This is a genomic window from Pseudomonas syringae group sp. 243L2, assembly GCF_032587875.1.
Lineage (GTDB): Bacteria > Pseudomonadota > Gammaproteobacteria > Pseudomonadales > Pseudomonadaceae > Aquipseudomonas > Aquipseudomonas amygdali.
In genome coordinates this window covers 1-57,671 of sequence record NZ_JAWHPL010000002.1, presented here as the reverse complement: position 1 = coordinate 57,671, position 57,671 = coordinate 1, and the positions used below count along the sequence as shown (strand labels likewise).

The 57,671-nt window shown below is 58.5% G+C and carries 50 protein-coding genes and 2 pseudogenes (1 of these 52 running past the window's edge); 21 read left to right on the top strand and 31 right to left on the bottom strand.

Translation table 11 applies throughout. The features are described 5' to 3' along the window. Positions 1-2,285: the 3' portion of a TonB-dependent receptor gene (locus RYB66_RS00325; protein WP_316893528.1), read on the top strand. The gene continues 118 nt to the left of window position 1, outside the view; only the last 2,285 of its 2,403 coding nucleotides appear in the window; its start codon lies off the left edge, out of view; it ends in the stop codon at positions 2,283-2,285. 180 nt (positions 2,286-2,465) lie between these two features. Here the strand turns inward: RYB66_RS00325 and RYB66_RS00320 are convergent, their stop codons facing one another. Then, positions 2,466-3,503 (bottom strand): ABC transporter substrate-binding protein, encoded by a 1,038-nt coding sequence (locus RYB66_RS00320; RefSeq protein ID WP_005757457.1) that lies wholly within the window; start codon positions 3,501-3,503, stop codon positions 2,466-2,468. A 233-nt stretch (positions 3,504-3,736) separates the two neighbouring features. Between RYB66_RS00320 and RYB66_RS00315 the strand changes: the two genes are divergently transcribed. The 7 genes from RYB66_RS00315 (at position 3,737) to RYB66_RS00285 (ending at position 12,612) form a co-directional block, all read left to right on the top strand. Next, a complete protein-coding gene (locus RYB66_RS00315) occupies positions 3,737-4,552 on the top strand; it encodes a class II aldolase/adducin family protein (RefSeq protein ID WP_316893527.1) in 816 nt (271 codons plus the stop codon). 70 nt (positions 4,553-4,622) lie between these two features. Beyond that, positions 4,623-5,531, top strand: coding sequence for a glutaminase B (gene glsB, locus RYB66_RS00310; RefSeq protein ID WP_002553827.1), 909 nt, complete (start codon positions 4,623-4,625; stop codon positions 5,529-5,531). Positions 5,532-5,611: 80 nt separating this feature from the next. Continuing rightward, positions 5,612-6,688: a DUF1615 domain-containing protein gene (locus RYB66_RS00305; RefSeq protein ID WP_316893547.1), complete on the top strand. Its 1,077-nt coding sequence runs from the start codon at positions 5,612-5,614 to the stop codon at positions 6,686-6,688. Between the two features lie 300 nt (positions 6,689-6,988). After that, complete coding sequence (locus tag RYB66_RS00300) at positions 6,989-8,800, top strand: ABC transporter ATP-binding protein (RefSeq protein ID WP_004665547.1); 1,812 nt, start codon at positions 6,989-6,991, stop codon at positions 8,798-8,800. A gap of 87 nt (positions 8,801-8,887) precedes the next feature. Beyond that, complete coding sequence (locus RYB66_RS00295; protein ID WP_057402263.1) at positions 8,888-9,925, top strand: NADP(H)-dependent aldo-keto reductase; 1,038 nt, start codon at positions 8,888-8,890, stop codon at positions 9,923-9,925. 67 nt (positions 9,926-9,992) lie between these two features. Then, entirely contained in the window at positions 9,993-10,793 is an 801-nt protein-coding gene (locus RYB66_RS00290; RefSeq protein ID WP_005733527.1) for an SDR family oxidoreductase, read from the top strand. After that, the gene (locus RYB66_RS00285) at positions 10,786-12,612 is read left to right on the top strand and encodes a glycoside hydrolase family 15 protein (RefSeq protein WP_316893526.1); all 1,827 of its coding nucleotides are present in this window, start codon (positions 10,786-10,788) and stop codon (positions 12,610-12,612) included. The genes RYB66_RS00290 and RYB66_RS00285 overlap by 8 nt, the downstream gene beginning before the upstream one ends. Before the next feature lie 48 nt (positions 12,613-12,660). Here the strand turns inward: RYB66_RS00285 and RYB66_RS00280 are convergent, their stop codons facing one another. Genes RYB66_RS00280 through RYB66_RS00260 form a run of 5 tightly spaced genes read right to left on the bottom strand, consistent with a single transcriptional unit; the run spans position 12,661 to position 18,605 of the window. Next, entirely contained in the window at positions 12,661-14,088 is a 1,428-nt protein-coding gene (locus RYB66_RS00280; RefSeq protein ID WP_010192038.1) for a DUF2723 domain-containing protein, read from the bottom strand. A gap of 53 nt (positions 14,089-14,141) precedes the next feature. Then, positions 14,142-15,107 carry a lysylphosphatidylglycerol synthase transmembrane domain-containing protein gene (locus tag RYB66_RS00275; protein WP_316893525.1) on the bottom strand — a complete coding sequence of 322 codons (966 nt, stop codon included), beginning with the start codon at positions 15,105-15,107 and terminating at the stop codon, positions 14,142-14,144. Continuing rightward, positions 15,104-15,844: an SDR family oxidoreductase gene (locus RYB66_RS00270; protein ID WP_005783095.1), complete on the bottom strand. Its 741-nt coding sequence runs from the start codon at positions 15,842-15,844 to the stop codon at positions 15,104-15,106. Before RYB66_RS00270 ends, RYB66_RS00275 begins: the two co-directional genes overlap by 4 nt. Continuing rightward, positions 15,841-17,157: an FAD-binding protein gene (locus RYB66_RS00265; protein WP_005783094.1), complete on the bottom strand. Its 1,317-nt coding sequence runs from the start codon at positions 17,155-17,157 to the stop codon at positions 15,841-15,843. The genes RYB66_RS00270 and RYB66_RS00265 overlap by 4 nt, the downstream gene beginning before the upstream one ends. Further along, positions 17,154-18,605 carry a UbiA family prenyltransferase gene (locus RYB66_RS00260; RefSeq protein WP_005783092.1) on the bottom strand — a complete coding sequence of 484 codons (1,452 nt, stop codon included), beginning with the start codon at positions 18,603-18,605 and terminating at the stop codon, positions 17,154-17,156. The genes RYB66_RS00265 and RYB66_RS00260 overlap by 4 nt, the downstream gene beginning before the upstream one ends. A gap of 371 nt (positions 18,606-18,976) precedes the next feature. On the opposite strand from RYB66_RS00260, the gene norR reads away from it, so the two are divergent. Both norR and RYB66_RS00250 read left to right on the top strand, forming a co-directional pair. Further along, positions 18,977-20,527, top strand: coding sequence for a nitric oxide reductase transcriptional regulator NorR (norR, locus tag RYB66_RS00255; RefSeq protein WP_016980409.1), 1,551 nt, complete (start codon positions 18,977-18,979; stop codon positions 20,525-20,527). Positions 20,528-20,643: 116 nt separating this feature from the next. Further along, the gene (locus RYB66_RS00250) at positions 20,644-20,868 is read left to right on the top strand and encodes a DUF6555 family protein (RefSeq protein WP_004658504.1); all 225 of its coding nucleotides are present in this window, start codon (positions 20,644-20,646) and stop codon (positions 20,866-20,868) included. 22 nt (positions 20,869-20,890) lie between these two features. Here the strand turns inward: RYB66_RS00250 and RYB66_RS00245 are convergent, their stop codons facing one another. Further along, positions 20,891-22,309, bottom strand: a complete 1,419-nt coding sequence (locus RYB66_RS00245; RefSeq protein WP_005744198.1) for an MFS transporter — start codon at positions 22,307-22,309, stop codon at positions 20,891-20,893. A gap of 316 nt (positions 22,310-22,625) precedes the next feature. Between RYB66_RS00245 and RYB66_RS00240 the strand changes: the two genes are divergently transcribed. After that, entirely contained in the window at positions 22,626-23,933 is a 1,308-nt protein-coding gene (locus RYB66_RS00240) for an Nramp family divalent metal transporter (RefSeq protein ID WP_161938286.1), read from the top strand. Between the two features lie 61 nt (positions 23,934-23,994). Continuing rightward, positions 23,995-25,446 (top strand): MFS transporter, encoded by a 1,452-nt coding sequence (locus tag RYB66_RS00235; RefSeq protein WP_016980410.1) that lies wholly within the window; start codon positions 23,995-23,997, stop codon positions 25,444-25,446. Positions 25,447-25,454: 8 nt separating this feature from the next. On the opposite strand, the gene RYB66_RS00230 is transcribed toward RYB66_RS00235, so the two are convergent. The 5 genes from RYB66_RS00230 to RYB66_RS00210 form a co-directional block, all read right to left on the bottom strand. Continuing rightward, positions 25,455-25,652, bottom strand: a complete 198-nt coding sequence (locus RYB66_RS00230; protein WP_002553811.1) for a hypothetical protein — start codon at positions 25,650-25,652, stop codon at positions 25,455-25,457. Positions 25,653-25,812: 160 nt separating this feature from the next. Continuing rightward, complete coding sequence (locus tag RYB66_RS00225) at positions 25,813-26,016, bottom strand: hypothetical protein (RefSeq protein WP_002553810.1); 204 nt, start codon at positions 26,014-26,016, stop codon at positions 25,813-25,815. Positions 26,017-26,079: 63 nt separating this feature from the next. Further along, complete coding sequence (locus RYB66_RS00220; protein ID WP_005733540.1) at positions 26,080-26,568, bottom strand: DUF3828 domain-containing protein; 489 nt, start codon at positions 26,566-26,568, stop codon at positions 26,080-26,082. Positions 26,569-26,806: 238 nt separating this feature from the next. Next, the gene (locus RYB66_RS00215) at positions 26,807-27,112 is read right to left on the bottom strand and encodes an RcnB family protein (RefSeq protein WP_005744196.1); all 306 of its coding nucleotides are present in this window, start codon (positions 27,110-27,112) and stop codon (positions 26,807-26,809) included. 97 nt (positions 27,113-27,209) lie between these two features. Continuing rightward, positions 27,210-28,067: an SDR family oxidoreductase gene (locus tag RYB66_RS00210; protein ID WP_005783088.1), complete on the bottom strand. Its 858-nt coding sequence runs from the start codon at positions 28,065-28,067 to the stop codon at positions 27,210-27,212. A gap of 88 nt (positions 28,068-28,155) precedes the next feature. Here RYB66_RS00210 and RYB66_RS00205 point away from each other — a divergent pair, with 88 nt between their 5' ends. The 7 genes from RYB66_RS00205 (at position 28,156) to RYB66_RS00175 (ending at position 37,033) form a co-directional block, all read left to right on the top strand. Then, a complete protein-coding gene (locus tag RYB66_RS00205) occupies positions 28,156-28,584 on the top strand; it encodes a winged helix-turn-helix transcriptional regulator (protein WP_005744192.1) in 429 nt (142 codons plus the stop codon). Between the two features lie 138 nt (positions 28,585-28,722). Further along, the gene (gene mrdA / locus RYB66_RS00200; protein WP_002553803.1) at positions 28,723-30,612 is read left to right on the top strand and encodes a penicillin-binding protein 2; all 1,890 of its coding nucleotides are present in this window, start codon (positions 28,723-28,725) and stop codon (positions 30,610-30,612) included. A gap of 151 nt (positions 30,613-30,763) precedes the next feature. After that, a complete protein-coding gene (gene poxB / locus RYB66_RS00195) occupies positions 30,764-32,482 on the top strand; it encodes a ubiquinone-dependent pyruvate dehydrogenase (protein WP_016980412.1) in 1,719 nt (572 codons plus the stop codon). Positions 32,483-32,854: 372 nt separating this feature from the next. Beyond that, the gene (locus RYB66_RS00190; protein ID WP_044293247.1) at positions 32,855-34,816 is read left to right on the top strand and encodes a methyl-accepting chemotaxis protein; all 1,962 of its coding nucleotides are present in this window, start codon (positions 32,855-32,857) and stop codon (positions 34,814-34,816) included. A 605-nt stretch (positions 34,817-35,421) separates the two neighbouring features. After that, the gene (locus tag RYB66_RS00185; RefSeq protein ID WP_005755789.1) at positions 35,422-35,739 is read left to right on the top strand and encodes a hypothetical protein; all 318 of its coding nucleotides are present in this window, start codon (positions 35,422-35,424) and stop codon (positions 35,737-35,739) included. 224 nt (positions 35,740-35,963) lie between these two features. Beyond that, a complete protein-coding gene (locus tag RYB66_RS00180; protein WP_002553794.1) occupies positions 35,964-36,482 on the top strand; it encodes a chalcone isomerase family protein in 519 nt (172 codons plus the stop codon). A gap of 17 nt (positions 36,483-36,499) precedes the next feature. Beyond that, the gene (locus RYB66_RS00175) at positions 36,500-37,033 is read left to right on the top strand and encodes a DUF3833 domain-containing protein (RefSeq protein WP_005783065.1); all 534 of its coding nucleotides are present in this window, start codon (positions 36,500-36,502) and stop codon (positions 37,031-37,033) included. A gap of 42 nt (positions 37,034-37,075) precedes the next feature. Here the strand turns inward: RYB66_RS00175 and moaA are convergent, their stop codons facing one another. The 9 genes from moaA to RYB66_RS00130 all read right to left on the bottom strand — a co-directional run bounded on the left by moaA (position 37,076) and on the right by RYB66_RS00130 (position 46,470). Further along, complete coding sequence (gene moaA, locus RYB66_RS00170) at positions 37,076-38,074, bottom strand: GTP 3',8-cyclase MoaA (RefSeq protein WP_002553792.1); 999 nt, start codon at positions 38,072-38,074, stop codon at positions 37,076-37,078. 278 nt (positions 38,075-38,352) lie between these two features. After that, positions 38,353-39,699: a cation:proton antiporter gene (locus tag RYB66_RS00165; protein ID WP_016980415.1), complete on the bottom strand. Its 1,347-nt coding sequence runs from the start codon at positions 39,697-39,699 to the stop codon at positions 38,353-38,355. A 149-nt stretch (positions 39,700-39,848) separates the two neighbouring features. Continuing rightward, positions 39,849-40,901, bottom strand: coding sequence for an ABC transporter substrate-binding protein (locus tag RYB66_RS00160; protein ID WP_005783060.1), 1,053 nt, complete (start codon positions 40,899-40,901; stop codon positions 39,849-39,851). Next, complete coding sequence (locus tag RYB66_RS00155; protein WP_005783058.1) at positions 40,898-42,082, bottom strand: NAD(P)/FAD-dependent oxidoreductase; 1,185 nt, start codon at positions 42,080-42,082, stop codon at positions 40,898-40,900. The genes RYB66_RS00160 and RYB66_RS00155 overlap by 4 nt, the downstream gene beginning before the upstream one ends. Then, entirely contained in the window at positions 42,079-43,470 is a 1,392-nt protein-coding gene (locus RYB66_RS00150) for an FAD/NAD(P)-binding oxidoreductase (protein ID WP_044293251.1), read from the bottom strand. Before RYB66_RS00150 ends, RYB66_RS00155 begins: the two co-directional genes overlap by 4 nt. Next, positions 43,467-43,757, bottom strand: a complete 291-nt coding sequence (locus tag RYB66_RS00145) for a (2Fe-2S)-binding protein (protein WP_002553787.1) — start codon at positions 43,755-43,757, stop codon at positions 43,467-43,469. The genes RYB66_RS00150 and RYB66_RS00145 overlap by 4 nt, the downstream gene beginning before the upstream one ends. A 17-nt stretch (positions 43,758-43,774) precedes the next feature. Continuing rightward, complete coding sequence (locus RYB66_RS00140) at positions 43,775-44,569, bottom strand: ABC transporter permease (protein ID WP_005783051.1); 795 nt, start codon at positions 44,567-44,569, stop codon at positions 43,775-43,777. A 3-nt stretch (positions 44,570-44,572) separates the two neighbouring features. After that, positions 44,573-45,445, bottom strand: a complete 873-nt coding sequence (locus RYB66_RS00135; RefSeq protein WP_016980417.1) for an ABC transporter permease — start codon at positions 45,443-45,445, stop codon at positions 44,573-44,575. Further along, the gene (locus RYB66_RS00130) at positions 45,442-46,470 is read right to left on the bottom strand and encodes an ABC transporter ATP-binding protein (protein ID WP_005783047.1); all 1,029 of its coding nucleotides are present in this window, start codon (positions 46,468-46,470) and stop codon (positions 45,442-45,444) included. The genes RYB66_RS00135 and RYB66_RS00130 overlap by 4 nt, the downstream gene beginning before the upstream one ends. 241 nt (positions 46,471-46,711) lie before the next feature. On the opposite strand from RYB66_RS00130, the gene RYB66_RS00125 reads away from it, so the two are divergent. Continuing rightward, complete coding sequence (locus RYB66_RS00125; RefSeq protein ID WP_016980418.1) at positions 46,712-47,551, top strand: IclR family transcriptional regulator; 840 nt, start codon at positions 46,712-46,714, stop codon at positions 47,549-47,551. A gap of 14 nt (positions 47,552-47,565) precedes the next feature. Here RYB66_RS00125 and RYB66_RS26450 read toward each other — a convergent pair whose 3' ends face one another. From RYB66_RS26450 to RYB66_RS00095, 7 genes and pseudogenes are all read right to left on the bottom strand, one after another. Next, positions 47,566-48,321 carry a methyl-accepting chemotaxis protein gene (locus tag RYB66_RS26450; RefSeq protein ID WP_394342752.1) on the bottom strand — a complete coding sequence of 252 codons (756 nt, stop codon included), beginning with the start codon at positions 48,319-48,321 and terminating at the stop codon, positions 47,566-47,568. 129 nt (positions 48,322-48,450) lie between these two features. After that, positions 48,451-49,188 (bottom strand): annotated as a pseudogene (locus RYB66_RS26445) (MCP four helix bundle domain-containing protein); the annotation flags it as partial. Positions 49,189-49,478: 290 nt separating this feature from the next. Then, the gene (locus RYB66_RS00115; RefSeq protein WP_005783041.1) at positions 49,479-50,441 is read right to left on the bottom strand and encodes a class I SAM-dependent methyltransferase; all 963 of its coding nucleotides are present in this window, start codon (positions 50,439-50,441) and stop codon (positions 49,479-49,481) included. Positions 50,442-50,506: 65 nt separating this feature from the next. After that, entirely contained in the window at positions 50,507-51,211 is a 705-nt protein-coding gene (locus RYB66_RS00110; protein ID WP_002553779.1) for a YoaK family protein, read from the bottom strand. A 50-nt stretch (positions 51,212-51,261) separates the two neighbouring features. Further along, on the bottom strand, positions 51,262-51,489 hold the full coding sequence (locus RYB66_RS00105; RefSeq protein ID WP_002553778.1) for a hypothetical protein: 228 nt from the start codon (positions 51,487-51,489) through the stop codon (positions 51,262-51,264). Between the two features lie 130 nt (positions 51,490-51,619). Next, positions 51,620-51,961, bottom strand: coding sequence for an FKBP-type peptidyl-prolyl cis-trans isomerase (locus RYB66_RS00100; protein ID WP_002553777.1), 342 nt, complete (start codon positions 51,959-51,961; stop codon positions 51,620-51,622). Positions 51,962-52,111: 150 nt separating this feature from the next. Continuing rightward, entirely contained in the window at positions 52,112-52,393 is a 282-nt protein-coding gene (locus tag RYB66_RS00095; RefSeq protein ID WP_002553776.1) for a hypothetical protein, read from the bottom strand. A 652-nt stretch (positions 52,394-53,045) separates the two neighbouring features. On the opposite strand from RYB66_RS00095, the gene RYB66_RS00090 reads away from it, so the two are divergent. Continuing rightward, positions 53,046-54,614, top strand: a complete 1,569-nt coding sequence (locus RYB66_RS00090; RefSeq protein ID WP_005783033.1) for a TerC family protein — start codon at positions 53,046-53,048, stop codon at positions 54,612-54,614. A gap of 71 nt (positions 54,615-54,685) precedes the next feature. Here the strand turns inward: RYB66_RS00090 and RYB66_RS00085 are convergent, their stop codons facing one another. The 3 genes and pseudogenes from RYB66_RS00085 to RYB66_RS00075 all read right to left on the bottom strand — a co-directional run. Then, positions 54,686-55,261, bottom strand: a complete 576-nt coding sequence (locus tag RYB66_RS00085; RefSeq protein WP_005783031.1) for a GNAT family N-acetyltransferase — start codon at positions 55,259-55,261, stop codon at positions 54,686-54,688. 56 nt (positions 55,262-55,317) lie between these two features. Next, positions 55,318-56,001 (bottom strand): hypothetical protein, encoded by a 684-nt coding sequence (locus RYB66_RS00080; protein ID WP_046832714.1) that lies wholly within the window; start codon positions 55,999-56,001, stop codon positions 55,318-55,320. Continuing rightward, positions 55,998-57,671 (bottom strand): annotated as a pseudogene (locus RYB66_RS00075) (hypothetical protein); the annotation flags it as partial. The gene RYB66_RS00080 and the pseudogene RYB66_RS00075, both read right to left, overlap by 4 nt.

Sequence of the window (57,671 nt, the reverse complement as noted above, 5' to 3'; positions counted from 1 at the left end):
AGGGCGCATCCACCCTGGGCACGGTAATCGTTACCGGCACTCGGGCGCAGGAGCGCACCGCCAGTGCTTCGCTGTCGCCCATCGATGTGATTTCCGGCGACAGCCTGCGCAGTTCCGGCTCCAGCGAATTGGGCACGGTGCTGGCGCGCTTGATCCCTTCGATCAACTTTCCGCGGCCCAGCCTGGTGGACGGTGCCGAGCTGACCCGACCGGCGCAATTGCGCGGGCTGTCGCCGGATCAGGTGCTGGTGCTGGTCAATGGCAAACGCCGCCACACATCGGCCTTCGTCAACCTGGGTGGGGCGGTGGGACGCGGTTCGGCACCTGCCGACCTGAACGCCATTCCGCTGTCTGCCATTGACCACATCGAAGTGCTGCGCGACGGTGCTTCAGCGCGTTACGGTTCCGATGCGATTGCCGGGGTGATCAACATCATCCTCAAAAGCGCCGATCATGGCGGCTCGATTTCCAGCAAATACGGCCAATACAAGAAGGGCGACGGGATTCAGCGTCAGGTGTCCGGCAACACCGGTTTCGCGCTGGGCGACAACGGCACGTTGAACCTGTCGGGTGAAGGCTCCAACAACGACTACACCAACCGTGCCGGTGATGATTTTCGTACTTCCAGCATAGGTTCCACTACTTACGGTCAGCAGGTGTTCCGTCAGGGTGAGCCGCAAACCCACGAGGGCAAGCTGCAATACAACGCCGAGTACAGTTTCAATGATGCGGCGGAGTTCTACAGCTTCGGTGGCTACAGCAAGCGCCGTGGTGAAACAGCCGCGTTTTATCGGCCGAGCAACGCCTCCAACAACATCGCTGCGATTTACCCCAACGGTTATCTGCCACTGATTAACGGCACGCTGGAAGACACCTCGCTGGTAGCGGGATTACGCGGCGAGCTGGCGGATGACTGGCACTACGACGTGTCTGCCAACTACGGGAAAAACACCTATGAACTGCGCACCAAAACCATCAATACGTCACTTGGCCTGAACACGCCGCGCTCGTTCGATAACGGCACGCTGACCAACGATCAGAAGCAACTTGGCTTCGATCTGTCGCGGGAGTTCAGCGCGGCATGGCTGCCTTACCCGGTGTCGGTCGCGTTCGGCGCCGAATACCTGCACCAGGGTTATCAGATCGAGGCGGGGCAGGCCGAGTCGTATTTTCAGACCGGCAGTTCCGGGCTGGGCGGCTTCCGCGCCGCCGATGCAGGCAGCTACTCGCGACACAACTTCGCCCAGTATCTGGATGTGGAAACCAACCTGACCGAGAAGCTCGGTGTGTCGGCTGCCGTTCGCCACGAGGACTACAGCGATTTTGGCTCCAACGTCAGCGGCTCGCTCTCGGCGCGTTATGACTTCACCCCGCAGGTGGCTTTGCGAGGCAGCGTATCGACAGGCTTCCGCGCCCCTTCACTGGCGCAGCAGAATTTCACCTTTACCTCGTCACAACTGATTGGCAACACTATCCAGGAAGCGGGCACGTTTCCGGCCGGCAGTAACGTTGCGCAACTGTTAGGCGCCGAAGACCTCAAGCCCGAAAAGTCGCGCAACTACAGCCTGGGCCTGGTGCTCCAGCCACTGGACAGCCTGACTGTGACCGCCGACGTCTATCGCATCGATATTCAGGATCGTATCTCGCTGTCCTCTAACCTGGTGCTCAACAACACGGCCATCAACTACCTGCGCAGCAATGGCGTGGGTGATATCAACTACACCAGCGCGCGCTATTTCACCAACGCCACAGACACCAGCACCGATGGTGTCGATCTGGTCGCCAATTACCGCTACCAGTTCGATAACGGCGTCCGTTGGAACAGCACAGTGGGCTACAACTACAACCACACTAAAGTCACCGACGTGAAAGCCAACCCGGCGATTCTCGATCAGTTAGGGGTGAATCTGGTTCGGGTGGATCGCAGGGAGCGCATCGGTCTGCTGGGTGACACCACCCCGCAGCACAAACTGACGCTGGGCAATGATCTGACGTTCGGTAACTGGGCACTGCATTCCAACCTGGTTCGCTACGGCGAGTTCACCAGCTACCAGGCCGACAAGGTCAACGATCAGACCTTCAGCGCTGCGTGGCTGCTGGACCTCGCAGTAGACTACACACTCAAGAACTGGGTCTTCACCCTGGGCGGCGACAACATCACCGACAAGTACCCCGAAAAGCTCAACGACTTCTCGTCCAGCGGCGGCAACCTGGCTTACAGCACGTTCTCGCCTTACGGGTATAGCGGGGCGTTTTACTACGGCAAGGTGACGTACAACTGGTAATTTGACTTGCCGCTGATTGTCGTCCCAATGCTTCGCGTGATACACAAGTCCGCTCTTGATTCTGGCCGAAGGCCGTGGGAGCGGACCGGGCGACGCTCCCACGCCCTCCGGGCAGAAGCCCGTCATCCGGACTTGTCTATACGCCGAGCGACTGTTGCGTATAAGGATCAGTGCGAGAACTCAACTGCCCTGCAACGGGGTGGCATCCTGAAAGAAGTAATCCTTCCACGACGCCGGCTTGTTCTTGATCGCGCCGACACGGTACAAAAACTCGGCCAGCGGGTAGGTGTTCTTCGGCGTGATGGTGAACTGAAACTCCGGCTGATCAATGATCTTCAACAGTTCGGCACGGTCGATCTTCGCCTTGGTGACGCGCAGGTAGATGTCGGCGGCAGCACCAATGTCTTTGCTGACAAAAGCTTCTGCCTCGGCCAGCGCTTCAATGAAGGCCTTGTAGGTTTTCGGGTTTTCGTTGCGAAATTTCTCGGTGGCGAACAGTACGGTGGGAGAGTTAGGCCCCAGCAGGTCATAAGTGTTGAGCACGACATGCACGTTGGGGTTTTTCAGTTCCTGATCCTGATAGGGCGGGTTGGAAAAGTGCCCGGTCAATTCGGTGCCGCCCGCGATCAGGCTGGCGGCGGCGTCCGGGTGCGGCAGGCTCAGGGTGTACTTGTCCAGGCGTGCGTATTCCTTATCACCCCAAAGTTTTGCGGCGGCGAATTGCAGGTAGCGTGACTGCACTGAAACACTGACTGCCGGCACCGCGATGCGGTCCTTTTCGGTGAAGTCGGCGATGGTTTTGACGTTGGGGTTATTGCTCACCAGGTAATAGGGGAAGTTGCCCAGCGATGCGACCGCCTTGACGTTCTGCCTGTCCTTGGTGCGGTCCCAGATGGTCAGCAACGGGCCAACCCCTGCACCGGCAACATCGATGGAGCCCGACAGCAGCGCATCGTTGACCGCCGAACCTCCGGACAGTTGGGTCCAGTCCACCTTGATCTCCAGGCCGTCTTGCTTGCCGTGTTTCTCGATCAATTGTTGATCGCGCACCACGTTGAGCAGCAGGTAGACGATGCCGAACTGCTCGGCGATGCGAATTTCGCCTTCAGCCTGTGCGCTGGCGGGCGCAATCAGCGTTCCGGTCAGTAGCGCGGCACTAAGCCCGATGGCCGCTGCCAGACGGCTGAAACGAGGTAGAAAGGGGGCAGGTTTTGACATGCATGGCTCCAAAACGGAAACGAAATTTTCTGGAGCATATAGCTATATAAAAATTTATTTAAATAACCTTAACGAATATGAATAGACCGCCTGATGCGCTTGGGAAGCCTATACACCAGTCGTTCTTAATATTCTTGTTTTTTATAATTAGCTTAGAAGTAAATGTGATTTTTAATTGATTTGTAATGCGCCTAGTCTGGCTGGCCAGTCAGCAGTCACCAAGGAGCAACATTATGAGCAACGTCAGCGCTTTGCCACTCCAGCCAGGTACTACGCCGTCGGGTGGCGGCAGTGTGCGTGACAGGGTTTCGCCGCAGGAATGGGAAGTCCGGGTCAAGTTGGCGGCGGCCTATCGGCTGGCCGCGCTCAAGAGCTGGACCGACCATATCTATACGCACTTCTCGGCGCGGGTACCGGGGCCGGACGAGCACTTTCTGATCAACGCATTTGGCCTGTTGTTCGATGAAATCACCGCATCCAATCTGGTCAAGGTCGACATCGACGGCACGATTGTCGATGACCCGACAGGGCTGGGTATCAACTACGCCGGTTACGTGATTCACAGTGCCATTCACGCTGCGCGCCATGACCTGCAAGCGGTGCTGCACACCCACACCCGTGACGGTATCGCAGTGTCGGCGCAAAAGGACGGACTGCTGCCGATCTCCCAGCACTCCATTGCCTTCTCCGGGCGCGTGGCCTATCACGGTTACGAAGGCATTGCGCTGGACCTGAGCGAGCGTGAACGACTGGTCGCGGACCTGGGTGACAAGAGCGTGATGATCCTGCGCAATCACGGCTTGCTCACCGGCGGGGTGAGTGTAGAGCACGCATTCCAGCAGCTGCATGCCCTCGAGTACGCCTGCAACATCCAGATTGCGGCGCAGTCTGCCGGCAACGCAGAGCTGGTGTTTCCGCCCCGGGAGGTCATCGCCAAAGTGGAAGAGCAGGCCAAGGCCATTAAGGACGGTAATGGTCCAGGTGTCGCCCGACACTGGAATGCGCTGATCCGCGAGCTGGAGCGTAGCGGCACCGATTACCGGGACTGAGCCTGCAACACAGTGATGCGAGGCGCCTGGGGTTGGTGTAGTGTGCGCAGCCAAAACAAGGGGCGCACACATGCAAGACCTGCTGAACGAAATCCTCGATGAAGTAAGACCCTTGCTTGGTCAGGGCAAGGTGGCCGATTACATTCCGGCGCTGGGCGGGGTGCGGCCTGATCAACTGGGCATTGCGGTGTACGGCAACGACGGCCAGGTGTTCAGCGCCGGTGATGCCGAAACGCAGTTTTCGATACAGAGTATTTCCAAGGTGTTCAGCCTGGTGCAGGCCATCGGGCACTCCGGTGAGGACATCTGGCAGCGCCTGGGGCACGAGCCCTCCGGCCAGCCGTTCAACTCGCTGGTGCAGCTGGAATTCGAACGGGGCAGGCCGCGCAACCCCTTCATCAACGCCGGCGCGCTGGTGATCTGCGACATCAATCAGGCACGGTTTGCGGCGCCGTCGCTGTCAATGCGTGACTTCGTTCGACGCCTGTGCGGCAACCGGGCGATCACCTCCGATTCCAAAGTTGCGGAATCCGAATACCAGCACCGTTCGCGCAACGCCGCAGCGGCCTATCTGATGAAGTCCTTCGACAATTTTCATGGCGATGTGGAAGACGTGCTACGCAGCTATTTCCACCATTGCGCGCTGAGCATGAATTGCATTGATCTGGCCAAGGCCTTCGGTTTTCTGGCCAATCAGGGCTTCTGCACTCACAGTGGCGAGCAGATACTCACCGCACGCCAGGCCACTCAGGTCAATTCGATCATGGCCACCAGCGGTCTTTACGACGAAGCCGGTAACTTTGCCTATCGCGTCGGCCTGCCAGGCAAGAGCGGAGTAGGGGGTGGTATCGTTGCGATTGTGCCGGAGCGCGCTTCGGTCTGTGTGTGGTCTCCGGAGTTGAACGCGGCGGGCAATTCCCTTGTCGGTATGGCTGCGCTGGAAAAACTCAGCGCGAGGATCGACTGGTCGGTGTTTTAAAGCCTTCTGAAGTGAACGGTGCGGTAAAGCGCGAACCTGGCAGGAGTCATGGATTGAATCGAAGGCTAAGCAAATCGCTCATGCTGAGCGTCGGGCTGCTGGTGCTGGCAGGTTGTGGCACCCAGAGTGTGCAGGAACCGGAACTGAGCCCGGAACAGGCGCGTGCGCAGATCGTGCGCCTGATGCCTGCCACTGTTACGGATCGGCAGGCTTGGGCAACGGATATCCATGCCGCATTTGCCGCGCAGAAAATTCCGATGACCACTGAAAACCTGTGCTCGGTACTGGCTGTGACCGAACAGGAGTCAACCTTTCAGGTCGACCCTGCGGTGCCGGACATGGGCCGCATTGCCCGTGCCGAAATAAACCGCCGCGCGGCGCGCTTGCATATCCCCAATGCGTTGATAGCCACGGCATTGCGCGTACGTTCACCAGACGGCAAGACCTATGGCAAGCGGCTCGATTCAGCCCGCACAGAGAAAGACCTCAGCGCGATCTTTGATGATTTCATCGGCATGGTACCGCTGGGCCAGACACTGTTCGGCAATTTCAACCCGGTCAAGACCGGCGGCCCGATGCAGGTCAGCATCGCCTTTGCCGAGAAGCATGCGGAAGATTATCCCTACACGGTGGATGGCTCGATCCGACGCGAAGTCTTTACTCGCCGTGGCGGCATGTATTTCGGCATCGCTCATCTACTGGGTTACCCGGTGAACTACACCCAGTCCCTGTACCGCTTTGCCGATTTCAATGCCGGTTGGTACGCCAGTCGCAATGCCGCGTTTCAGAACGCGGTGAGTCATGCGACCGGCATCGAGCTGGCGCTTGATGGCGATCTGATTCGTTTCGACTCCACCTCGCCAGGCTCCACCGAGCTGGCAGTGCGAACCCTGGCTGACCGGCTGGGCATGAACAAGTCACAGATATGGAACCAGCTCAAGCAGGGCGATACCCTGGAGTTCGAAGAGACCGATCTGTACAGCAAGGTGTTTGCGCTGGCGGACAAGGCAGCAGGCAAGCCCTTGCCAAGAGCCATCTTGCCCGGCATCACCCTGAAAAGCCCGAAAATCACCCGCAACCTGACCACCGCCTGGTTCGCCGAGCGCGTCGACGACCGCCGCGAACGCTGTGTGCTGCGTGCGCCGAAGGGAGGGTGAGTCCGGAATAAGCGATCACACATCGATTATCGTTACCGCGCTCCGCGTGGTAATGCAGTTCGTGACGCTCCGCGTCACACATTAGAGCCTTGACACCTGATTCAGGCCGTACCAGATGCAGGCCTGAGCTCCGGTTACGCCTGCTGTTTCACCAGACTGAAGATATGTGACGCAGAGCGTCACGAACTGCATGCCAACGCGGAGCATTGGCACGATAGTCATCTCAAGGCTTTGTGTATAACGATGAGCGCTCCAGTGAACTGCCCCCTATATGTAAGGCTCTTCAGGATTTTTTAACGTATGCCGGTTTTCAAACGCTTCACGTCGTTCATGCAGCAGGCCTTACGGGCCATGCATCTGGTCTGGACCACGTCCCGAGCGCTCTCCGTTGGCTTGATCGTTGCCACGCTGGTGGCAGGCTTGCTGCCCGCGCTGGCCGCCTGGCTGGGGCAGCGGATTGTCGATGCGGTGGTCAGTGCCATGCAACTGCATGCCAGCACTGGCGAGGCTCCTTTATGGCCGGTGTTGCGTTATGTGTTGCTTGAGGCCGGTGTACTGGCCCTGCTGGCCGGTGCGCAACGCGGGCTGTCGGTGCAGCAGGCGCTGTTGCGGGTGTTGCTGGGGCAGAAGGTCAATACGTTGATTCTGGAGAAGGCCCAGACCCTGTCACTGTCGCAGTTCGAAGACTCGGAGTTTTACGACAAGCTCGTGCGCGTCCGGCGTGAAGCCTCGACACGGCCGCTGGCACTGGTGACCAAATCCCTGGGATTGCTGCAAAACCTCATTTCGCTGATCAGCTTTGCCGTACTGCTGGTGCATTTCTCGCCCTGGGCGTTGCTGATTCTGGTGCTCGGCGCATTGCCGGTGTTCTTTGCCGAGGCGCATTTTTCCGGCGACGCGTTCCGCCTGTTTACCCGGCGTGCTCCGGAAACCCGTCGGCAGAACTACATCGAAACACTGCTCTCCCACGAGGGCTACATCAAAGAGGTCAAGCTGTTCGGCTTCGCGCCGCTGCTGCTCAAACGATATCGCGACACCTTTGAACGGTTGTATGCCGAAGACCGCCGCTTGACCGTGCGCCGTGATGGCTGGGGCTTTCTGCTCGGCTTGCTGGGCACTGCTTCGTTCTATCTGGCGTACGCCTGGGTGGTGGTCGATGCGGTGCATGGGCGTATTACCCTGGGGCAGATGACCATGTACCTGGTGCTGTTCAAGCAAGGGCAGGCCGCTGTGAGCAGCAGCCTGAGTGCGATCAGTGGTTTGTACGAGGACGGGCTGTACCTCGCCGACCTGTACATTTACCTCGGTCAGCCGGTCACGCCGTCTGCTGGCAGCCTGACCCAGGGTGCGCTGCCCGGCGATGGCATGCGTTTCGAGAACGTCAGCTTCACTTACCCTGGCACCAGCCGCGCAGCACTGGAAAACATCGATCTGCATCTTGCACCGGGTCGTAGCGTGGCGCTGGTGGGCGAGAACGGCTCGGGGAAGACCACCCTGATCAAGTTGCTGACGCGCCTTTATCAGCCCGACCAAGGCCGCATTCTGCTGGATGGCAGCGATCTGCAGGACTGGGACGAAGACGCCCTGCGGTCGCGCATCGGCGTGATTTTTCAGGACTTCATCCGCTATCAGTTTCTGGTCGGTGAAAACCTCGGGGTCGGCGATACCCATGCCTTTCACGACGAAACCCGCTGGCGCGAAGCCGCTGCGCAAGGCATGGCAGCGCAGTTTATCGAACAGCTCGACAAGGGTTACGCCACACAATTGGGGCGTTGGTTCGCAGGCGGTCAGGAGCTGTCCGGCGGGCAGTGGCAGAAAATCGCGCTGTCACGCGCCTATATGCGCCGCGATGCCGATATTCTGATTCTCGATGAGCCCACTGCCGCGTTGGATGCCGGGGCAGAAGCTGCGGTATTCGAGCACTTTCGCGAGTACGCCAAGGGACGCATGACGCTGCTGATTTCCCACCGTTTTTCCAGTGTGCGCAACGCCGAACATATCGTGGTGCTGGAGCATGGGCGGGTGCTGGAGCGCGGTGATCACGACAGCCTGATCGCCGCCGCAGGGCGCTACGCCGCGCTGTTCGATCTGCAGGCGCAAGGCTATCGTTAGATAAAAAGTGTTGCAGTGAATGACCAGTCGGCGTTTTATGGGAGCCCTGTTTCAAGCTGTATCTTTTTGAATCAAACGGAGACATCGATGCAATTTCGTAAATTGGGCAAAACCGATCTGTCGGTCAGCGCGATCTGTCTGGGCACCATGACCTGGGGCGAGCAGAACACCCAGGATGAAGCATTCGAACAGATTCGTATGGCCAAGGATGCCAAGGTCAACTTCCTCGACACGGCAGAAATGTACCCGGTGCCGCCGCGTGGCGAGACTTACACCAAGACCGAAAGCATCATCGGCGAGTACTTCAAGAAGTACGGGGACCGCAACGACTGGGTACTGGCCAGCAAGGTCGCCGGTCCAGGTCGCATGGATCATATCCGCGATGGCAATCCGCGGCTTGACCGCAAGAACATCACTGCGGCGCTGGAAGCCAGCCTCAAGCGCCTTAATACCGATTACCTGGACCTGTACCAGTTGCACTGGCCGGATCGCAAGACCAACTTCTTCGGCGTGCTGGGTTACACCCACGACCCGGATGATCAGGCTGTCGAAATCGAAGAAACCCTGTCGGTTCTGGGCGATCTGGTCAAGGCGGGCAAGATTCGCCACTTCGGCCTCTCCAACGAAACGCCATGGGGCACTCAGCGTTTTCTGCACCTTGCCGAAACCCTCGATCTGCCACGTGCTGTCTCGATCCAGAACCCCTACAACCTGCTTAACCGCACCTTCGAAGTGGGTCTGGCAGAAATCGCTATTCGCGAACAGATCGGCTTGCTGGCCTATTCGCCACTGGCGTTCGGTGTGTTGGCCGGCAAGTACCTGGACGGTGCACGTCCGGCTGATGGCCGCCTGACCCTGTTCGAGCGTTTCCAGCGCTACAACAACCCGCAGGCCGTCACTGCCACAGCCAAGTATGTCGCGCTGGCTCGCGAGCATGGTCTGGATCCATCGCAGATGGCGCTGGCCTATGTCACCAGCCGTCCGTTCGTGACCAGCAACATCATTGGTGCCACGAAACTGGATCAACTGAAGATCAATCTGGAGAGCATCGACGTCACGCTGTCCGACGAGGTCATCGCCGGCATCGAAGCCATTCATACCACTCAGCCCAACCCGGCACCCTAAGCCGAACTGAACTTACTTTCAGCCTCGTCAGTCAGCACTAGTACGCTTACTCCGAGGCTGAAATTCGATGCATATCTCACTCAAGCAACAAGTCGCTATCGTCACCGGAGCCAGTTCCGGTCTCGGCGCGGGTGCCGCGCGAGCGCTGGCGGACGCCGGGGCGGCGGTGGTGATCAATTACAACTCCAAGGCTGAACCTGCCGAGAAGCTGGCTGAAGAGATTCGCGCAGCGGGCGGTCGCGCCCTTGCTGTCGGGGCCGACGTGTCGAAAGAAGCAGACGTCGAGCGCCTGTTTGCGCAGACCATCGAGCACTTTGGCGCATTGGACATCCTGGTCGCCAACTCGGGCCTGCAAAAAGACGCAGCCATCGTCGACATGAGCCTGGAAGACTGGAACACGGTCATCAATGTCAACCTGACCGGGCAATTTCTCTGTGCCCGCGCGGCGTTGCGCCAGTTCATCAAGCAAGGCATGCGCCCTGATGTGTCACGGGCGATGGGCAAGATCATTCACATGAGTTCGGTGCATCAGTTGATCCCATGGGCCGGGCACGTCAATTACGCTGCATCCAAAGGCGGCGTCGATCTGCTGATGCGCAGCATTGCTCAGGAAGTCGGCGAACTGAAAATTCGCGTCAACAGCGTCGCGCCGGGTGCTATTCGCACGCCGATCAATGCCGATGCGCGCAAGGGCGACGCCGAGAAGGAAATGCTCAAGCTGATCCCTTATGGCCGTATCGGTGAGCCTGAAGACGTCGCCAATGCCGTGCTCTGGCTGGCCTCCGATGCCTCGGATTATGTGCACGGCACAACCCTGTACATCGACGGCGGGATGACCCTTTACCCGGAGTTCCGTGGCAATGGCTGACTTTCCTCAAGAAGCGCAAAACCGTATCGAAGACCACGGCATCATCGGCGATATGCGCAGCGCCGCGTTGATCGCCAACACCGGCAGCATCGATTTCTGCTGCTGGCCGGATTTCGACAGCCCGTCAATTTTCACCGCGCTGCTGGATACGCCCGATGCCGGGATCTTTCAGCTGGCGCCCGATTTGCCTGACGCCAGGCGGCTGCAGATCTACCTGCCGGACACCAATGTCCTGCAAACCCGCTGGATTTCCGAGGACGCGGTGGTGGAAGTCACCGACCTGATGCCGATCGGTGAAGATCAGGACGATCTGCCGCGCATCGTGCGCAGGGTCCAAGTGCGTTTTGGCGAGGCCACCATTCGCATGCGCTGCCGGGTACGCATGGACTACAGCCGTGCTGAAACCACCGCTCGCGTCGATGGCCAGGACATCTGTTTCAAGGCCGAAGGGCAGCCAGGCATGCGCTTGTCGGCTGCTACGCCGCTACAGCTGGACCAGCAGGACGCTGTAGCCGAGTTTCACATGCATAAAGGCCAGACCGTCGAGTTCATTCTTGGCGGTATCGACGACCCGAACGTGGCCGCAGGCAAATGCTCGCGCTATTTCGACGACACACTGAAATTCTGGCGGCGCTGGGCCGGGCAATCGCAATACAAGGGCCGCTGGAGTGAAATGGTCACTCGTTCGGCGCTGGCGCTCAAGCTGCTGACCTCGCGCAAGCATGGCGGCATTGTCGCAGCCGCGACGTTCGGTCTGCCGGAAACCGAGGGCGGCGAGCGCAACTGGGACTACCGTTACACGTGGATACGTGACGCATCATTCACCGTGTATGCGTTCATGCGCCTGGGGTACACCGATGAAGCCAATGCCTTCATGAGCTGGGTGCGCGGGCGACTGGATGACTGCTGTGAACAGACCGAGAAACTCGGCATTCTGTATGCCCTCGATGGCCACGCAGAATTGCCGGAAGACAATCTCGATCATTTGTCCGGCTACGGCGGTGCTCAGCCGGTACGCATCGGCAATGAGGCCTACAAGCAGGTTCAGCTGGATATCTATGGCGAACTGATGGACGCCGTCTACCTGGCCAACAAGTATGGAGACGCTATTTCCCATGATGGCTGGCAGCATGTCGTTCGCCAGGTCGACTACGTGTGCGAACACTGGAGCGACCGCGATGTGGGCATCTGGGAAATGCGCGGTGGCGATCAGCATTTTCTGCATTCGCGGCTGATGTGCTGGGTTGCACTGGACCGGGCACTGCGCCTGGCGTTCAAGCGCTCGCTGTCGGGGCCCTTCGAGCGCTGGACCAGGGTACGTGAAGAGATCCACAACGACATCTGGGAGAGTTTCTGGAACGAAGACCTGGGCCACTTCGTGCAGCACAAGGGCAGCCGCAATCTGGATGCCTCAATGCTGCTGATGCCGCTGGTACGCTTTGTCGGTGCCAATGACCCGAAGTGGCTGGCGACGCTGGACGCCATCGAGGCAGCACTGGTGCGTGACGGGATGGTATTCCGCTATCGCAACGATGATGATCACGATGACGGACTGGCAGGCGAAGAGGGCGCATTCGTTGCCTGTTCGTTCTGGTACGTCGAATGTCTGGCCCGTGCCGGTCGGGTCGAGCAGGCGCATCTGGAGTTCGAACAATTGCTGCGTTACGCCAACCCGCTGGGCTTGTACGCCGAAGAATTCGACGCGCATGCTCATCATCTCGGTAATACACCGCAGGCCCTGAGCCATCTGGCGTTGATCAGCGCGGCCAGTTTTCTGGACCGCAAACTGGGCGGCGGGCAGGCGCTCTGGCAGCCTTGAGAGTATGCGCGAATGTGTCATGAATGTGAGTCAGAGGTTCATTCATGATCAGTTCGCCTGCAATGAATATCCTGCCGGCTGTTCTTCCAGCCGGTAGTTCTGTGTAAGCGTCCCGCAATAGCTCAACCGTGGCAGATAGACGCCGTTGCTGTTCAAGGCCGCTCGAATGGCAACGTTGTCGTCGCACATGGCCAGCCTGCGACCGCCAAGCAGCCCGATGGCTTGCCCGGAGCGCATGGCACCCATCGGTGTCCAGTCGGCGATGATCAACGCACCGTTGGGCACGACCTGTTCATAGGCGCGCACGAACTGCTCGGCAGAGCGGTCGCGCAGGTAAGGCACCATGAAATAACGGATATCGTCGCGATAGGGCAGCTTCTCCTTATGCTCAGGAAAATGTATGACCCCGTTTGCGTAAAGTGAATACGCCAACAGAACCACTGTCGGCGAGGACAATACCGAGAGATTGAGCAAGGTGCTGCGTGTCACATTGTGTGGCAAAACCCGCCGCAGCTGAATCATGCCGATGATGCTCAGCATCGCCACGCCGGGTAGAAAAAAGGTGAAACGGTCGGTCACGTTATAGGAAATGGCAAAAACCAGATTCAACAGCGCCGCACTCCACAACAACCGCAGCCGACTCTCCTTGGGAAACAGCAGCAGCCCCGCCAACTGCGGCCCTATCAGTGACAGCAGCACCAGTATGGCTGCGTTCCTTTCCTCCAGGAGTTCGTCGAAACGCAACAGGCTACCCTCCCACTCCGGCCCCGCAATGGTCGCGGACGCACCGGTCAGGTAACGTCGAGCAATATCCAGCAGGCCCAATCCGGTGTTCAGGTCATTGAACACCGCGACAGCCGCCGCTGCGAAGCCGAGCATGAAGCCGGGCAGGGTGATCAAAACGCGCGCTTTATACAGGTACAGCAGATGCAGGTACAGCGGCAGCAGGACCACGAAGGTCAGTTGATGAGTCGAGGCCGCCATTCCAGTCAGCACGCCAATCATGAACAGCTTTTTCAGCGGCGTCAGACGGTTACTGTCATTGAACTGCAGCGTATAAGCCAGCAGTACGAACAGCGTGTGCAGCAGGTAAACCTCGGCTTTGGTCGACACCCAGAACACTCCGTGCGCCAATACCGTCGCTGCGCCAGCGAGTACGGCCTGACGTTGCCCGGCGCCGAGGCTTTGCGCCAGTCGATAGACAATCCATGCCAACGGCACGAGGAGTAACGAATTCAGCAGGCTGAGCGCGCGTGAGCCGAACAGTGTGAAGAATACCGAGTTGAGCAGTTGATAAAGCGGATGCTCCAGCGGTCCGAGCGACTGACTGAAATAATGGCCTTCGCGGGCGTTGGCCAGAAACATGCCATTGTCCATCCATTGCACCGGCCCGCTGGAGGCCAGAAAACTTGCGGCGATGGCGGCACCCAGCAGAAACAGGGGCATGGCAATCGAGGTGCGCGAATCGGGTGGCATTGAACAGCTCCTCCGTAGGTGAACAAAAGGTGTCGGGTGCCTGCTTTACTGCCTCAAGGCTGACGTCCCGGTGCTGCAGCGTTGAATCGGGAAAGCATCACGGCACCGATCGCCACTGCGAACCACAGGGTCGCCAGACGTATCAGCAGCGTGGCGGCAATCGCGTCGGCCCCAGGCATGCCCTTGAACATCAGCAGCCCGACCATCACTGCTTCGGCACTGCCCAGGCCACCCGGCATGAAGCTCAACGCTCCGGCGAGCATTGCCAGTGCATAGGTGAACACGGCAAACGTCAGTGGGATCTGCGCGCCCATCCAGCCAAGCATCCAGTAAAACGCTAGTGCCTCGGCGCTCCAGGCAAGCAGACTGAGCAGGCTGGCGGTCAGCAACACTCTCCCGTGCAGGCATTGACGGGCGGCGAGCAGGATGTCGAACAGCTGCCGCCGCAGCCTGTGCAGTCGTGTGCTCTTCTCCGTCGGCAGCGCACCTCGCATGCGCTTTAGCAAATGACCCTGAGACAGCACCAGCAGCCCCGCCAGAACCAGCGCCAGGCCGATAAAAATCATGGGTTGCGCCTGCGGGTACCACGACAGACCGAACAGCGTCAGCAGCACGATGGCCAGCAGATCGGACAGGCGTTCGCTGAAAAATGCAGCAAAACTTTGTGGGTACGGTACGCCCAGCGGCCTGAGTAATACGCCACGCAGTGCTTCGCCGGCCTTGCCGGGCGTGGTTGTCAGGGCGAAGCCGGCCAGGTAGATCCGCAGGCTTTGCCGCCAGGCAAGCGGATGCCCCAGCACCTCAAGGTAAAGCTGCCAGCGTCCGAAGCGCAGCGCGTAGTTGATTGCCGACATCAGCAAGACCAAGCCAATGCCCTGCGCCCCGACCTTGCCGGTTGCTGCGCTGACTGCCTGCCAGCCGCCCCACAGGGAAAATCCCAGATAGCCCAGTGCCGAGACGACGACCGACAGCAGCACCGCCCGATAGCGCCAGCCTGACAGCAGCGGCATGTCGCTCAAAGGTCGAGCCTTTTGAATAATGGCTGTGGAATCGCGCGAATCACCCACATGATCCATGCCCAGAAGCCCGGCGCATAAAGGCTTGTAGACCGGCGTGCGATGCCCCTGACGATGCGCTCGGCAACAGCTGCCGGTTGCGCAACCAGCAAGGCAGGCAACGGCAGGCCGTGGGTCATGGGCGTGTCGACAAAACCCGGCTTGATGGTCACTACGTGTACGCCGAGTTTGAACATCCGCGCCTGCAACCCGTCGCAGAACGTCGAGACGGCAGCCTTGGCCGAACCGTACAGGTAATTGGAAGGGCGTCCTCGATCACCAGCGACGGAGGAAAGCACTGCCAGTGTGCCGCAGCGCTGCACTTCGAAATGCCTGGCCAGCAGGGTCAGCAAGGCAATAACCGATGCACCGTTGGTGATGAATTCCTGTATGGCCAGGCCTGCGTATTGCTCGCAGGCCTTCTGGTCGGGCAGGGTGCCGTGAGCCAACAGGACGATATCGATCTGCCCCAATGCAGCCAGACAGTCGGCCAGCATCGCCGGGTGCTCTGAAAAGTGCGTAACGTCCAGTCGGTGTGTGTCGATACGCCCGGCACCGCGCGCCTTGAGATCGGCTGCATTGCTGTCGAGCTTCTCCATGTCGCGCGCCACCAGAAAAAAATCACAGCCCTGCGCGGCCCAGAGTCGGGCACAGGCGTGGGCGATGGCTGATGTCGCGCCGATGATCAGAATTTTTTTCATGGCATCACTCGTTTCCAGAAGCGGGACATCAAGGAAGGGTCACGCAGGGCTTCAAGTTGCTCCCAGGCTGGATAGGCCTGGCGGAAATCGCTCCCGGTCATGTGTGCATCTTTTGCCGGATATAGACGTCCACCCGCTTCACGGACAATGGCATCCAGGCGTGGGAACAGTGTTTCGGCCAGCTCGCGCGTCTGCGAAAAATCCAGTGCCAGCGAAGTACCCGGCATCGGGAAGGACAGCAGCCCCGGCGAAGCGATATCGCCGCAGCGCTTGAGTACCGCAAGGAATGAACCCCGGCCCGATGCAGCAATCGCATCGAGCAGCAGTTGCATGGCCTTGGGCGCGCAATGCTCGGGGATCACGCACTGGTATTGCTGAAACCCTTTGCGACCATAAAGACGATTCCAGTGCCGGATGCGATCCAGCGGGTAGAAGAACGCTTCGCACGCGCTGCGGCGGGCCTTGGCCTGTTGTGGATGGGCGTGCCAGTAGATCGAATTGAATGCACGCAAGGACAGATGGTTGACCAGTGAAAGCGGGGCAATGAACGGTATGCTCAGACGCTTGGGCGCATCGACCGTTAGCGACCCGTAACGAGCGTGGTCGCCGACGATGTACACGCCACGGCCGCTATTACTGCCTCGCGCCAGGCAATCAATCCAGGCCACGCTGTATTCGTGCTGCGCGTCCAGCTCGTGCGACAGGGTAAAAAATTCTGCCAGATTGGCGAAGCGCACCACCGTGCTGTTGATCTGACTGGTACGGATCGGCATCAATTGCAGCTCGACCCGACTGATAACGCCGGTCAAGCCCAGGCCGCCGATGCTGGCAGCGAAAAACAAAGGGTTTTCCACGGCCGAACAAACCATCGGCGGCTCGCCATGACGGATCAATTCGAAACGCATGACATGACAGCCGAAGGTGCCGCGTAGATGATGATTCTTGCCGTGCACGTCGTTGGCAAGTGCGCCGCCTATCGTCACAAACTGCGTGCCCGGTGTGACCGGTAGAAACCAGCCGCGCGGGATTGCTGCCGCCAGCAGTTGTGACAGGGTCATGCCTGCTTCCAGTTGCACCACGCCGTTCTGCCAGTCTGCGGCGATGAAGCGATCCAGCTTGCGCATGTCCAGTACGTGACCACTGCTTGCCAGACAACTGTCGCCGTAGCTACGGCCGTTGCCGAACGGCAGGCTGGTGTGATGATGCGCAAGTGTTTCCGAGATGTGCGCCGGCAAGCGATTTACCGCCTCACAGTCATGACCTTGCTGGGCAACCTGCGGGTAGCGCCCCCAGGAGTAGAGAGGCGCGCTCATGCGGCGATCCAGAACACCAGCAGGAACAGAAAACCGATCCCCTGGCTGATCCGGTCGCGGATTGCGAAAACTACCGGGTCCTCGTTCATCTGGCCGCGATGGGTGAGCATCCAGATCCGGGTGATCCAGAACAACAGCAACGGGCAGGCCAGCCAGATCACATGCGGATGCTGATACAGGGCAACCGTCGCGCCCTCATGGATGTAAAGCGCCAGGACCATTACCGCCAGATTGCCCGACGATGCACCCAGGGAGGCGATCATGTCCAGATCGCCCGGGTAGTAGCCGCGGCCGCGTGTCTTGACGGTCACATCGCACAGCCTCGCGTCGCGCAGTTCGGCATAGCGCTTGACCAGCGCGAGGCTGAGAAACAGAAACATTGAAAATGCCAGAATCCAGAACGTCAGCGGCAACTGAAACGCCGCTGCACCGGCCAGGATGCGCGTGGTGTAGAGCATCGCCAGAACAATGACGTCCACTGCCATGTGGCGCTTGAGGTAAAGCGAGTAGACCAGCGTCAGCAAGTAATAGGCAGCCAGCACCGCCGCAAATTGCCATGGCAACATGATTGCCGCGCCGGCGAAGGCTGCTGCGAGCAACAGCGGGATCACCAGTAAGCCGGATTCGATCGACAACTGACCGCTGGCGAACGGGCGCTCGCGTTTGCTTCGATGGTGGCGGTCATCTGCCAGATCAAGCAGGTCATTGAGCAGGTAAACGCTTGATGCGCAGAGCCCGAAACACAAAAACGCCAGCAATCCGTCGAGCAGCAATTGCGTGCTCTGGACTTGGTGAGCCGCGAGCAGGGGCACAAAAATCAGTGTGTTTTTCAGCCATTGGTGGAGGCGCAACGCCTTGTACCACGCACTGCGTCGGGACGATGTGGATTTGATCACCTGTTCGACGTTTCCTTGTGCCCGCGCCGCGCGCTCCACACCTGCGAGCGGGCTGGCGACGATGGCCTTGCGTGAGACTTTCCAGATGCACAGGTCGTCCCGGGAATTACCGATGTAATCAAAGCCGCCCTCACCATAATGGCTGACCAGCAAATCGCGTTTGCGATGGGCAGAAAGATTGGTTTTACCGTCCGAGGCCCAGACCTGATCAAACATTTGCAGGTGTGCTGCAATCTGGTTGGCAAGGGTTTCGTGAGAGGCCGTTGCCATAACCACCCTGCGCCCGTGCTGCCGACTGGTCTGGATATAAGCGATGACCGCAGCATCGTAGGGCAGTAACGCAACGTCGATGTCGGTGCCCAGAGCCAGCCCTTGCTTGAGGGGCGCCTTGCCTTGTAACAGCCAGGTAAAAATCCTGAATACCTGTAGTGGTCGGCCGCGGATAAAAGCTACTGCGGTTTCAAACAGCAAATCTGAACGCAGCAGCGTTCCATCGAGGTCGACAACCAGAGGTGTATCAACCTCAAGAACTCCTCCTTGAGTGCCGGGCATGAACAGTTGCTCCTGTAAAAGTGAGCGCACTATGGAACAAGACCGGACAATCGCCACATCAATAAAATTAAACGATATCCATCATTCAGCCGTGCCTGTGGCGTCAGGAAAATTAAGGATCGGGCAACTGTAATTGCATGAACGCTATTGATTCATTGATTGACCAAATAACGGAATCTGGTACGGAAACTGTAAAGTTAATGAGTCATTTCAGAGGGCTGATTAACGGCGGTAGCTCTGATTCGCGCGTTGATACAACGTGTTCGACATACGGTGCCAGAACGGGCGAGCCTGGATAAACATCGCGGTGACCACTTATTCAGCCTGGCGAGTCATAATGACGCCTTTGTTGGCCGTCTGCTGGAGTCGTAATGACCCACCCCCTGTTGCGTGAGCTGATACCGTTGGTGTCCGACCTGTCCAGAGAACTGCCGGACGAAGAGCGTTATCGGCGTCTGCTGTGCTCGCTGCGCCACTGGCTGCCTTGCGACGCTACAGCACTGCTCAGGCTTGAAGGTGATGTGTTGATTCCGCTGGCGGTCGACGGTCTCAGCCCGGACGCGCTCGGTCGTCGCTTCCGGGTCAGCGAGCATCCTCGCTTCGAGGCGTTGCTTGCGAGTGACGGGCCGCTGCGCTTTGCTGCCGATTGCGATTTACCGGACCCTTATGACGGGCTGGTCGACGGTCATGGCGCGTTGGAAGTGCATGATTGCTTGGGCTGCGTGCTGTCTGTTCAGGGGCGGCCCTGGGGGCTTATTACCCTGGATTCGCTGGACCCCTCCAGCTTTGGCAGCGTCGATCTGGATAACCTGCAGGCCTTCGCCAGTCTCGCGGCGGCAACGGTCATGGCGGGCGAGCGCATCAACCAGTTGGCGCGGGGTTTTGAAGATCAGCGCCAGTTGGCCGAGGTCTACAAGCGCGCTGCCGGAGGGCGAGCGCCTCGCGAGCTGATTGGCCAGAGTGCGGTTCACCAGCGTATGCAGCAGGAGATTGAACTGGTCGGCAACAGCCCGCTGACGGTACTGGTCATGGGTGAAACCGGTGTCGGCAAGGAGTTGGTGGCCGAGTCCATCCATCTGCACTCGCCGCGGGCACACAAGCCGCTGATCAGCCTCAACTGCGCCGCGCTGCCTGAAATGCTGGTCGAGAGCGAATTGTTCGGGCATGTCAAAGGCGCTTTTTCCGGGGCGGTCAATGGGCGTAGCGGCAGGTTCGAGCTGGCGGATGGCGGTACGTTGTTCCTTGACGAGGTGGGTGAGCTGCCATTGTCGGTGCAATCCAAGCTGTTGCGTGTGCTGCAAAGTGGTCAGTTGCAACGGGTCGGTGCTGATCAGGAACACCATGTGGATGTGCGCATCATCGCTGCCACCAATCGTGATCTGGCCGAGGAAGTGCGCTCCGGCCGGTTTCGGGCGGATCTCTATCATCGATTGAGCGTCTACCCGCTGCTCGTGCCAGCACTGCGCGAGCGCGGACGGGATGTGTTGCTGCTGGCTGGCTATTTTCTCGAGGAAAACCGTGTGCGCATGGGGCTACGTGGGCTGCGCCTGAGCGCCGAGGCGCAGCGGCTGCTGCTCGCGCACCCCTGGCCGGGTAACGTTCGTGAGCTGGAGCACCTGATCAGCCGGGCGGTGCTCAAGGCGCTGTCTGCCCATCCGCAAAAGCCGCGCATCCTGACGGTCGAAGGGCCAGCGCTGGGTCTCGACGGCTCGGCGTCTGCCACGCCACTGCCCACGGCTGAAAAAGCCCTTTCAGCGGCTGCGCAGGGGGCAGGGCTTAAGGCGTCGGTGGATGCTTTTCAGCGTTCTTTGATTGTTGATTGTCTTGAACGACATCAAGGCCGTTGGGCAGAAGTGGCGCGCGATTTAGCGGTGGACAGAGCCAATCTCAATCGACTTGCCAAGCGCCTGGGTATTCGCTGATATATCCGAATGGGGATGTTCGTTGGTCGCCGATATTGAAAAAAGAATGAATTTCTTTGCAGTGAATGCAGTCACCTATACTTCAAGCCACTGCTGAAAAAAGGATCAGGCTTTCAATGGCACTTCCAAAGCATTACCGCATTGATTATCTGCTTAACGGTTCGTTCAAGAGTTTTTATATACGCACCGAGAATATGGACAACGCTGAAGCCTGGCACTGTGCAAGTGTCGACGCGGGTCTTGCGCGCATACCGAAATACCGTTTGGAGAAAGTCGCCAAAGTGTCCAAACCTTATGCGGAACACTTTGGTGTCACCAATGTGGAGTGGGCTCAGGCCTGAACCCACTCCTCGGTCAGTTCACTCAACGGTGGGCTATCTGCTCCAGCGCCAGATGGCGTGTACGTGGTCCGAACCGGCCAATGGTAATGATCACGATCAGCATGCTGCCAACGATGAACGCCAGTACGCCCGGTGTGCCGAAGTGGTCGAGGAAAATCCCGATCAGCAGGCTGCTGAACACCGTTGACAGGCGGCTGAACGAGTAGCAAAAGCCCACGGCACGTGCGCGGATGTTGGTCGGAAACAACTCGCCCTGATACGAGTGATAACTGAAGCTCAGCCATGCGTTGCAGAATGTGATCATGATCCCGCAGAAAATAAGGCCTGCCGCGCTGGTCTGGAAGGCAAACAGGCTGCCGAAGATCATCGCTCCCAACGCTGAGCCGACGATTTGCCATTTGTTCTCGAAGCGGTTGGCAAATTTCACGAACAGCAGCGGGCCGAGCGGGTAGGCCAGCGTGATCACGAACGCATACCCCAGGCTGTGTGTGACACTCAGGCCCTGGCCAGAAAGCAGGGCGGGCAGCCAGTTACCGAAGCCGAAGAAGCCAATGGCTTGGAAGACGTGAAATACGATCAGCATCAGTGCACGACGACGGTATGGCGGTTGCCACATATCAGCGAAGCGGCCGTTGCCTGACAGCGCGACTTTCTCCGGTTCAGGTTCATCCAGCGGCTTGCCCTGGTCTTTGATACAACGTGCTTCAATTCCGTCCATGATCAGTTCGGCTTCGTCGAAACGCCCCTGCTGCGCCAGCCAGCGAGGTGATTCTGGGAGTGCTGAACGCAGCCACCAGACAAACAGCGCAAATACCGCGCTGCCAATCACCACCCAGCGCCATCCGGAAAAGCCGAAGGGTGCCTGCGGCACCAGCCACCATGACATTAGCGCCACGCTGGGGACTGACAGGAACTGGATGAAAAATGCGAAGGCGAACGCCGAACTGCGTATGCGTTTGGGTACCAGTTCCGACAGGTAAGTGTCGATGGTCACCAGCTCGACGCCCAGGCCGATACCCACTACAAAGCGCATGCCTATCACGCCCAGAGCGGAGGTCTGCAGACCCATGATCACCGTGGCAATGGTGTACCAGATCAGCGCGAAGGTAAAAATTGCGCGGCGACCGTAACGGTCGGCAATCGGGCTAACCAGACTGGCACCGAAAAACAGACCCAGAAAGGTCGCCGAGGCAAAGGCTGCCTGATCGGAAAAGCCGAACAGGCCCTGGTTTCCCGTGGCAAAGATTCCGTCGCGAATCAGGCCGGGGCTGATATAGGCCGTCTGAAAGAGGTCGTAAAGCTCGAAAAAACCGGCGATAGACAGCAGGGCGACCAGTTTCCAGATAGTGGCAACCGCAGGCAGTCGATCAATTCGCGCCGAGATATACGCTGCCCGCAGCTGTTCGCCCTTGGGTGCACCTGTGCGAGGTGATGAGTTCATCGATGGCCATCCTGAGTTCTTGTAGATGCCTGAATGGTACTCTTTACAATTTGTAATGAATGGTCTTTTAATGCGGTTAATGGCCCCTAAAAGATTAATAATTGTTTAGTTGGTGCGGTTTTTGAGTGTTTATACCGGTTAGCTCAGGCTGTACGCCGTTGAAATAGCTTGAGATTAGCAATGCAGTGCCAGCCTCAAAGACCAGCAAGCGTCAAAACAGCAGGCATGAAGCCGCCAATGATGTATCAACATGTGTCGCAAAACCTTAGGATGAGGGTCTTGATTTTCTGCCTGTCGGGTTCCCGTGACGTACAAACTGCCCACCACTGCAACAGCCCCTTTCTGCCCATCGGCGACCACCGACAGCGTGACCATCCCGCCGAACGCATCCTTGCTACGCAAGATGATGCTGTTCGTGGGGCCAGGCCTGCTGGTTTCCATCGGTTACATGGACCCCGGCAACTGGGCGACGGCTATCGAGGCCGGTTCACGCTTTGGTTATTCATTGTTGTTTGTGGTGGTGCTCGCCAGTCTGTCGGGAATGGTCTTGCAAAACCTTTGTTCCCGACTTGGCATCGCCACCGGGCGTGATCTGGCGCAGCTGTCTGCTGCCCGCTACAGCCGTAATGTCGCCAAAGGCCAGTGGCTGCTGGCAGAGCTGTCGATCATCGCCACCGATCTGGCAGAGGTGCTGGGGGCGGCGTTGGCGTTTCATCTGTTGCTGGGCGTATCGATAACCACCGGTGTAGCGCTGACCGCTTTCGATACCCTGATCGTGCTGGCCTTGCAGGGCGCCAATTTCCGGCGTCTGGAAGCTATCGTGCTGGGGTTGATTGCAACCATTGCCAGTTGTTTTGCCATCGAGCTGTTTCTGATCAAGCCATTCTGGCCGGATGTGGTGGCGGGCCTGAAACCGAGCTGGGATGTACTGAGCAGCCAGGAGCCGCTGTATATCGCCATCGGTATTCTGGGTGCCACGGTCATGCCGCATAACCTTTATCTGCATTCGTCAGTGGTGCAGACCCGGGTCAATGGTGCTGATCTGGCCAGCAAGGCCACTGCCATTCGCTACGCCCGGCTGGACACCATTGGTTCGCTGAGTCTCGCGTTGCTGATCAATGCGGCGATTCTGATCCTCGCGGCTGCGGCGTTTCACAAGACCGGGCATACCGAAGTGGTCGAGATTCAGGACGCTTATCACCTGCTTGATCCATTGGTAGGCGGTGCCATTGCCAGCGTGCTATTCGGCGTCGCCTTGCTGGCGGCAGGGCAGAGTTCGACGTTCACCGGGACCATCGCCGGGCAAGTGGTGCTCGAAGGCTTTCTGCAGGCCAAAATTCCCTGCTGGCAGCGGCGCTTGATTACTCGCGCACTGGCACTGATTCCGGCGCTGATCGGCGTGATCTGGCTGGGCGACAGTTCGGTCGGCAAGATGTTGGTGCTCAGCCAGGTGGTGCTGAGCCTGCAACTGCCGTTTGCACTCTGGCCGCTGATTCGCTTTACCAGTGATCCGCAGTTGATGGGGCCGTTCGTCAACAGTCGGTTGGTCAAGATTGCCGCCTGGGGTCTGTTCGGTCTGATCTCGGCGGCCAATCTGACGTTGCTGTGGTTCTGGGTGAGCTGAACTTGATCGCCGTAAGTCACTCTCAAACCTGACACCAATGTTCGCTGTCAGGGAGCCGGAAATGACCACAACCGATGAAAAGGGTGCAGTGTTCGAAACCGATTTGCCGGCCCGTCTGGACCGCTTGCCCTGGGGGCGGTTTCACACCTTACTGGTTGTGGCGCTGGGTATCACCTGGTTGCTCGATGGCCTGGAAGTGACCCTTGCAGGCTCGGTGGCTGGCGCCCTGAAAGCCAGTCCGGCGCTCAACCTGACCAACAGTGACGTGGGCCTGGCGGGTGCCGCGTATATCGCCGGTGCCGTACTCGGCGCATTATTTTTTGGCTGGCTGGCGGACCGTCTCGGGCGTCGCAAACTGTTCTTCATCACCTTGCTGCTGTACGTCGGTGCCACGGCCGCCACGGCGTTTTCATTCAGTGTCTGGAGCTTTATGCTGTTCCGTTTTCTGACCGGCATGGGTATCGGTGGCGAGTACACCGCAATCAATTCGACGATCCAGGAATTTACCCCGGCGCGTTACCGGGGCTGGGTCGACCTGACCATCAATGGCACGTTCTGGCTGGGTGCTGCGCTGGGCGCGATTGGCTCGATTGTGTTGCTCGATCCGCAATGGGTAGGTGCCGAACTGGGCTGGCGCCTGTGTTTCGGGATCGGTGCGGTATTGGGCCTGCTGGTGCTGCTGATGCGTCTGTGGCTGCCGGAGAGCCCACGCTGGCTGTTGATTCACGGCCAGGCCGCGCAGGCGAAAAAGATCGTTGAACAGATAGAGGCCGATTTGCAGCGCCAGGGCCATGTGCTGCCTCCCGTGCAGGGCAAACCCTTGCGCCTGCACGTGCGCGACCACACGCCGCTGGGGGAGGTTGCCAGAACCTTGCTGGTGACGTTTCGCCAGCGATCGCTGGTTGGCCTGACGCTGCTGACGGCGCAGGCTTTTTTCTACAATGCGATTTTCTTCACTTATGCGTTGGTATTGACCGACTTCTATGGCGTGCCGTCCGAGCGCGTCGGTTGGTATGTGTTGCCGCTGGCGCTGGGTAATTTCTGCGGTCCGCTGCTGCTGGGCAGGTTGTTTGACGTGGTGGGGCGGCGTGTCATGATCAGCCTGACCTATGGTGTGTCAGGCGTGCTGTTGGCGATCAGTGGCTATATGTTCGAGCAAGGTCTGCTGGACGTAACCCAGCAGGCCATTGCCTGGATGGTGATTTTCTTCTTTGCTTCGGCAGCGGCCAGCTCGGCCTACCTGACAGTGGCCGAAACCTTTCCGCTGGAAATCCGCGCATTGGCGATTGCAGTGTTCTACGCCTTCGGTACGGGGCTGGGCGGGATGATAGGCCCTACGTTGTTTGGTGAGTTGATAGAAACCGGCGAACGCAGCAATGTGCTGATCGGCTATCTGATCGGGGCAGGGTTGATGGTGTTCGCGGCGCTGGTGCAGTCGATATGGGGCGCGGCTGCCGAGCGCAAGTCTCTGGAGGAAGTAGCGAGGCCGCTGTCGCAGGCCGGGGAAAGGTAAATGGTCAGTTACCGGAACACGCCACGAAGGCCATCGACTGACGCACGCAAGCCGACGATCCGCTCGCTGACTTCCTGCGCCTCATGCGGGCGAGAAGTACGCTCCAGGTACAAAAGATGTCCGGCAAGATTGGCCGAGACGCGTTCAAGGTCGTCGGCGGTGCGCCTGACATAGGCCTGGATGTCTTTCAGTTGTTCGACTTGCACGGATGGTTCCCCTATAGGTCGCATCCGAGCGCACTAAATGACTAAATGAATGGGGGGCTGTGATGAACCCCCTCAATCGAATTATCGACCGCTACAGTAGCTTTCTTTAGCGTCGCAGGTAAATAAACAGGTAATAAATTTTTGCCCGCTGCCGCCCAGCCTAATCGTCTTCCTGATCGTCATGTTCCGAGTAGGAATCCAGCAACTCGGCCAATGCCAGGGTACGGTCCAGCCCGCTGCGGCTGGACATGATTTCGGCCACTGCCTGCGTGGCGGCAATTCTGGCAGCTTCGCGTTCGGCATCGGTGTTATTGGGCGTGGCGGCCTGCGCAGCCTCAATAATCGATTGCTCAAAGGTATTCATGGTGCTCGCTCGTGAAATTCAAGTGCCTGTGATACCGAGAATGACGGATTGTTTCAAGGCCGATCAATCACCTTCGTAAGGAAATTCCTCCAAGGTCTGCATCAGTGCGACACCCTGCGGCCCTTGAAGATTGTCCAGCACCCAGCAACTGCTGGCATTTTTAGTCAACAACAGACGAGTGGTCTGGCTGGTGACCGGCTGCTGCGGGGCGTCTTTGTAGCCCAGGTTGTAGGTCATCTCGACCACCGCCTGCTTGTCGGAATTGGACACCAGCTTCCAGTCGATGGGCTTCTGCACATCGCCATCCTGCGCGTCGGTCCAGGGGTTGGCGCTGACTGCGCACTGATCACCGTTCTGACAGGCCCAGTCTTTTTTCAGCAAGCCCAGCAAAGGCTTGGACAGGTAATCAGCCGAGCCTTTGCCACTGAGGTAGAAGTCCTGATGCTTTTCGTAGACCCAGCGCGCTGTATCGACCGGGGTCGCGGCGGGGCAGGCGGCCTGGGCCGTTGATGAAAGCAGGCAGGCGAAGGCAATGGCGACGGTTCTGGACATGGAGCAGGCTCGCAGAGAAGGTGGCAGTGATGTTACAGGCTGGCAACACTGCATTTGTAAGGCATGCGGACAAAAAAGCAATGGTTTTGGTTGGTGGAGGGGCTGTTTGCGACGAGCTATGCCCGCAGTGCAGCGTGCCAATGCGTGGCATTGGCACCAGGCTCAGTTGCAATGAGCCTATATATGAAACACTAGCGCCAGGCTTGTGCTCCATAGCGCTGTGCATACTTGTTGAACCTTACTTCTTCACCGGCACGATATCCATGATGTTGCCGTTGACCTTCTGAAAGCGGACGTATTTGTCATTGATCTTCACCCATTCGCTTTCCTTGGCTGGTGCTTCAAGGCCTTTGCTTTTCCAGTCTTTTACTTCCAGATCGCTGCGGCGATATTTTTCCGGCACGCGGGAACCGATTTCCAGTTCGTGCATATTGTCCTTGGATTCGGTGACTTTCGGGTCCGCCGTCTCTGCGTGAGCGGGCAGGGTGACGGCGGAGAAGCAGCCGAGCAAGGTCATGCAGGCGATCAACGATTTGCTATTCATGTAAAGACTCCCAGTCTTTGGTATCAGGCGATGGCTTAATGCCTCGTAACAACTGAGACCCTCACGTTTGCAAATCATTCGATCGGGTTTGCCGCGCTTAGCCTTGCAGGGTCTGGGCGATGGTTGCAGAGAGCCTGGTGGTCGGACGGCCGATCAGTGCGCTCAACTGGTGACTGTCATCGAACAGCGCGCCTTTGGCTGCGGCCGCGTCGGAATCAGCCAGCAACTGCGCAACGAAGTCTGGCAAGCCTGCCTGGATCAGCGCGGCTTTGAATTCGGCTTGCGGCAGGTTGACGTAAGGCAGAGTCTTGCCGGCCTGCTTTGAAAGCTCGGCAGCGAACTCAGCAAGTGTGTAGGAATCGTCACCAGCCAGCTCGTACACGCGACCGCTCTGATCCTCGCTGGAGGTCAGCAGCACCGCCGCAGCTTCAGCGTAATCGAGGCGCGACGCCGAACTGATGCGGCCCTCGTCGGCACAGCCCATGACCGCGCCATGGCCCAGCGCGCCGGGAATGCCTGCTGTGTAGTTTTCGGTGTACCAGCCATTGCGCAGCAGGACATAAGGCAGCCCGCTGGCGCGCAGGTAGTCTTCGGTTTCGCGGTGCTCTCTGGCCAGGCCCAGTGCCGAGGCGTCTGCATGCAGAACACTGGTGTAAGCCAGCAGTTTGACCCCGATGCGTTTCGCCGCATCAACCACGGCCTTGTGCTGCGGCAGGCGCTGGCCCACTTCGCTGGAAGAAATCAGCAGCACTTTGTCGGCACCGGCAAACGCGCTGTCCAGCGTCGACGGCTGCGAATAGTCGGCGTGACGAACTTGAATGCCCTTTGCCGATAGGTCATTGGCCTTTTCCGGGCTGCGGACTGCGGCAATGATCTGCCCGGCAGGTACACGAGTGAGCAGCTGTTCAATGACGATACGGCCAAGCTGGCCAGTGGCACCGGTGACAACGATCATGGAAGGATTCCTTGAATCAGGTTGAAAGGAAGCGCCAGCATAGTCATGATGCTTACCTTTCGTAAGTACGTACAAAAAGGTAAGTGCTATGAGTGAATCTGCCTCGCATCCACAGTCTGAAACGGTCGAGTCCATGCTGGCCTTCGTTCGTCAGGGGCAGGTACTGGCCACTGACTGCCCTTCACGGATTGTGCTCAACCATGTTTGCAGCCGTTGGGGCGTGCTGGTGCTGGTGGTTTTGCGCGGCGGCATGCATCGTTTCAGCGAGGTGCGGCGCAAAATTGGCGGGGTCAGCGAGAAAATGCTCGCGCAAACCCTGCAGCACCTGGAGCAGGACGGCTTCGTCAGCCGCAAGTCACTGCCGGTAGTGCCGCCGCATGTTCAATACCGGCTGACCCCGATGGGCGAAGAAGTCGCCTTGCAGGTTGAAACACTCGCCACCTGGATCGAGACCAATCTGCCGCGCATTATGCAGGCCCGTGAAGTGTCGAATACGCTGCAGATCACGCCCGAATGAGTCTTTTCTGACAGATTTTTCATCCTGCGATTGTCGGCTTGATCGCCTGCAATCAGCCGCTTCTTGGTATGGTGCGCGCCGAAATCTTTATATACACGTTTAGTTGCGCCGTTTGCCCTTCACCGAGAAGCTGTAGAAATGCCCAATCCAATTCCCCTGAAAGACCACGAAAAAGAGACGCGGCTGGTCAATCAGCGCCTGATTGCCTGCGCGGTGCTGGTCGGCCTGCTGGCTGCCTGTCTGGTCGCGCGCATGTATTTCCTGCAAGTCACCGAGTTCGACTATCACTCGACCATTTCCGAAAACAACCGTGTTCACGTGCTGCCGATCCCGCCCGAGCGCGGTTTGATCTTTGACCGCAATGGCGAAGTGCTCGCTGACAATCGCCCCAGTTTCAACCTGACCCTGACCCGTGAACGCGCCGGTGACTGGCACAAGGTGATCGATGAACTGATGACCCTGCTGGAGTTGCCCGACGAAGACCGGATTCTGTTCGACAAGGAACTGAAACAGGTTCGTCACCCGTTCGAGCCCGCAACACTGCTTTATGAGCTGACCGAGGAGCAGATCGCCATACTGGCGGTCAATCAGTACCTGCTACCGGGCGTGGATGTGGCAGCGCAGTTCGTTCGTCACTACCCGTTGGGCGCACACTTTGCTCATTCGATTGGCTATGTCGGACGTATCAACGAAAAAGAAGCGTCGCATCTCGACAACGAATATCGCGGCACTCAATCCATCGGCAAGACCGGTATCGAGCGCTTCTACGAATCCGAGCTGCACGGCCACGTAGGCTACGAAGAGGTCGAAACCAACGCCCAGGGCCGCGTGCTGCGGGTGCTGAAACATACTGACCCGGTGCCGGGCAAGAACATCACCCTAACGCTGGACGCGCATTTGCAGGCCGCAGCGGAAAACGCTCTGGGTGATCGACGTGGTTCGGTGGTTGCGCTGGACCCGGAAACCGGCGAAGTGCTGGCGATGGTCAGCAAACCAAGCTTCGACCCCAACCTGTTCGTCACCGGCATCAGCTTCAAGCAGTACGCTGCGCTGCGCGATTCCATTGACCGGCCGCTGTTCAACCGGGTGCTGCGTGGCCTTTACGCACCGGGCTCGACGGTCAAGCCGGAGGTGGCGATTGCCGGTCTCGACAGCGGTGTGGTCACAGCCTCGACCAAGGTCTTCGACCCCGGTTATTTCCAGCTGCCGGACTTCGATCACAAATACCGCAACTGGAACCACAGCGGCGATGGCTGGGTGGATATGGACACAGCGATCATGCGTTCCAATGACACCTACTTTTACACTGTCGCGCACAAGCTCGGCATCGACCGCCTGCACGACTACATGACCATGTTCGGCATCGGTCAGAAGGTCTCGCTGGACATGTTCGAGGAATCGGCCGGGCTGATGCCGTCCCGCGAATGGAAGCGCGCTACACGCCGCCAGGCGTGGTTCCCGGGCGAAACGGTGATTCTCGGTATCGGCCAGGGCTATATGCAGGTCACTCCGTTGCAACTGGCCCAGGCCACGTCACTGATTGCCAGCAAAGGCGTCTGGCATCGGCCGCACCTGGCGATGGAAGTAGGTCATGACGTGCCGCTTGATGAGCACCCGATGCCAAACATCGTGCTGCGCGATCCCAATGAATGGAATCAGGTCAACACCGGCATGCAGATGGTCATGCACGACCCACGCGGCATTGCGCGCGATGCCGCCAAGGGCGCGCAGTACCGCATCGCTGGCAAAAGCGGTACGGCGCAGGTGGTGGCGATCAAGCAGGGTGAGCGTTACAACCGCCTGAAGACGCTGGAGCGTAACCGTGACAACGCCTTGTTCGTCGGCTTCGCACCGGCCGATCATCCGAAGATCGTGGTATCTGTGACCATCGAGAACGGCGAGGCGGGTGGTCGAGTCGCGGGCCCTGTAGTCCGGGAAATTCTCGATGCCTGGCTGCTCGACAGCGAGGGCAAGCTCAAACCGCAATACGCAGTCCCTGCCAAGGCGCCGGGCAACCCGCACGCCTGAATTGTTTGCCAATGCAAACTGTCTGACCGAGCCCTGAACAGGGCTCAGGTTTTCTGAACTGTCGAGAATTCATCGGGTCGACCACAACAGGCGTAGCAGAGCGCTGCGCGCGTTTTACCGAATTCATTATTGCCTCGACAAGGAACCCCTAATGTCCAAGACCATCGCCGACCATCTTGCGCAAACCCTCGCAGCGGCAGGTGTTTCCCACATCTGGGGGGTGTCCGGTGACAGCCTCAACGGCCTGACCGACAGCCTGGAACGCACCGATTCGATTCGCTGGATGCACACCCGTCATGAAGAAGTCGCAGCCTTCGCCGCCGGTGCCCAGGCGGCATCCAGCGGCAAGCTGGCGGTCTGTGCAGGCAGCTGCGGACCGGGCAACCTGCACCTGATCAATGGCCTGTACGACTGCCATCGCAACCGCGTGCCGGTGCTGGCGATTGCTGCGCACATTCCTTCCTCGGAAATCGGCCTGGATTACTTTCAGGAAACCCACCCGCAGGAGCTGTTCAAGGAGTGCAGCCACTTCGTCGAACTGGTCAGCAACCCCGAGCAATTCCCCCGTGTGCTGGAACGTGCCATGCGCGCGGCGATCAGCCAGAAAGGTGTTGCCGTTATCGTCTTGCCCGGCGATGTAGCGCTCAGCGAATCCCCTGATGTAGCTGCGAAATGGATTGAGCCCACGCCGCCAGCTGTCGTCCCGGCAGACAACGACTTGCAGTCGATGGCCGACATGCTCAACGACTCGAAAGCCGTGACCTTGCTGTGCGGTGCAGGCTGTGCAGGTGCTCACGAGCAGATTCTTGCACTGGCCGATACGCTGGGCGCCCCCATTGTTCATGCCTTGCGTGGCAAGCAGCACGTTGAATACGACAACCCGTTCGACGTCGGCATGACCGGCCTGATCGGCTTCAGCTCCGGCTATCACGCCATGCTGTCCTGCGACACGCTGGTGATTCTCGGCAGCAGCTTCCCCTATCGGAATTTCTACCCGGAAAAAGCCAACATCATCCAGATCGACCTCGACCCTACGCAGTTGGGCCGCCGCACGCCCGTGGCGCTGGGTCTGGTTGGAGGCGTGCGGGAAACCCTTGAAGCGCTTCAGCCAAGGCTCAAGCCGCATACCGATCGCCGTTTCCTCGACAAGGCCCTGAAGCACTACGCCAAGGCCCGTGAAGAGCTGGACGAACTGGCCACGCCTACGCCAGACGGTACGCCTATTCACCCGCAATACCTCACCCGTCTGGTCGATGAACAGGCCGACGCCGATGCAATCTTTACCGTCGATGTCGGCACGCCAACGCTGTGGGCCGCACGCTACCTGCACATGAACGGCAAGCGCAGTCTGCTCGGCTCGTTCAACCACGGCTCGATGGCCAACGCTTTGCCACAAGCTCTGGGGGCCAAGGCCGAGCACCCTGAGCGTCAGGTGGTGGCGTTGTGTGGCGATGGTGGCCTGTCGATGTTGTTGGGAGATCTGCTGAGCATCCGCCAACTGAACCTGCCTATCAAGATGGTGGTGTTCAACAACAGCTCGCTGGGCTTTGTCGACATGGAAATGAAAGCCAGTGGCTACGTGCCGCACGGCACCGACCTGCATGAAACCAACTTCGCCGGCATCGCCTTGGGCGCAGGCATTCTCGGCCTGCGCGTGGAGAACGCCGAAGAGCTATCTGCAGCGTTGCGCAAGGCGTTCGATCATCCCGGTCCGGTGCTGATCGACGTGGTCACTGCCAAGCAGGAGCTGGGCATCCCGCCGAAAATCAAGCTGGCCCAGGCCAAGGGCTTCAGCCTGTACATGATGCGCGCGATCATGAGCGGGCGGGGCAGTGAGGTGCTGGAGCTGGCGAAAACCAACCTGCGTTAATCAATTATAAAAACGTATGGGTTTAATAGAAAAAAGTTGCAACTTCTCTCTATCGAGATTGTCATCGCTGTTACAGGTGACACTCTCGGTGTTTTATATTTATCTTCTCATCATGATCGCCCCAGGCGGTCATTTCTTTGCGGATCCAAACTTCTCACGCCCTCTGCTTTATCAAGTTCGCTATTTGAATTAACAAATTCAAATAGTGGGTAAAGCTTCCCGGAAGGCGGCCGAGACAGTGATACGGAAGCAAGACCGGCTACGGCAGGCTGATAAACCAATTGTCCCTGGCGACAAAAAAACGTCGACGAATACAGAACGTTACGCCCTGGATAGCCTTTATAGAAAAGTCTGCACGTCATGAGGTCTGCAATGCTTAGAAATGCTCCTTTGAGTATGAAACTGCTGCTTATTTTAATATTCCCCCTATTGGGCTTCCTGGCCTTTGCAGGTTTGTTCGTCGCTGACAAAAGCGAAAACCTCGGTGACATGAGGCGAGCAGTAACAGCCACCGCAGTTGCACAGAAACTGAGCAACGTGGTCACTACCATCCAGCGCGAGCGCGGTGCCAGCGGCGTGTTTCTGGGCAGCGGCGGCAAGTCCATGCAGGACAAATTGAAGACCTTCCGTCAGGAAACCGACAAGGCGATAAGCGAGATGCGTGCCCAGTCGACCGACGGTATTCCCGGTCCGGACAAAGTCTACCGTGCACTGGATGACCTGACTGCGTTGCGCCTCAAGATCGATACGCTGGGGATCAACAACACCGAGTCCTCTACGCGCTTCACCGACGTTATCAAAACACTTGTCGGGTTCTCCTATTCACTGGAGGCGAGTATCGAAGATCCGCAAATACTGCGTGGCCTGAGTTCGCTCAACCAGTTCATCGACATGAAGGAACGTGCCGGTCGCGAGCGCGTGCTGCTCGGCCAGGCATTCAACCAGAACCGCTTTGACGCGCCCCTGTTGTCACGCTTCAGTCGTAACCTCGGAGAGTTCTCCGGTTACCTCGAAGCGTTTCAACGCTGGTCCCCTGAAGTATTCAAGACCAAACTCAATGACGTCATGCAGCAGCCGGGCTCGCTGGAAGTGGCGCGCTTGCAACGCCTGGGTTTCGATACCCCGATGGGTGATCCGCTCAACGTCAAGCCGGAAGACTGGTTCAACCTTGCCACCGTGCGTATCGACATGATGGCTCAGGTAGAAGCAGAGCTTGGCCAGAACGTGGTCGGCCTGGCAACGGATGCGCGCAGCTCTGCTCAAAGCAGCCTGTATGTGGCGGTTGCTACTGTCGTCCTGATGCTGATCGTAGTGCTGTGGCTGGCGTCGGTCATCATCCGCAACATCAAGGTCGCAGTTGTCGATGTGAACCGCACATTGATGGCACTTTCCACCCGCGACCTGACCGCGCGGACCCGCTATATCGGCAAGGATGAGTTTGGCGAGATTTCACGCAATCTTGACAACATGGCGCATCAGATCAGTGAGGTTATCAGCGAAATCGGCAGCGCCACGGCGCAGGTTGCCACCGCTGCCGAGCAGTCCTCCGCAGTGGCGTTGCAAACCAATCAGAACGTGGCGCAACAACGCCAGGGTACCGATCAGGTCGCTACTGCCATCAGCGAGATGAGCGCCACGGTAAAGGATGTAGCGCGCAGCACCACCGACGCGGCCGAGATGTCGCAACGCGTCAACAACAGCACCGTGCAGGGCAAGACCGAAATCGAGAACACCATCGGCCTGATTCAGGAGCTCTCGGTGCAGGCTGAAGAGACTTCGCGGATCATCGACGAGCTCAAGGGCGAGAGCAACTCGATCTCCTCGGTGCTCGATGTCATTCGTGGCGTCGCCGACCAGACCAACCTGCTGGCGCTCAACGCAGCCATCGAGGCTGCACGTGCCGGCGAGCAGGGGCGTGGTTTTGCGGTGGTTGCCGACGAAGTACGCAATCTGGCCAAGAAGACTCAGGACTCTACCGTCAGCATCCAGAAAATGATCGCCAACCTGCAGTCCGGCTCGGAACGCGCAGCAGCGTCGATGCAGGAAACCCTGGGCAAGGCGCAGGAGGGGGCCAGCAACGTCGTACGCGCTGGCGAACTGCTGGAAGAGATCGCCGAAGGCATCGCGACCATCAGCGACCGCAACATCCAGGTCGCTTCGGCCGCTGAAGAGCAAAGCCTGGTGGCCGAAGAGATCCACCGCAACGTCGACGACATCAACTCGCTGGTCATCCAGGTGAGTGCCGGTGCCGAGCAGACTGCCGTCACCAGTCGCGAACTTGCGCGTTTGGCCGAGCAGCAGCAGGGGCTAGTGGGTCGCTTCAAGGTGAGCTGATACTAAGCTGTTTGTGTGTTGTGAAAAGGCCTGGAAGCGAACGCTTTCAGGCCTTTTTGCTGGTCTTCAGATGCTGTCGTGCCGATGTCCCTGAGCCTGCCCAGCATGACCATTCAGTCACCTTTTAACGTAACCCCACGTCCCTCATATAATTATGTAGTGCTATAAAATAATCACTACATAATCGTTGACGTACCCGTTTTCCTTTTGCATTATGCAGCTGTCTCCCCGATCGGGAGCGCTGCAAAGTGTACTGAACAGGCTCGGCAAGCCGTCGAGATGTTCCCGGATGTAGGCTGCCCACAAGGCAGATTGATGGAGCTGAACTGGCATTTGTCGTCGATATGGGCGAGAAGCTGGCGAAACGTCCTCATGATGCTTGTAATGGATCGATTGCCGATCCTGGGTCAGGTCTTTGGGTTTCGTGACTTCTTCTCTCTGCGCTGATGCCGCTGTGTAGCGGCTCTTCATCAAGGCTACCTGCATGTCCTTGAGGGGCTGGAGCGACATTCGACCAACACTTACGTGTGTTGCATTGATGACGCTCTGGCGCATGAACTTGATGTATCAATTATTGAACGGTCTACGAGCGAAGGAGCATCAACATGAATATCAACAAGCAACCGACTATTGATGAACTGGCTCGTCTGTTTGCAGTATGCAAAGACACGCTGGACAACCACATCGTATGGATTGCCGATTCGGGTGAAGTCCATGTCGACGCCATGTCGCCATTCACCCAGGAAGACGAATTCCGTGACGCTCATCCACAGATGCGCACTGCGCTGAAGATGTTTCGCCGCGGTCAGGGTTATGTCGGCAAAAAAGCGGCGGCCGACCGCACGTATGTGGAAAATACGCTGCAGGCGCTGAAAGGCGAATGGCAAAAGAGCCGTCTGCAGGCACACTCTCAGGTCGCCTGAATTCAAGGTGCGATAAGTATTGAGCCCTGAAGTCTGTTCCCGAACCTGATCGGGAACAGGCTTTTTTATTTTCAGCGCCCGAAAGGGTAATTGCCTTATTGGTTGTACAAAGTGTTTTTGCTGGTATAGATTCCGGCCATGAGTCAGTTATCTGGCTTCTCTCATTCCCGGCCTGCCGATGCTTTCATGGCAGCGCCTGCACCTGACCTACACAGAGGTTGCCGATGCGTGCGCCACGATGGCTATGGTTGGTGATGTTGCTCAGCGCTGGCGCTTCGGCGGATTGGCGGGAGGCATTGCCCAATGCCCAGGTTGTCGGTGGCGGTGATCTCAGCCTGTTCGGCTTTCGTGTCTACACGGCCAGGTTGCTTAGTCCCGCCAAGCCCTTTGTAGCGAGTGCGCCGCTGGCTCTTGAGCTGACTTACCATCGCGATATTGACCGCGAAGATCTGGTCGATGCCAGTATCGATGAGATCAAGCGTATTTCCGGGTCGAAGGTGAACGATCAGCAACTGGCGCAATGGCGTCAGCAAATGAACCAGTCATTTGTCGATGTTAAGCCGGGCATGAAGATTACCGGGGTTTACCTGCCCGGCCGCGAAGCGCGTTTCTATGTCGGCGACAAACTCCAGCATGTCGTGCCCGACAGTGAGTTCGCCAAGGCTTTCTTTTCCATCTGGCTTGACCCGAAAACCCGTAACCCCGAGCTGCGTGAGCAGTTGCTCGGCAGTACCGGCTCATGACCCATCAAGGAGGGCGCATGCTGAGAAAGTGGATGTTGATGTTGTTTGCGGGGCTTGTACTGAGCGGCTGCGGCGGTGTGCCGGTAACCCGTTACAGTCAGGAAGAGCCCAAGCTCGATCTGCGCCAGTACTTCACCGGGCGTGTCGAGGCCTGGGGAATGTTTCAAAAGCGCTCCGGTGAAGTCACCAAGCGCTTTACCGTGGTGATCGACGGGCACAGTGAAGGCGAAGTGCTGGTCATGCACGAGGCCTTCAGCTACAGCGATGGCACCAAGCAGGTCCGGGAGTGGCGCTTGCGTCCCGATGGTCCGGGGCGCTGGAAAGGCACGGCAGGTGACGTGGTTGGCGAGGCCTATGGCGAAGTGTCAGGCAACAGCTTCCACTGGAACTATGTGCTCAGGTTGCCGGTGGACGGCACCGAGTATGACGTCAGCCTGGATGACTGGATGTACCTGATCGACAAGCAGACCATGGCCAATCGTTCGTCGATGACCAAACTGGGCGTGGAAGTCGGGCAGATCACTTTGTTCTTTCGCAAGTCGGGCAAATAAACCGCGCCTCATGAGCTGAGGCGTTATCCACCAGTGCGGCTGTCAGCCGCCCGTCATATTCATGAAGCGCACCACCTGCACGCCATCGTCGTGGGTGAAGTTGTGGCTCCACGGCTTGATTTGCATGGCATCGATGATGGCTTTTTCGAGTTTCTCAGGCTGACCGGGATTGGCGCGCAGTACCGCTTTCAAGTCCACGGAGTGCTCGTTGCCCAGGCACAGCAGCAAGCGGCCTTCGACCGTCAGGCGCACGCGATTGCAGGTGCCGCAGAAGTTATGGCTGTGCGGTGAGATAAAGCCAATGCGAATGCCTGGTGCCTCGGCCAGACGCCAGTAGCGCGACGGCCCCTGGGTCGAGTCAGTGGAAGGCACTAGCGTGTAACGTTCGGCAATGCGCTCGCGAACCTGATCGCTGGAGTAGAAGGACTCGGCCCGGCTGTGCTCGCTGATGATGCCCAGCGGCATCTCTTCGATGAACGAGACATCCAGATTGCGATCGATGGCGAACGCCAGCAGGTCGTTGATCTCGTGATCATTGCGACCATGCATTACCACGCAGTTGAGCTTGGTGTGCACAAAACCTGCGGCGTTGGCGGCATCGATGCCGGCAATCACCTTGTGCAGATCGCCTGTGCGGGTCAGCTCGCGGAAACGTTGCGGGTCGAGGCTGTCCAGGCTGATGTTCAAACGGGTGACGCCGGCCTTGAACAGCGGGGCGGCCAGTTTGTCCAGTTGTGAACCGTTGGTGGTCATGCACAGTTCGCGCAGGCCGGGCAGGGCGGCGATCTTTTCGCACAGACCCACGACGCCGGAGCGTACCAGTGGCTCACCGCCGGTAAGACGAATTTTACGCGTACCCAGCGCGACGAAGCGCTCGGCTACCTGAAGGATTTCCTCCAGCGACAGAATCTGTTGCCGAGGCAAAAACGTCATCTCTTCGGCCATGCAGTACACGCAGCGGAAATCGCACCGGTCGGTGACCGACATGCGCAGATAATCGACTTTACGTGCAAAGCGGTCCATCAGGACGGGTTCTGACATTTCACCTTCTAAATGATCGAGAGAGCTGTATTCCAGGTTTGGAGGCCAGCGTGCTACAGGGGTTCAGCTCTTTTGCAAGGTGCAGCATCCGGGCCTTTGCGCAGGCTGGCAAAGTGCCCAAGCCTGCTCACATATTAGCTGCACGCCTCAAGCTTTGCACTGGCGGCTATGCACCTGCTACATGGCCGCCACGCTACCGAGTCGAAATGCCGCAGTCCAATTGCTTCTTCCAATACCCTCATCGACCTCATCTATGGCCCTTTGCCGTAGCAGGCCTGTTAATCAGGGTTTGCGGCGGCGCTGCGCTCGTAACGTTCCAGCAAAGGCTGGATGCTGATGCCGTGTACCAGAATGCTCAGCGCTACGACCGAAAGTGTCATGCCGATCACAACGTGGCCGACATCGTGTGCCAGACCGTGTGACAACGCAAAACACAGGTAATAAAGACTGCCGATCCCACGAATACCGAACCATCCAACCAGTGCTTTTTGTCGGACGTTGAGCAGGCGACGACTCACCAGCAACCAAACGCTGGCAGGACGAATCACGCAGAACAGCGCGATACCCAGACCAATCGCGCGCCAGTCCCAGTACATCGTCAGCGCAGCGCCCAGCAGGGTGATCAGCAACACTTCCATCGCGCGTTCCACCAGGCTGCCGAACGCGAGCATATCCCCCATCATTACCCCGGCAGCCAGTTGCGAGTCGCTCATGTCTTCGCCCTGCGCTACTGTGCCCTGTTCGAGGGACGCAGTCATATGCCCCAGGACCGGTTGCGCGACATGCTCCGATGGCAGCTCTGAGCGCGTGACACGTACTTCAGCCTGACGCAGCCCGAATCCGGCGGCAAAGACCGAAAGAAAACCGAAGGCTCCCACACCTTGCGCGACCACGTAGGCCAGGGCGATCAATGCCAGCGCCAGAAAGTCATTGGGTGATGTGGTGCTGTCGGCGTTCTTGATGCGGAGAAAGATCATCAGATGGCCAACGCCGCGGCCCATGCCGTAACCAATCAACAAACCGGCCGGAACCGCCCAGATCAGGTCCTTGATCAGCCATCCCTGGACCCAGTCGCTCATTGCGCCCCCGGAACTCAGGTACAGCAAGGCAAAGATCACGAACGGAAACGCCGTCCCGTCGTTGAGGCCCGCTTCGCCGGACAGACCAAACCGCAGGCGATCCTGGTCCTGGGCGTTGTTCACCTGGACCATCCCGGCCAGTACAGGGTCGGTCGGCGACAGCATGGCACCGAGCAACAACGACACGCCCCAGTCCAGGCCGATGATGTTGTGCCCCGCGACCGTCACGCCAGCAATGGTCGCCAGCATCACTGGCCCGGCCAGCCAGTAGGCAGAGTGCCAGGCCTTGCCGCGCAGCGGCAGGCGCAACTTGATGCCCGTACCGAACAGGGAAAACAGTACCGCCACCTCGGTCAGGCGCTCCAGCCATTCGTAGGATTTTTCGAAATCCAGATTGACGATATCCAGGCCCATCGGCCCGATGCCAAAGCCGAATCCCAGGCATACCGCTGACGTGGTCACCGGCATCCAGCGCAGGTACGAGGACGTGAGCGCCAATAGCATCAAGAGCACGCCAAGCACGCTCATGCAGACAATAAAACTCATAAAGAAAGAACCACCGTTAAATGCGCCTCAAGAAGAGGGCGTAACGGTGGGACTCTCTTGTGCGGTAATAAGTTGAAATAATTTGCCGGGCGGTGATCAGCCGGTGTTTGCCTGTAAACGGCACGGCCTTTTGACCTTGCCGCTTGCGACTAGCGCTCGATACTGCGGCTCCAGCGTGCGTTCCACTCGGGGCGGATCTGGTTGACTTGATCCCAGTCGATGGTTACCGCTGTTTCCAGGTACTTTTCCATGGCCTCGACTTGCGCGCGCGTCTTCTCGGAGGTCGGTGTTTTCGGATTTGACGGGATCTGATCGCCGAATTCCAACGCAGGTGCCTGTGCTTCCGGTGTCAGCAGGTAGGCCGCCAGCTTCTGGGCCAGCTCTGGCTGGTTGTTATTGGCGATTGCACATTCAGCCACGTTCAACACCACGCCGCCTTCCTTGGGCGAGGCGTATTCCACCGGCACGCCCTTGATCTTCAAGGCGGTCACTTGCGTCGGCGTCAGCGGGAACAGCGCGGCTTCGTCGGTCTGTACCATTTCCGAGATCTTCGCCGAACTGGCGATGTATTCCAGCACGTTCGGTCCAATGGTCTTCGGCCAGGCCTTGAAGCCTGGCTCGACGTCTTTCTCGCTGCCGCCCTGGATACGGTTGAACATCAGAAAGCCATGCAGGCCGAAGGTCGAGGAGGCCAGTGACTGGAACACCACCTTGTCCTTGAAACGTTTGTCGGCCAGGTCCATCCATGAGGTGGGCGCGCTCCAGCCCTTTTCCTTGAACATCCGCGTGTTGTAGGCCAGGCCGGTCACACCCAGGCTGACGGCCGCTGCCTGTTCCTTGATTTTTGCCTTGGCAGGCAGGTCAGCCAGGCTGGCGCTGGGCTGCAGGGTGTCGCACAGGCCCATGGAAATGGCTCGGTACATGATGCCGTCATCGAGGAAGATGACATGCATCTGCGGGTTGTCTTTACTCGCCTGCACCTTGGCGAGGATGTCGGCCGAGGTGCCGGGCACGATCACCACCTTGACGTTGTTGGCCTTCTCGAAAGCGGGCAGCACCTGATCGGCATACAGGCGCTCCATGGTTCCGCCGTTCATGCCCAGGTACAGCGTGGTTTCGGCCTGGGCAGGCAACGACACGAGTGCGGCAGCCAAGGGCAGGCATGACAGGCTGGTGAGGGCGAGACGTTTGGTGCTTTTCATAAGGACGACCTTCCTCTGTGCAATGGGATGACGTTCGTAGCGGGTTCTATCGCAGTGGGTTGGGTAGCTGCCTGGCGGAAGCGGCCGATGGAAAAAGCCTCGAGCGAGATCGTTGAGGCACCGCCGCAGACCCATTCGGCCAGCGCTTCGCCCGCGGCCGGGCCGATCTGAAAGCCTGCCCCGGCAAAGCCGAAGCCGTGCAGCAGGCCTGGTCTTGTCAGGCTCGGGCCCAACACCGGTTCGCGATCAGGCAGGTAGCCTTCAGTGCCGCTCCAGGTGCGAATGGCCTGGGCCCCGGCCAATGGCGGGTAGAGTTCGACGGCGTTGCGCAGGATGTCGAGCACTGCCGCCTGTCCTGGTCTGGCGTGTGCCGGGCCGAGGGCAAAGCCTTGTCCGCCGCCCAGCACGCAATTGCCGCGTGCCACCTGCCGGGCATAGATGCCGCCGCCTTCGACACCGGTGCTGACGTCCATGAACATTGGCAGTGGTTCTGTCACCAGCATCGCCGGATGCCCCGAATACATCGGCACCGGTTCGTTGAATTGTGCCGCCAGCGCTCCTGCCCAGGCGCCAGCGCAATTCAGTAGCCAGGGGGCTCGCAGTGTCAGGCCGCTGGCGGTCGTGACGATGAAGGCGTTGCCGTCGTGACTGACTTCGCTGACCGGCGCCTGCTCGAATACCTGAGCGCCCGCCCGGCGAGCTGCGCGGGCAAAGGCGGGCGATACCAGACGCGGATTGGCGTGCCCGTCGTCGGCGCATAGCGATGCACCGACGGCGACATCGCCCGCCCAAGGGTAACGGGCGCGCAGTTGCTCTCGATCCAGCAGTTGCAAATCCAGCCCGAACCCCTGGCTGGCTTCGGCGTAGCTGCGTAGCGCATCCATGTCCTGCTCGCTGCGCGCCAGTTTGAGGTGGCCGGAGCGCTGGTATTCGCCGTCGATACCGATCAGATCGCACAGGCCGCTCCAGATCTGATGCGCCCGTTGCGACAAGGGCAGTTGCGACAAGGGCCTGCCCTGACGGCGTACGCCGCCATAATTGACGCCGCTGGAGTGCGAGCCGCAAAAGTCGCGCTCCAGCAAGGCGACACGCTTGCCCTTCAGTGCAAGCGCCAAGGCTGCCGACGAGCCGACGATGCCGCCGCCGATAACAATCGCATCGCTTTCAATCAGCGTGCTCATGGTTGTGTCTCCGCTGATTGTTTGTCCACGGGCAGCATCTCCAGGCCGAACGGCAGTGGCTTGATCGGTGCCTGGCCGCGTAGACGGCCGACCTGCTCAACTGGCCGGCCGCTCTCGCGGGCGATGATCTCGGCGGCTGCCAGGCCGCACATCCGGCCCTGACAGCGGCCCATACCCACCCGACACATGGCCTTGACCCGGTTGATCTCCCAATGGCCGTCCTGCACGGTGGTACGAATATCGCCCGCAGAGACCTCTTCACAGCGGCACACAAGCGTGTCATCCGCTACATTGGCAGCCCAGTCTTCGGGGAACGGAAACGCGGTTTCCAGCCCGTGGCGGAAGCTTTCGATGCGTTGCAGTGCGGTTTGCAGGTCACTGATACGCACGGCGTCGACGGTGACACCGCTGTCTTGCAGCAGCCCGAGCGCGGCCAGTTCTCCGGCCATTTCCGCCGCGTCTGCGCCCATGATTCCAGCACCGTCGCCTGCCAGATACACGTCTGGCACGCTGCTGCGCCCACAGTCATCGCGAATGGGCAGCCACGCTCGGTTAAGCGGGCTCCAACCGAATTCACAGCCGAGCAGGTCGGCCAGTTGTGTCTCGCTGCGCAGCGCATGGGCAAAGGCTACTGCGTCGCAGGCCAGGTGGCCTGATTGGCCGTTGCGTTGCCAGTGAATGCCGTCTACGCGTTTGTCACCGTTGATGCGTGTGAGGTATGCGCCCTGGTGCACGGGAATGCCATGCGCACTCAGCCACGCGCGGTAATACAGGCCCTTGGCAAGGGTTGCCGGTTGGCCGAGCAGCGCAGGCAGCGCCTTGCATTGGGCTGAAAACGGCGCGCTGTCGAGCACCGCCAGCACGTTCGCGCCAGCCTTGGCATATTGATAGGCGACCAGATACAGCAAGGGGCCGCTGCCGCAAAACACCACGCGTTCGCCAATCGCACAACCCTGATATTTAAGTGCGATCTGCGCTGCACCCAGGCTATACACGCCGGGCAGTGTCCAGCCGGGCACTGGCAGAATGCGGTCGGTGGCACCTGTGGCGACAATCAGTCGGGTGAAATCCAGGGTTGCGACTGTTCCGTTGTGCAGGGTATCGAGTTGATTGCCTTCGACGTTCCACACCAGCGTCTGCGGTCGGTAGTCGATCTGTGTTGTCAGTGCATCGAGCGCCTGATGCAGCGCAACGGCCCTGCCGCTTTCAAAGCCGTAAAGCGCCTTGGCCGAACGCTGGAAATTCTCTGGCTGGCGACGATAGATCTGCCCGCCGCCGCGCAGACCTTCGTCGATCAGGCAGGCTTTGACACCGTGCTCCAGCAGCGTCTGGGCAGCGCGAATCCCGGCTGGGCCGGCGCCGATAATGGCAACGCGGTCTTTGCTCATGGCCGCCGCCCCGGTTCACGAATAATCGCCTGGCCAGCTTCCAGCAGCGTCGAACAGGCACGCACTCGCTGGCCGTTGCCGAGTCTTACCCAGCAGTCCTGGCAGGCGCCCATCATGCAGAACCCGGCGCGCGGCTCGGCACTGAAGTCACTGCCGCGCAGGTGCTCACTGGCGGTCAATACCGCAGTCAGCACGGTGTCGCCCAACAGACCATTGGCCGGTTGCCCATCGAGGGTGAAGGGCAGAACGGGGCGATCATGTTCAGCCAGTCGTTTCAGCAATGCCATAACGTGAAAGCTCCGGATCAGTGTTTGCCGACCAGCACCCGATCCAGCCCATAGACCCGGTCGAGCAGGATCATGGTGGCGGCGGTGAGGGCGATGACCAGTGCCGATACGGCAGCCATCATCGGGTCAATGGATTCGGTGGCGTAAACGTACATGCGCACCGGCAGCGTCTGGGTAGCAGGCGAGGTGACGAAGATCGACAGCGTGACTTCATCGAAACTGTTGATGAACGCCAGCAGCCAGCCGCCTGCCACGCCGGGCAGGATCATCGGCAGGGTGATCTGCCGAAACAGGGTCAAACGGTTGGCCCCCAATGACTCGGCGGCGTGTTCGGCGCTGCGGTCGATACCGATCGCCGCCGCCAGCACCAGACGCAGTACGTAAGGCGTGATGACCAGCACGTGGGCGAAGATCAGCCAGGTGAAGCTGCCGTTTACGCCCATCAGCGCAAACAGGCGCAGCATCGCCACCCCCAGCACCAGGTGCGGAATGATGATCGGCGAAAGAAACAGCGCATTGAAAAAGTTGCGGCCCGGAAATGTATGCCGGGTGATCGCCAGCGCAGCAGGCACCGCGATCAACGTCGCCAGCGTTGCGGACACAAACGCCAGAATCAGGCTGTTGTAGAACGAGTCGATAAAGTCGGCGCGTTCGAACACCGCCTTGAACCAGCGCAGCGAGAAGTCGGTAGTGGGCAGGCTAAGGGTGTTTTCCGGGGTAAACGCCACCAGGCACACCACCACCAGCGGGGCCATCATGAAGATCACTACCAGCGCATGAAACGACAGGGCCAAAGGACCGTTCTTGGACATGGATCATTCCCCCAGAGTTTTTTTGTAACGGCCTTCGATCAGGCGGTTCCAGGACAGCATGACCAGCAGGTTGACCAGCAGCAGCGCCACCGCCAGGGTCGCGCCCATCGGCCAGTTGAGCTCCGAGAGGTACTGGTCGTAGATCACCGTGGCGACCATCTTCAAACGTCGACCACCGAGCAGGCCGGGAATGGCAAACGAACTGGCGGCCAGGCCAAAGACAATCAGTGAGCCGGACAGCACGCCCGGCATGACCTGTGGCAGGACGATCAGGCGCATGACTTTCGCCTGACTGGCACCCAGCGACAGCGCGGCCTGTTCGGCGGTGGGGTCGAGCTTTTGCAACGAGGTCCAGACCGGAATGATCATGAACGGCAACATGACGTGGACCAGCGCGATGATCACGGCAAACGGGGTGTACAGCAGTTTCACCGGGCGACCGCCCATGAACTGGATAGCCTGGTTGATCAGACCGTCCGCCCCCAACAGAAGGCTCCAGCCGAAGGCCCGGACCACCACCGAGATCAGCAGCGGCGTGAGGATCAGAATCAGGAAGATAGAGCGCCACGGTGTGCCCATGCGGCTCAGAATGTAGGCCTCCGGCACACCGATCAGCACGCAGAGCAACGTCACCAGCGCGCTGATCCAGAAGGTGCGCAGGAAGATTTCATAGAAATACGAATCGGTGACCACGGCCGTGTAATTGGCCAGCGTATAGCTGTCGCTTTTCACCCCGACCTGATAGTCGAACACGTTGAATGACAGCAGCAGCGTCAGGCCCAGCGGCAGCACCAGCAAGCCGATATACAACGCCAGTGCCGGAGCTGACAGCCAATAACCGCGGCCACCCTGACGCATTTCGCTCATCAGGCTCATGCGCGCACCTCGTCGGCGTCCAGTACGCGCAGCAATTCGGCTGGCCAATCGATGCCGACCGCAGCACCTTGTTCCAGCGGTGCCTGGCCGTCGTTGCGACGCACTACGGTTATTTCGCCGATGCCGGTCTGAATGCGATACAGCCACTGGCTGCCGAGAAAGTAACGCGTGACGATACGCCCCGACAGCCGTCCGCAGCCGGGGTCCACCAGATCAATTTTCTCTGGACGCAGGCTGAGTGTCAGCGTGCCATCGCCGGGTAGCAGACGGATCTGCGGGTTGCCGCTGCTGTCCGGGTCGCCCTGCAACATATTGGCTTTGCCGACAAACCCCGAGATAAAGCGCGTGCGCGGGTGTTCGTAGAGCGTGTAGGGCTCGTCGATCTGCGTGATCCGTCCGGCCTGCATCACCACCACCCGATCACTGATCGACAGGGCTTCAGCCTGATCGTGGGTAACCATCAGTGTGGTGATGCCCACTTCATTCTGAATACGGCGAATTTCGAACTGCATCTCTTCGCGCAGGTTGGCGTCCAGGTTGGACAGCGGTTCATCCAGAAGCAGCACCGGCGGCTCGATCACCAGTGCTCTGGCCAGCGCGACCCGCTGCCGTTGCCCGCCAGACAACTCGCGCGGGTAGCGCTCGGCATGCTGGCCGAGACGAACCAGTTCCAGCACCCGTGTGACACGCTGTTGCAACTCGGCAGCAGGCACCTTGCGCATGCGCAGGCCAAACGCAACGTTGTTGGCCACGGTCATGTGCGGAAACAATGCATAGCTCTGAAATACAACGCCCAGACCCCGACTGCTGGGCTTGGCGTGGGTAATGTCGCGGCCGTCGAGCACGATGCGCCCGTCACTGACTTCAACGAAGCCGGCGATCATTTGCAGAGTGGTGGTTTTGCCGCAGCCGGAAGGGCCGAGCAGTGAAACGAATTCGCCCTTGTCGACGGCCAGGTTCGTGGCGACCACAGCGTCTATGGAACCGTAGCGTTTGGAGAGACCTTCGAGCTGCAGAAATGCCATGCCTGCTTCCACCTGTGTGCATGCGCGCCGAGGCACGCGTTTGTCATGGGCAGATGCGAAATGAAGTCATGCAGTTCTGTGGACGTTGGTGCTCGCTCTGAGTCGGCTACCGATGATTGTTCAAATCGCCCCTGTGGACTGAGAGTAGGGCGAAGGCTAGGATGGGCTCAACAAGCAATTTCACTGAATAACATCTTTCTTCGAATTAATTCTTTTAGTGGAAAAATAGCGAGCTATATTCATGAATAATTCCACTGATCGGAATACTGATTCTGCGCAAGTGGGCGTCGGCGCGGTGTCGCGTCTGTTCGCCGTATTGCGTTGCCTGGGCGATTGCGACGAGGGCGGCGAGCGGGTCACACAACTCGCCCAGCGTGTCGGGCTCTCGCAACCCACCACGCACCGCTTGCTGCGCAGTCTGATGGATGAGGGCATGGTCGAGCAGGACCTGCTCAGCAAGCGCTATCGGTTGAGCATCGAATTCTTTGCGCTGGCCGCCAAGGCGGGCAACACCGGCAATCTGCGCGACGTGGTACGCCCCAGTCTGTTACGCCTGTCTGCATCGCTGGGCGACTCGCTGTTTCTGCTGGCACGCAGTGGCTTTGACGCGATCTGTCTGGACCGCAGTGAGGGCCCGTACCCGATTCGCACGTTCACCGGCGACATTGGTGGCCGTGTTGCGTTGGGCGTGGGGCAGGGCAGCTTGGCGATTCTCGCGTTTCTCCCCGAGGACGAGCGGGAAACGGTGATTGCCTACAACCTGCCACGGCTCAAGGATTTTCACCTGTACGACGAGGTGTTTCTGCGTTCAGAGGTCGAAAACGTGCGCCGCCTCGGCTACGCCGGGCGCAACACCGGCGCGCTACCGGGCATGGCCGGGCTGGCCGTGCCGATCCTGGACCGCAGCGGCCGGGCAGTGGCAGCGCTCAGCGTGGCAACTATCTCCGACCGCTTGGGGCCTGATCGCCTGATGACCGTGGTAGAACTGCTCAAGCGTGAAGCCACGGCCATCAGTGCCAGAATCAATCCCTTCGATCCTTCGCTGCGACGGCCCAGCCAGGTATTTGGGCAGGCGGAGTAAAGGAGAGGTCCGTCTCAGATTGAAAACTTCGACACCATACGGTTGAGATCCACAGCCAGGCGAGACAGCTCCTGGCTGGCAGTGGAGGTCTGGCTGGAAGCCGAAGAGCTCTGCGCCGACAGATCGCGAATGCTCACCAGGTTCTCGTCGACCGACCGCGCAACATGCGCTTGCTGTTCAGAGGCTGTCGCAATCATCAGGTTGCGTTCATTGATATGACTGATCGACGCGGTGATGTCCTTGATCGCAATCCCGGCCTGCTGGGCGATCAGCAAGGTGGCGTCGGTTTCCGCATTGCTCTGCTTCATCGACTGGACGGCTTCATTGGAGTTCTTCTGAATACCCTGGATCATCTGTTCTATTTCCTGGGTAGACGTCTGCGTGCGATGTGCCAACGCCCTGACCTCATCGGCAACCACCGCAAACCCACGGCCCTGTTCGCCAGCCCGCGCCGCTTCGATGGCGGCGTTGAGCGCCAGCAGGTTGGTCTGTTCGGCGATGGCGCGAATCACGTCCACAACCTTGGCGATGCTTTGAGCCTGATTGGCGAGGCCTTCTACTTCTGTGCCGGTTCTGTCCACGGTGTGACTGAGCTTTTCCAGCGCAGTGATGGTCTGGCCGACGCAATCCTGGCCAGTCTGCGCGGATTTTTCACAGGCCTGGGTAGAGGAAGAGGCCGCAACAGCGTTGCGTGCGACCTCTTCGATGGCGGCTGTCATCTGGTTGACCGCCGTGGCCGCCTGCTCGGTTTCCTGGGTCTGACGCTGCATGCCCTGTGTGGAATCCTGTGTGATCGAGCTCATTTCTTCGGCGGCCGAGGCGAGCAGGCCTGAGGCATCGGAAATATGCTGAATGGTGCCCTTGAGGTTAGAGAGCATCGCTGCGCTGGCTTTTTGCAGTTCGGTCAGCTCGTCTGCCCCGTTGATTTCGACAGTCGTGCGCAGATCACCTTCGGCGATCCGTCGTGTGGAGTCGAGTAGCGCCTTGACCGGCTTTGCAATGCTGCGCGTAAATAAGGTGGCAACAATCAACGTAATGATGATGGCGAGAATAATCAGCGTCATGGTCACGGTCAGCCCGCTCTGATAATTCCTGTTAGCCACCAACCCCGATTGTTCGGCTCCTTTGATATTGACTTCGATCAGTTTTTCTATCGATGCTTGTAACGCCTTGGCTTGCGGGCTCGTCACATCGCGAATGAATGCGAATAATTCGCTATCGGACTTGTTCTTGCTAAGTTCAACCAGTTCATCGATTTTGGCGATGTAAGCCGACGCATCAGCCTTCACTTTTCGATAGGCTTCCTCTTCTTCCGGGCTTGATACCAGAGGGCCGTAAGTGTCAGCTTCTTGCAGTAACGAATTTTTCAATCCAGTCAGCTTGTTCATGGACTCGGAAGACCGTCTGTCGTCATCCATCACGAAGCGTCGAGCATCAAGGCGATACAGCAGGCCTGCGGTATTAATGCGGCCTGCCTGCCTCACGCTGGGCAGCCAGTCATTCTGTAACCGCTCGGCGGACTGGTGGAGCCCTTCCATTTTGAACAGTGCGTTGATGCCCAGGCCAGCGAGCAGCAAGCAAATAAAGCCAAAGCTGACAAACGCCCTGAGGTTCAATCCGATATTTCTTATTGGCATTATGGATCCCCTTTGTGTCACCACTTCATGGCGGGGGCCATCATTACAAATGATGGTGACTTGATATCACTCTAGTGCTGTGGCCTGGAAAAAACTACTGTCTGACACAAAAAGTTTATTGGTCATTCAGGAAGTGTTAAACAAACAAAAAGTTGGAAAATAGTCAGACTTTTAATGGCGAGGACTGTTTTTGAATGTGAAAAGTTTGTAAACGCATTTCCCGTAACGTTACTTGTTCCATTGACGGTAGCCAGCGATACTCGCGCGTCGCTGGCTAAATTCTTTAGGGTTTACGCCCACCCTGTCCGACTCAAGCCTTCAGCCTTGAACACCAAAGCCTTCAGGCCGCCATCGACCCGCGCATCCGGGAATTCCGGCGGGTTCTCCAGGCGTTGTTCGAAGCGCAGGCACGGTGCCTCGATTGCCGTGTGCTGGATCAGAAAGTCCGGCCCCAGCGCCGGATCGTTCATGCATGCCAGCACCGAACCGTCTTCATCCAGCAACTCTGGCAGACGGCGCAGGACTCGCTGGTAGTCCTTGTCGAGCATGAAGCTGCCTTTCTGGAAAGACGGCGGGTCAATGATGATCAGGTCGTAAGGGCCGGAGCGGGTGACTTTGGCCCATGACTTGAACAGGTCATGCCCGAGAAAGGTCACCCGGCCCAGGTCCTGATCATTGAGCCGGTGATTCTCACGACCGCGATTCAATGCCGCGCGGGCCATGTCCAGGTTCACTACATGGTCTGCACCACCGGCAAGGGCGGCGACCGAGAAGCCGCAGGTGTAGGCGAACAGGTTCAGGATGCGCTTGCCCTTTGCCTGGGCCTGCACCCATTCGCGGCCATAGCGCATGTCCAGAAACAGACCGCTGTTCTGCTTCTTGCCGAAATCGACTTTATAACGCAGGCCATTTTCGGTGATCACCCATTCATCGACCACCTCGCCGGTCAGCCATTGCGTAGTGCTTTGCGGCAGATAGCGGTGTTGCAACAACAGGGTATGGGCCTGACTTTGTTGCCACTGCGGCGTTTCGATCAACTCGTTCAACAGCTGCGTCAGAGCTGCCAGTTCGGGCTCAAGAGGCTCTTTGAACAGCGAGACCAGCACCACGCCCTGCATCCAGTCGACGGTAATGTGCTCCAGCCCCGGCCATACGCGACCACGGCCATGAAACAGGCGGCGGGTTTCAGTCGGAACGTTGTTCAGGGCGGCGAGTAGATGCTGTTGCAGGATGGCGAGTGCTTCAGGGGTCATGACGAAGGTCGGTTATGAAAGGCGGCGTATGGTAAACGTATTTCAGCAGATGGGAATCGCAGGGTTCAGCGAGGCATGTATTGACGTTGCCAGCGATGCGGGATTTTCAATGAAACCAGCCCCAGCAATGCCGACAGGCTGCCGCTGATCAACAGGGCATTGAGCCCCAGGCGTTGTTCAAGCAGTGCGCCGATGACCGCCCCGATGAACATGCCAACCCACGGCACCAGTTGCACGCGCCAGCCATCTCGGCGCTCGCCCAGTATCCAGCGGCCCAAGCCACGCCCGAAACGCGACAGCGCGCCGGTTACATAGGTCAGGCCGACCGGCAGCCCGTTGACCTGTTCCACGGCGGCGTTGAGCATACCCATCGCCAGAATGGCCCAGATCAGTGCGAGCATATTGCTTTCCAGCGGCCATGCGGCTGCGGCGCACAGCAGCGTGGCGATCCCCAGCAGCAGGGGCAGGGCGCGTCGGCCGCCAAGCCGTGCAACGACGACGCCCAGCGCATTGCCGGCAATAAAGGCGAAGATGGCGAGTGCCAGGCGAAGGGTCACGCTCAGGTCGCCGGCACTGATCGCGACGGCAAGCCGGGTGGTGTTGCCACTCATGAACGAAACGAAGTCGCCGGTCGCCATGAAACCGATGGCATCGGTCATGCCCGCCAGAACCGAAAGGCTCGCCACCAGGCACATGCCGACCCGGCCACGCCATTTCTGCATGTTCAGGTGCCTGGGGCTGGCGCTGATTCTGGCGGGCTGTGGCAGCATCGAAGGCCCTCTGGACCAATGGAAGCGCGTTTGATCGCTGGTTCAGCGGTTCATAGCGGCTTGGCGCGTACTATTCGCTTGGCCCTGACCTCATCGGCATAGGCCTTGAGCTGATCGGCATCGCTGTAAAGGCGGTTGACCATCTGCAGTACTGCCGTAACGTCGACATCTTTCATTTGCGAGGCGAGTTTGAGAATTTCTTCCGCCGTGTTTTCCAGATTGGTTGCTGTCCCTTTCAGGTGCCGCTTCAGCTCCTGAGTCGACTTATTGAGCGCCATACGTGTTCCTGTGCCAAGACCTTGAATTCCATACCCGGAGCATGGCTTTTTCCGCGATAACAAGCAATCAGGCTTATGCCTGTCAGCCAAGGTCATCGGCCGATTCAAGGCGATCTGCAAGGCAGCCGGCTCAATCGTCGCGGGTCAGCACTTCCAGCAGCTCTATTTCAAACGTCAGGTCGGCACCCGGTTTGATGTGCGCGCCCATCGTTCTGTCGCCATAGGCCAGGTGGGCAGGCACGAACAGTTTGCGTTTGCCGCCCACCTTCATGCCCATAAGGCCCTGATCCCAGCCCTTGATAACGCGTCCGGTGCCGATCACGCACTGAAACGGCTTGCCACGCTGGTGAGAGGAATCAAAGACAGTGCCGTCTTCGAGGGTTCCGGTGTAATGCGTGGTGATCAGCGCACCTTTGACCGCTTCCTTGCCTTCGCCGGGATGCAGGTCGGTAATCTGTAATTCTTTGCTCATTACAAGGCTTCCGTTTTTAGCGCGCTCAATGAATGCCGAGAGCGTGCATTTTCGCAGCGCTTTCTCGCAGAAAAGCATGCCTGTGACAAGCGGGCGAAACGAAAACGGGGAAGCTTTCGCTTCCCCGTCGTATTCCGATTGTGTCGTTCGTCAGAGATTCTGCGAACTGACCACCATCGCTTGGGCGATATTCTCTTTCTGCTCCTGGGTGAAACCGTCCCAGATATTGGTCTTGGCGTAGTAACCCAGGCCAGCCAGGCAGTAAAGGCTAAGGGTCAGAACGATGACGATTGAAACAAAGGTCCAGCGGCCTTCGTCATCGTTTTCCCGAGTGAAGCTACGGGAATAGTTGTCCTCGGCGCTACGGAAGAACAGCGCGGACGATAGGCGCTTGAGCCACTGGAACAAATGAACGACAACGATACGCAGCATGGGAAATCACCTCAAAGGTTAAAAGAAACAGGTCGTCCGCGATGCCGGTCACCGGCGTCGGGGTGCAAAAGCTGAAAACGAAAAAAGCCCGTCTATGACGGGCTTTCTTTTTATGATTCTGGTCAGAGGGCAGGGGATCGTGCATTCACACAAGTCGCGTTGGACACTGCGCAGGCCTGCCGTTATTGCAACATTTTAAAACAAATGATTTGTGTGATCTACCCGGACACTGCCGTTGTCAGACAACTGGTCGTACCTGGAGGTGCGGCAAAACGTCGCTCCGGGTTGAGCGAGGCTTAGGAATACGCCGTGCTTTTGGTCAAGTCTTGTAATACTTATACAAAATACGAAACAGTTGTGTGTATTGTACGATCAACGCCCGTATTGATTTTCAGGACCGTATGAATACCCTCCAGGAGCCTCCGAGTTGCCTTCCCTTCACCGCTGATGGCTGGCCAGTGATATCCCATTCACCAGGCAGGCCGTTTGATTCGAACGCCGGTTTACCCTCTCTCTCGTGTTGCAATGGCCCCGACATGCCTGTGCATGGTCGCAAGGCACCTTTGCGCATGGCAATTCATTGCAGTGCGTGGCCAGCTGTGGCCAACGATGAGTTTTCCCGCCATTTTTCTCGTGAGGCTGCATAACTACCATGGAATGGATCGCTGACCCCACGGCATGGCTTGGCCTGCTGACCCTCATCGTGCTGGAACTGGTGCTGGGTATCGATAACCTGGTGTTTATCGCCATTCTGGCGGACAAACTGCCCCCCGAACAACGCGACAAGGCGCGCGTCATCGGCCTGTCGCTGGCATTGATCATGCGCCTGGGCCTGCTGGCGAGCATCTCCTGGATGGTGACGCTGACCGAGCCGTTGTTCGAGATCTTCGACAAGACGTTCTCCGGTCGTGACCTGATCATGCTGTTTGGTGGTGTGTTCCTGTTGTTCAAGGCCACCATGGAACTGCACGAACGGCTGGAAGGCCATGTTGCCCAGCGCGCCGGTAACGCAGGTTATGCGTTGTTCTGGCCCATCGTTGCGCAGATCGTGGTACTCGACGCGGTGTTCTCGCTGGACGCCGTAATCACGGCCGTCGGCATGGTCGAACACCTGTCGGTCATGATGATTGCCGTAATCTTCTCCATCGGCCTGATGATGATTGCCAGCAAGCCGCTGACCAAATTCGTCAACAGCCGCCCGACAGTGATCATGCTGTGTCTAGGCTTCCTGATGATGATTGGTTTCAGCCTGACCGCCGAGGGCCTGGGTTTCCATATTCCCAAGGGCTATCTGTATGCGGCCATCGGTTTCTCGATCCTCATCGAGGTGTTCAACCAGATCGCTCGCAAGCGCAGCAAGAAGTCTGCTCATGGCCACCTGCCGCGTCGCGAGCGGGCTGCCCATGCGGTGATGCGTCTGCTGGGCGGTCGCAAGCTGGAGTCTGGCGATGTCGATGAGGAAATCACCGACATGCTGGAAGGCGAAAGCAGCGAGCCGGTGTTTGACCGTCGTGAGCGGGTGATGATCAGCGGCGTACTGCAACTGGCTGAGCGGCCGATTCGCACGGTGATGACGCCGAGGGCCGAAATCGACTACATCGACTTGAAAGATGATGCCGAGAAAATCCGTCTGAAACTGATGCACTCGTCCTACTCGCGTCTGCCGTTGATTGGTGAGCGAGGCATCGATGAGCCGCTGGGCTTCGTGCACAAGAAAGAGCTGTTCAAGGAATTGTTGTCCGGCAACGAGCCCGACCTGAAGCTGATGTCGCGCAAGGCAATCAACCTGCTGGAAAGCTTCACCATCCTCAATGCCCTGGAGCAGATGCGCAAGGAGTCGACGCACATCGCTTTTGTGGTCAACGAGTTCGGTGATTTCATCGGCGTGTTGAGCATGACCGACATTCTGGAATCCATCGCTGGCCAGCTGCCAGACGCCAGCGAAGTGGAAGGCCCGGACATCGTCAAGCAAGGCGAGGACTTCGTGGTATCGGGTGCCTTGAACCTGAGTCTGATTCGCGAACGCACCGGCTTCCAGGCCAAGGCCACCGAGGATTATCAGACCCTCGCCGGACTGGTCATGAGCCTGCTGGATCGCCTGCCTTCTACCGGCGATAGCCTGGACTGGCAGGGCTGGAACCTTCAGGTTGTCGGCGTGGAAGAGCGCCGGGTGACTCGGGTGTTGTTGCAGAAACAGCCTGAGGTCGATGCTGGCAAATAAGCACGGAGCTGTAATACAAAACGGGGCCTGCTCATGGTGAGCAGGCCCCGTTTTTCATGTGAGCGTCGCGCTTATTTGCGACGCGGACGCGACACCACAGATTCGATATTCTTGCGGCCGATCAGCTTTGGCTGCGCAGGCTCTTTGGCCATCGGGGCATCAGCCAGCCACTTGAACATCACCAGACAATCCACCAGCCCCAAGCGTGCGTGACGATAAGCCTTGGGCAAACGCCCGACTGTCTCGAAACCCAGCTTGGCCCACAGCGCGACAGCTACTTCATTGCTGGCCACCACCGAATTGAATTGCATCGCCAGGAACCCGCTGTCGCGCGCCAGTTGCTGCGAGTGCTCGCACATCAACCGCGCCACACCACGACCCCGCGCCGCATCCGTCACCATATAGCCGCAATTGCAGACATGATTCCCCGGACCTGCTGCATTGGCCTTCAAGTAGTAACTGCCTAACAGCTGGCCGTCTTCCTCGGCAATCAGCGTGTGCAGCGGCAGCTCCATCCACAGACTGCGGGCATGCTCCTGAGTGACGGCAGGGTCGTAGGCGTAGGTTTCCTGAGCGATGACGACAGCCTGAAAGGTGGGCCAGAAGCGCTCGAAGTCTTCCGGGGTCATGGGGCGGATCTGGATCATGGTGGGGCCTTGGTGGGTATGGCTTGAATTCCGGCGTGTACGTTAGCTTGGGTGTGCTACCACTTCCAGGCTTTTTCGGTGAACTCGGCGGTGGAGGGGAGTACGGTGTGGAGAAAATTCAGGTATTTGTTGAACAGTACTTCGTGCTGGAAACGGGCCTCAAAGCCTAGCGTGACGTCAGTGCGGTGCGTGATGATCATGAGGCGTTTACGGTCGACGGTTACAAAGTTGTACTCATCCCAGGGCAGGCTTTGTTCATGATGAATGGGGTTTTCCCAGTTTAGTAGCTTGAGGGCTGCGATACAGGCCATGGCTGCCGGGCCGATCAGGAAGAGCAGTGAGCCGGTGAGGGCGGCTATGAAGACGAATATCAGGATGACGGCTATGGCAATGCCCTTGAAGAAGGACGAGGCGAAGTCGGGGTAATGGAGGTAGTACTCCAGGTGGGCGCAGTTGGTTTTTATGGTGTAGTTGTAGATGGTTTTTTGACGGATGAGCAGGCATATGAAATACGCAAGAATTCCAGCAAGCGCGAGTATGGTGCCCACTAATGAGTAAAGACTGTCTGAGAACATTATCCAGCCTCCCCACATGTAAAGTGTGCTTCCTATCACGTAGACGGCAATGAATATGGACTGAGTTATCATCATTTCTCTAGGCGATCTCGCAAGTGTTTTGATCTTCCAGTTCAGAACGTCTTTGTTTTTTGGCAGGTACAAGGCTTTTTCTTGCTGGTTCATACAGGTGTACCCTCTGCTACTTCTAGGGTCAGCGTGCCGACACTGCTTGATGTCTTTACTTCAAGCTCCACAGCAGCCAAACCATCGATAGCTGTATCGCCTCTTGTGCCAAGCTCCATCTGAAACAGATAGCCTTGATCTTCCTCGCCAGGATGTATCAGATTGCTGGGGTACCAGATTTGCAGCTCAAGATAGGTTGCGTCCTTGTCGAGCGGCACCCAGGTTTCCCAGATGAGGTCTTCGTTTTCGGGCGGCATCAACGGGTAGGTGAAGTCTTCACTCGCCTTGCCAGCAGGCTTGTTGGTTAGCGTTCCGAACTGTTCGGCCTTCCTGAATTGCCCGTGGGCCAGAAAAGCTTCATGCAGAGGGTCGTCTATTTTTTGTACCGGTAGCACTCCCCATGGGCGCTTGCTGCTAATGACATTGAAGTGCACGGACTGCCCGCGCACTAGGTTGGGCAAGCGCACTTGTACTCCAACGCCATTTTGTACCGCTACGCTGTAGTGATCGCCTTTGCCAAGATAACGGCTTTCATAATGCACAGTGCTTTTTACATAAACCTGCGGAGATAATTGAATTTCCATCAATGCGCGAACCTCTTCGCTCTCACCTTTGACAGTCTCGGGGTAACGATAGTCTAGGGTTCTCGACCAACAGCACTTACGTAGCCACCAGCCGACGCTGTCTTGCTTGAAATAACTTAAAGCCATTGTAGTAAAAAGATATATAGATCCTATTACGAGCAGCGCCACGCTGAACCATGGACTCATCGCAACAATTGTGAATGTGCTTGCGGGGGACAACCCTGCTATAAATTGAAAAGTGGAGCCTACTCCCATTGCGAATATAGAAATACCTTTAACAATAATCGTGTTCTTTTCCTCAGGTGTTTTAGCTGCGTAAAAATCATCTGTGATATCAAATAGTTCAAGCGTAACTGCTGCTACTCCAAACCCACCCATCGCCACCATCGAAACCCTGAACCCACGTATTGCATCACTCCACGTCGCATTTCCCTTGGCTTTCCAATACGCACTGGACCTGTCCAGAACCCCTACATTCTTGCCATCGATCAGTACCGGCGTCGCATCCCTTATTACGCTCCACGGCGCTTCAACAAACACCACCATCAACAGATTGAAGCTGTAACCCAGTCCATACGTGACCTTGCCAATATCCTTGGCACTGAAGTCTCCATCACGAGTAACGTCCCGGTAAGTGAGCGCGGTATTGATGAAATTGAGCATGATCACACCCCAAGTGATCGAGCCCGCAGTGCCGCCGAGTCGGTTGGTCCAGCGTTTGGCTTGGGCGAGCCAGTCCTTGGCCAGGGTTTTGCCGGACTGGAAGTACTGGCGAATCTCGTCCTGCAGTAATTTGGCGTATTCGTTGTTCTGGAAGTCGAGCAGAGCGGGGATGCTCAGTTCGTGGACGCGCAGTTTCTGTTTATGGGCGTGCAGGTTGCGAGCGGTGCTTTGGCGTGTGTTGTAGGCATTCGGATAAAGCCACCGGCGACGGGTATCGCTGATCTGCTTGTTAAGGACCTGCCACTCGCGTATCCACTGTTTGAGCTTGGTGAATACCTGTTGATCGACTGCAATACGCGCCTTCGAATCAAGCAAAATCTGGCCGATCAACAGGGTGCGAAGCAATGCGACGATGTTCTGCTG

Coding starts and splice junctions, on each gene's coding strand:
- RYB66_RS00300 (WP_004665547.1), top strand. CDS start 6,989: ATGCCGGTTTTCAAACGCTTCACGTCGTTCATGCAGCAGGCCTTACGG.
- RYB66_RS00320 (WP_005757457.1), bottom strand. CDS start 3,503: ATGTCAAAACCTGCCCCCTTTCTACCTCGTTTCAGCCGTCTGGCAGCG.
- RYB66_RS00150 (WP_044293251.1), bottom strand. CDS start 43,470: ATGAGCAAAGACCGCGTTGCCATTATCGGCGCCGGCCCAGCCGGGATT.
- RYB66_RS00095 (WP_002553776.1), bottom strand. CDS start 52,393: ATGCTGCGTATCGTTGTCGTTCATTTGTTCCAGTGGCTCAAGCGCCTA.
- RYB66_RS00145 (WP_002553787.1), bottom strand. CDS start 43,757: ATGGCATTGCTGAAACGACTGGCTGAACATGATCGCCCCGTTCTGCCC.
- poxB (WP_016980412.1), top strand. CDS start 30,764: ATGTCCAAGACCATCGCCGACCATCTTGCGCAAACCCTCGCAGCGGCA.
- RYB66_RS00080 (WP_046832714.1), bottom strand. CDS start 56,001: ATGAACCAGCAAGAAAAAGCCTTGTACCTGCCAAAAAACAAAGACGTT.
- RYB66_RS00105 (WP_002553778.1), bottom strand. CDS start 51,489: ATGGCGCTCAATAAGTCGACTCAGGAGCTGAAGCGGCACCTGAAAGGG.
- RYB66_RS00290 (WP_005733527.1), top strand. CDS start 9,993: ATGCATATCTCACTCAAGCAACAAGTCGCTATCGTCACCGGAGCCAGT.
- RYB66_RS00140 (WP_005783051.1), bottom strand. CDS start 44,569: ATGTCCAAGAACGGTCCTTTGGCCCTGTCGTTTCATGCGCTGGTAGTG.
- mrdA (WP_002553803.1), top strand. CDS start 28,723: ATGCCCAATCCAATTCCCCTGAAAGACCACGAAAAAGAGACGCGGCTG.
- RYB66_RS00190 (WP_044293247.1), top strand. CDS start 32,855: ATGCTTAGAAATGCTCCTTTGAGTATGAAACTGCTGCTTATTTTAATA.
- RYB66_RS00165 (WP_016980415.1), bottom strand. CDS start 39,699: ATGAGTTTTATTGTCTGCATGAGCGTGCTTGGCGTGCTCTTGATGCTA.
- RYB66_RS00175 (WP_005783065.1), top strand. CDS start 36,500: ATGCTGAGAAAGTGGATGTTGATGTTGTTTGCGGGGCTTGTACTGAGC.
- RYB66_RS00085 (WP_005783031.1), bottom strand. CDS start 55,261: ATGATCCAGATCCGCCCCATGACCCCGGAAGACTTCGAGCGCTTCTGG.
- RYB66_RS00265 (WP_005783094.1), bottom strand. CDS start 17,157: ATGAGCGCGCCTCTCTACTCCTGGGGGCGCTACCCGCAGGTTGCCCAG.
- RYB66_RS00260 (WP_005783092.1), bottom strand. CDS start 18,605: ATGCCCGGCACTCAAGGAGGAGTTCTTGAGGTTGATACACCTCTGGTT.
- RYB66_RS00155 (WP_005783058.1), bottom strand. CDS start 42,082: ATGAGCACGCTGATTGAAAGCGATGCGATTGTTATCGGCGGCGGCATC.
- RYB66_RS00215 (WP_005744196.1), bottom strand. CDS start 27,112: ATGAATAGCAAATCGTTGATCGCCTGCATGACCTTGCTCGGCTGCTTC.
- RYB66_RS00135 (WP_016980417.1), bottom strand. CDS start 45,445: ATGAGCCTGATGAGCGAAATGCGTCAGGGTGGCCGCGGTTATTGGCTG.
- RYB66_RS00315 (WP_316893527.1), top strand. CDS start 3,737: ATGAGCAACGTCAGCGCTTTGCCACTCCAGCCAGGTACTACGCCGTCG.
- RYB66_RS00110 (WP_002553779.1), bottom strand. CDS start 51,211: ATGCTGCCACAGCCCGCCAGAATCAGCGCCAGCCCCAGGCACCTGAAC.
- RYB66_RS00210 (WP_005783088.1), bottom strand. CDS start 28,067: ATGATCGTTGTCACCGGTGCCACTGGCCAGCTTGGCCGTATCGTCATT.
- RYB66_RS00205 (WP_005744192.1), top strand. CDS start 28,156: ATGAGTGAATCTGCCTCGCATCCACAGTCTGAAACGGTCGAGTCCATG.
- RYB66_RS00115 (WP_005783041.1), bottom strand. CDS start 50,441: ATGACCCCTGAAGCACTCGCCATCCTGCAACAGCATCTACTCGCCGCC.
- RYB66_RS00130 (WP_005783047.1), bottom strand. CDS start 46,470: ATGGCATTTCTGCAGCTCGAAGGTCTCTCCAAACGCTACGGTTCCATA.
- RYB66_RS00245 (WP_005744198.1), bottom strand. CDS start 22,309: ATGAACTCATCACCTCGCACAGGTGCACCCAAGGGCGAACAGCTGCGG.
- RYB66_RS26450 (WP_394342752.1), bottom strand. CDS start 48,321: ATGCAGCGTCAGACCCAGGAAACCGAGCAGGCGGCCACGGCGGTCAAC.
- RYB66_RS00100 (WP_002553777.1), bottom strand. CDS start 51,961: ATGAGCAAAGAATTACAGATTACCGACCTGCATCCCGGCGAAGGCAAG.
- RYB66_RS00180 (WP_002553794.1), top strand. CDS start 35,964: ATGCGTGCGCCACGATGGCTATGGTTGGTGATGTTGCTCAGCGCTGGC.
- RYB66_RS00270 (WP_005783095.1), bottom strand. CDS start 15,844: ATGAAAAAAATTCTGATCATCGGCGCGACATCAGCCATCGCCCACGCC.
- RYB66_RS00235 (WP_016980410.1), top strand. CDS start 23,995: ATGACCACAACCGATGAAAAGGGTGCAGTGTTCGAAACCGATTTGCCG.
- RYB66_RS00225 (WP_002553810.1), bottom strand. CDS start 26,016: ATGAATACCTTTGAGCAATCGATTATTGAGGCTGCGCAGGCCGCCACG.
- RYB66_RS00295 (WP_057402263.1), top strand. CDS start 8,888: ATGCAATTTCGTAAATTGGGCAAAACCGATCTGTCGGTCAGCGCGATC.
- glsB (WP_002553827.1), top strand. CDS start 4,623: ATGCAAGACCTGCTGAACGAAATCCTCGATGAAGTAAGACCCTTGCTT.
- RYB66_RS00250 (WP_004658504.1), top strand. CDS start 20,644: ATGGCACTTCCAAAGCATTACCGCATTGATTATCTGCTTAACGGTTCG.
- norR (WP_016980409.1), top strand. CDS start 18,977: ATGACCCACCCCCTGTTGCGTGAGCTGATACCGTTGGTGTCCGACCTG.
- RYB66_RS00185 (WP_005755789.1), top strand. CDS start 35,422: ATGAATATCAACAAGCAACCGACTATTGATGAACTGGCTCGTCTGTTT.
- RYB66_RS00160 (WP_005783060.1), bottom strand. CDS start 40,901: ATGAAAAGCACCAAACGTCTCGCCCTCACCAGCCTGTCATGCCTGCCC.
- RYB66_RS00090 (WP_005783033.1), top strand. CDS start 53,046: ATGGAATGGATCGCTGACCCCACGGCATGGCTTGGCCTGCTGACCCTC.
- moaA (WP_002553792.1), bottom strand. CDS start 38,074: ATGTCAGAACCCGTCCTGATGGACCGCTTTGCACGTAAAGTCGATTAT.
- RYB66_RS00285 (WP_316893526.1), top strand. CDS start 10,786: ATGGCTGACTTTCCTCAAGAAGCGCAAAACCGTATCGAAGACCACGGC.
- RYB66_RS00220 (WP_005733540.1), bottom strand. CDS start 26,568: ATGTCCAGAACCGTCGCCATTGCCTTCGCCTGCCTGCTTTCATCAACG.
- RYB66_RS00280 (WP_010192038.1), bottom strand. CDS start 14,088: ATGCCACCCGATTCGCGCACCTCGATTGCCATGCCCCTGTTTCTGCTG.
- RYB66_RS00305 (WP_316893547.1), top strand. CDS start 5,612: ATGCTGAGCGTCGGGCTGCTGGTGCTGGCAGGTTGTGGCACCCAGAGT.
- RYB66_RS00125 (WP_016980418.1), top strand. CDS start 46,712: ATGAATAATTCCACTGATCGGAATACTGATTCTGCGCAAGTGGGCGTC.